Below are 57,671 nucleotides of genomic sequence, written 5' to 3'. Positions count from 1 at the left end.
ATACGGTATTAAAGCAACCGTCGGCGAACAGCAGGTGCTGATCGGGACGAGACGCCTTTTCGAACGGCAGGGGATCGATGTCTCAAGCGTTCTCGGCGAGATGGAGAAGCTCGAAGGACAAGGGAAAACGGCGATGCTTGTGGCCGTCGGCGGCCGGTATGCTGGATTGATTGCTGTGGCGGACACGATCAAGGATACGTCAAAAGAAGCGATCAAAAGGCTCAAAGGTATGGGGCTTACGGTCGTCATGATCACCGGAGACAACCGCCGGACGGCTGAAGCGATTGCCGCCGAAGCGGAAATTGAGCATGTGGTAGCCGAGGTGCTCCCTGAAGGGAAAGCGGAAGAAATCAAAAAGCTTCAAGCACAGGGGAAAAAAGTCGCGATGGTCGGCGACGGCATCAATGATGCACCCGCCTTGGCGGCGGCCGATACTGGAATGGCGATCGGCACAGGGGCAGATGTCGCAATGGAAGCGGCTGACATTACGCTGATCCGCGGCGATTTAAACAGCATCGCCGACGCGATCATGATGAGCAAGCTCACGATCAAAAATATTAAACAAAACCTGTTCTGGGCGTTCGCTTACAACAGCATCGGCATTCCGTTCGCCGCGCTCGGATTTTTGGCCCCGTGGGTTGCCGGCGCTGCTATGGCGTTCAGCTCTGTATCGGTTGTTCTCAATGCCCTCAGACTGCAAAAGGTGAAACTCGATTGGAGGAATCCATCTTGAAAAACAGAAACGTGCTGATCTGGGGCGTTTCGGCGATCGTTTATATCGGGCTTGTGATCGGCGTGTACAGCATGTTTTCAGGCTAAATAGAGAATAAAAGAAAAACAGGCGCGCGAAACAAGCGGGCCTGTTTTTTGTTTGTACCGTTAATATCTTCCGTTGCTCATGCACATATTGATTTTTTCTTCGACGATCTTTTTCATCGCTTCTTTCGCGGGAGCCATATATTTTCTCGGATCGCTCGCATCGGGATGTTCGTTTAGAAAACGGCGCAGCTTATCGGAAAACGGGATTTTTAATTCTGTCGCGATATTTACTTTGGCACACCCCAGTTTGATGCACCTTCGCACGTCTTGTTCAGGAATGCCTGATGCGCCGTGCAGCACGAGCGGGATCGAGACGCGTTTTTGGATGTCGGCCAGCCGGTCAAAATCGATTTTCGGCTCTGACGCATAAAGGCCGTGGGCAGTGCCGATCGCAACGGCCAGCGAGTCGATCCCTGTCCTGTCGACAAATTCCTTCGCCGCATCCGGATCGGTGTAATACGCGTCCGCTTCATCCACGACAAGATCGTCTTCCTGTCCGCCGAGCCGTCCGAGCTCCGCTTCGACGGTGGCGTCTTTTTGCTTTGCATACTGAACGACTTTCTCTACGATTGCGGCATTTTCTTCAAACGGATGATGGGAAGCATCGATCATCACAGACTTCGTTCCCAACCGCAAAGACTCGCGAATATCATCGATTTCTTCGTGGTGGTCAAGATGGAGGGCGACCGGGATCGTGCAGCGCGCTGCTGCGGTCTCTGCAATCGCCTGGATGTAATCGCGGCCGGCATAGCTGAATGTTCCCGGTGTAGCCGCAAGAATCACGGGAGACCTGAGGGCTTCCGCCGTTTCTGTCACAGCCTGCACGGTTTCGAGATTATGAATGTTGAAGGCTGGGACAGCATAGCCGTTTGTCTGTGCGTCCAGCAGCATTTTCTTCGTATTTGTCAGCATTCCGATTCCTTCTTTCTTAAAAGAATTTAAGATAAATAGCTTGCGATGGTGTGCTGGATGTCTTCAGAGCTCTCCGCCTTGAGCAGAAGTTTCCTCACGTCTTCGTGAACGAGCATGCGGGACAGGGATGACAACAGATTCAGATGCGTGCTGTTCGCCTCGGCATCAGGGACGAAAAGCGCAATGATAAACGTGACTGGGCTTCCGTCAAGAGAGTTCCATTCGATCCCTGTTTCATTTTTGATGATCAATACGGCCGGTTCTGTGATATCCTCAAGCTTTGCGTGAGGAATGGCGAATCCGTCGATAAAACCGGTCGTGCTTTCTGATTCCCGTTTCAAAAGTCCGTGAACGACGGCTTGTTTTGTTGCGGCAACCCCTGATTCGAAAGCAATCTGAGCGAGCCGGTCAAAAGCTTCGGCTTGCGTGGACAATGTTTCATGTAGATAGATGTGTTCTTTTTTAAAAAAAACTGCTGTGTTCATGTTCGATCAGCCTTTCTCCGTTTTTTCATATATCCGTTTTTGATAAAAGCCGTACAAGAATGCCCCGATGAGCGATCCGATGATAATCGACAGCACCCATTGAAACGCTCCGTTTACGACGGGAAGGACGAGGAATCCGCCGTGCGGGGCCGGGACTTGAACGGCGAACGAATACGTTAAAATGGCCGATACCGACGAACCGATCATCAAAATCGGGATGACAGGGATCGGTTTTTTTGCGGCGAACGGGATTGCACCTTCGGTAATATGGGTGGCGCCGAGTATAAAATTGACAAGGCCCGCATTCCGGTCCTGCTGGCTGAAATACTTCCGGAAAAACAAAGTCGCAAAAGCAATGACGAGGGGCGGTGTGATGCATGCGGCTGAAACGCCTGCCATAAAATATTGGTTCCCTTCGGCAAGCAGCGCGGTGCCTGTGACGTACGCCGCTTTATTGACCGGTCCCCCCATGTCAAACGCGGACATACAGCCGATGATAAGGCCGAGAATGACGGGGTTCGCTCCTTGAAAATCGGCTAAAAAATCCTTCATGCCTTCATTGATGGCGGTCATCGGCTCCACTAATACGAACATTACGGCTCCGATAAGGAAAATGCCGAGAACGGGATAAAGAAAGATCGCTTTTAATCCTTCAAGAGATTGCGGCATGTTTTTCAATACATAGGATAGGCCGAAGATGATCAGCCCGGCTAAAAACCCGGAGACGATTCCGCCCAAAAAGCCGGCTCCGCCCGTGCTTGCGATCATTCCGCCGATAAAGCCGACGATCAGACCGGGGCGTTTGGCCATCGAATCGGCGATATACGCCGAAAGGATCGGAACCATCAGCTGGAAGCCGAAGGCCCCCGTCTTGTTTAACAGTTCGGCAAACGCATTGTAGCTTGGATGCTTAGGATCGGCAGAATGGATGCCGAAGAGAAACGAAAGCGCGATCAACACCCCGCCGCCGACGACAAACGGGAGCATGTGGGAAACGCCGTTCATCAAATGTTTATATATTTTCCGCCCCGCCGAACCGGACTCGCTGACATTGATGTCAGCTTCCGTTTTTTCGGCTTCTTGCTTGCCGTAGACCGGCGCTTTTCCGTCGATAATCGTCTGAATGAGCGCCTCCGCATCCCGGATTCCGCGGGCGACGGGAACGTCGAGGACGGGCTTGCCTTTAAAACGGTCGGCGCCCACATCCTTGTCCGCGGCAACGATTACACCGTCGGCCTGTTTGATGTCGGCAGCCGTCAGCTCATTTTGGACGCCGACCTGGCCGTGGGTTTCCACTTTGATGTCGACGCAAAGCTTCGCGGCGGCCTGTTTTAAAGCCTCTTCCGCCATAAACGTATGGGCGATACCGGTCGGACAGCCTGTCGCAGCGATGATTTTGATGTTTGCCATGCTGAAAACCTCCTTTATAAATGGGTGATCCTGATTTGTGAAACCGTCTCATCGAGCCTGGATAAATCGCCGAGCCCTTTTGAAAATGCCGTCAGCGCTCCTGCGGCAGACGCCTGTTTTAAAGCGTCTTCAAGAGGCATGCCGAGCTCCTGTTTGCCGATGAACACTGCCAGCATCGCGTCGCCCGCACATGCGGTATTGACGACTTTGCCTTCGGCGGATGTCACCTTTAATGTCTTGCTTCGGTCAAAATATATTGCGCCGTCTTTTCCGCGGGTGACGAGGACCCGCTCGGCTCCCCGGGTGAGAAGCTTGCCTCCGTAACTGATCACTTCTTCTTCTGACAACGCTTTCTTTTGTCCGAAAAAAGCGGCCAGCTCCTGTTCGTTCGGCTTGATCAGGTAAGGGCGGTACGGAAGGCAGTCGAGAAGCGCCGGCGAGCTGATATCCAACACGAGCTTTATCCTCCGCGTTGCGGCAATGTCGGAAAGAACAGGATAAATGCTTTCCCGGATGCCTTTTGGAAGGCTGCCGGAAATGAATAAAAAATGCCCTGAGGGAATCTTCCGTATTTTATCAATCAATTCTTGCGTCTTGGTTTCTGATATGAACGGGCCTTTGTTGACGATTTTGAATTCGCGGTCTGAGTTGATAAAAATATTAATCCGGGAAATGCCGTCAACCTTTACAAAATCGGTCGCGATGTTTTCTCTCTTCAGCTCATCTTCGATAAATCGCCCCGTGAACCCGCCCGTAAAGCCGAGCGCCGTATTGTCGAGGCCGAGGCGCTTGAGCATAAAAGAAATATTGACGCCTTTTCCGTTTGGCTGGTAATCTTCATCTTTCGTGCGGTTGACAATATCGGGAAGCAAATCGTCTGTTTCAACAAACAGATCAACGGCGGTATTCATCGTGCATGTATAGATCATGTTGTTCCCCCCTTTATCTATGACTTCACAGACATTATGTCACAGATAAAAGGGGGAATGTTTACAGGTTGTGTAAAGGTTTTCATCAAGACGTTTCATGCGATGTGCGAATCACGTATGAATCGAGCATAATGCGGGAGAGGACTTGCAGGGGCAGGCGGGAGCGGACTTCATAATCAGGAAAAAACGATTGTTCTCCTTTGAAACCGATGAGTACGATCTCCGACAGTTTGGCGAGCCGCGAGTCGACTCTCGTCGTCAATGTGATAGAAGAGATCGATTGCACTTTGAAATTTGTAGCAGCTTCGACCAGTTCTTCCGTTTCGCCGTTCAATGAGACGAATAAGCCGAGATCCTTTTTGGTGAGCGTTTTCGATTTGCCCCTGATGATGTTCGGATCGCTGTGCATCTCGACGTTTTTTCCGAGCAGCTGAAGCTTGATGGTCATCTCTGTGCCGATCATTTCAGACAAGCCTCTTGCAAAAATATATATTTTGTCGGCATTGCTGATTTTTTGAATGGCATCCTCAATAAGACCGATATCGAGCATTTTGATCGTGTCGAGAACCTCCCGTTCATTTTTGAGCACAGCCTGTTTGATTTGGCTGTCGATGTCATCCATGAGGGGAGTATGTCCGAGCTGATGACTTTCCTTTAATGCATATTTAAAAGAAGTGTATCCGTCATAGCCAAGCTTTTTCATTAACCTGACGATCGTGGCTGTTGAAACATTGGCATTTTCGCTTAATTTGACGATGGACTGGGTTGAGATCAGGTCAAGGTGCTGATAAATATACTCAAGCAGGTGCCGTTCCGAATCGCTGAGCGTATGATATGTGTCAGAAGTCATTTGAAACAAGCCGTCTTTCATGTTCAAAACCCCCTTTTATAGTCATATTGTATCAGTTTGAAAGGGGGAGAAGGCGAAAAAAACAAAATAAAAACCCGGTGCTAGCGGATGTCTTCGGCATACGGGCTGTTTCGCTTTCGCGTCCCCGACAGAACGGCGGATTGCACATGGTTTGCGCACTCCTTGTCCTAGCCGGTGCGTTCGGCCATCATGCCTGCATCTCCTTCTATTACACATTTGTCAAAGATTTGCTGCAGCGCTGAAGGCACTCCAGGCACGCTATGATGCATTCAGCATAGGATTCATTTTCCGTTTCTTGTGCCTGGTACCCTGCAAAAGCGTTTCTGCAAAAGAAAAAACCTGCTGTTAAAGCAGGTTGTCACCCGGCGAGTCCTTTATGGATGCGATCAATGTTTTCTTTCATCATTTTATAATACGAATCTCCCGCCTCACCCGGTTTGCCGATGGAATCGGTAAATACTTTTCCTTTGATCGGCACGCCGGTTTCGGCTGACACGCTTTCCATGCTGCGCGGATCAACGCTTGTCTCTACGAATAAAGCCGGAACCTTCTTTTTCTTCACCGTGTCGACGATTTTTTTCATCTGCCCAGGAGTGCCTTCGTTTTCTGTATTAATTTCCCAAATATACCGGGCGTCCACACCGTATGCCGAAGCAAAATATTTAAAAGCGCCTTCGCTTGTCACGAGGATGCGGCGATCTTCCGGTAGGTCCTTAAAGCGGTCTACCGCTTCGTCGTGGAGCTTTTCGAGCTTTTCGATATATGCCACAGCGTTTTTTTCGTAGTCTTCTTTATGGGCGGGGTCGTTTTTCATCAGCGCATCACGCGCGTTTTTTGCATATTGAATCCCGTTTTGAATGTCGAGCCAGGCGTGCGGATCTTCTTCCGTTTCTTTCCCTTCAGATGTGAGGTGCTTTGCCTGAACGCCTTCGCTCAGCTTGTAGACAGGGGCGTCATCGCCCGCTTTTTCGGCCGTTTCAAGGAGCTTCGTAAACCAGCCGTTTCCTGTTTCGAGATTAAGGCCGTTGTAAAAAACAATATCGGCATCCGCCGTCTTTTGGACGTCTTTTGGCAGCGGGTCGTATTCGTGCGGATCGGTGCCGACAGGGACGATGCTGTGCAAATCGATGTGACCGCCTCCGACGTGTTTGACAATGTCATACAGGATCGAATAGGTGGTCACGACCTTCAGTTTTCCGTTTTCTCCACTGCTGCTTTTTGAGGAGCAACCGGCGGCGAGAAGCAGAATGACGGCTGCCAGAATCGCTAATTTTCGCTTGAACTTCATGTTTGGATTTTCCCCCTTTGTTTTTAGATTAATTTTGGAGCGCCGCTCTTTTTCTTCTTGTTTTCAACGACCTCCACAGGATGCCTTGTGTTGGCGAAAACATAAAGGCGAGGCCGAACAGGATCGTAGCAACCAGCACGATCGCCGCTCCTGATGAAAGGTTGTATGTGTAGCTCAGTCCAAGGCCGATGACCGCTGACAAAGCGCCGAAGAAAGCGGCCAAATAGATCATCACCCACAGCCGGTCGGTCAATAAATAGGCGGTCGCGGCAGGAGTGATCAGCATCGCCACGACGAGAATGATGCCGACGGTCTGGAGCGATGCGACCGTCACCATCGTCAAAAGCGCCATTAAAAAGTAGTGGATCAGACGGTTCGGCAAACCGTAGACGGCGGCCATCGTCGGATCAAACGAGGTGATCAAGAGCTCTTTGTAGAACAGAAAGACGGCTGAAAGGATCACGATCCCGATCGCAAGCGTGACCCACATATCTGATGAACGGACGGCCAGAACGTTGCCGAATAAAATGTGATACAGGTCGCTTGAGCTTTTTACAAGGGTGATCAAGATGATGCCGACCGCGAAAAAGGCCGTAAATACGATGCCGATGGCCGAATCGTTTTTGATCCGGCTGTTTTGGCTGACATAGCCGATCCCGAGTGCGGTCAGGATGCCGGTAAACACGGCTCCGAAGAAAAAATTGACACCGAGCATATAAGAGATCGCGACACCGGGCAGGACCGCGTGCGAAATGGCGTCGCCCATAAGCGCCATTCCGCGCAGGATGATAAAACAGCCGATCACCCCGCATATGACGCCGACCATGATCGACGTGAACAGCGATTTTTGCAAAAAAGAGTATTCCATCAGACCGTTTATGAATTCCATCAGATCGCCCCCCGTTTCGTCTGGAGAAATGGAAGCTGGGCTTCATAGGCTTTCATCATGACTTCAGGATCGAGAATGTCTGAGACAGGGCCTTTTTGAATCAGCTTTTTGTTCAGCAAGATCAGTTCATCGAAGTAGCTGTCCGCTTTCGTCAGATCGTGATGGACGACGAGGACGGTTTTTCCTTGGTCGCGCAGCTCCTTTAAAATCGCGACGATCGTCTCTTCGCTTGTCACGTCAATGCCGACGAACGGTTCATCAAGGCAAAACAGCTCGGCTTCTTGAGCGAGCGCCCGCGCGAGAAACACGCGCTGCTGCTGTCCGCCCGACAGCTCGCCGATCTGGCGCTTTGCGAAAGCCTCCATCCCGACTTTTTCCAAGCAGTGATGCGCCCAATCTTTGTGGCGTTTTTTCGGACGGCGGAGAAGCCCCAGCTCAGGGTATGTGCCGAGTAAGACCGTATCGAGGACATTGATGGGAAATGTCCAATCCATGTCATTTCGCTGGGGAACATAGGAGACGCCCTTGCGAACGTTTTTCAAAGGTCTTTCAAGGAGACGCACTTCGCCTTTATCTCTCGGAATCAAATCGAGTATCGCTTTCAGAAGCGTCGATTTGCCGGCGCCGTTCGGCCCGATGATTCCGGCCATTTTCCCTTGTTCGATCGAGAAATTGATACTTTGAAGCGCCTCAGTGCCGTGGTATGACACGTATAAATCCCTAACGGTGAGAGCGTGTTTCATAGCTTTGTAGGAACTCCTTTCGGTGTGAAATTATCTTTATCCAATAATTTTAGCTTGGCAACTCTTTTGTTACCTTAGGACATTTTTTTTACCTAATGCAACTTTTACTTGAATTTTAATACAGATCCTTCGACTTGTAAAGTTCAAAAATTTCTAAATAAAGGACGAAAGCCATGCAGGAAGCGCTGCATGGCTTTGTAAATTTTTTCTTCACCGGTGAAATTGAAACGTATCAAGCGCCGTTTTTCCTTTAAAAACGAAATAAACGTCGCGGGTGCCTGTCGTTTTGGAGAGCTGGGCTTTGATGGTTTTCCAGTTTTCAAGGCCGGAGGTGTCGGGGACGTTCAGCGAACCGATCTTTTTCCCTTTCACCGGGCGATCCAGATAAATATCGATGTTTCCGCCGCCTTTGCTTGACACAGCAGCTTCAAAGCGCTTTTCTCCTTTCAAGCGTACATGGCGGAAGGCGATCCAGGAATTTTCTGTTTCGCTTCTTCCGTGATCCGAACGCCTTCATAGTCATCGTAATTTTCGGCTTTCGTCTTTTGGCGCAAATGTCGCTTTGGAATGTCTTCGCCGTGAACCGGAATTCGTTTCGTCAGGCGGATATCCTTTGAGGAGCTGCCGATATTGATGCTGTATGGGCCTTTTACGACGGCAAATTTTTCTCTTGTCACGTCCCAAAAAGCGAGATCCGTTTGCTTTAGCTTAAATGTGACCGTTTTCGTTTCGTCAGGCGAAAGGGTGATGCGCTGGAAGCCTTTTAAGTCCTTCCTCGGCTGTTTGACCCTTGTTTTAAAACCGGGCGCGGTATAAAGCTGAACGACTTCATCGCCTGTTCTCTTTCCCGTGTTTGTGACCTTGAAGCGAATCGTGACGGTTCCGCTTTTTTTAAGGCTTTCCGGGGAAACCGTCAAGCCGTGATAGCGAAACGATGTATAGGACAATCCGTGGCCGAACGGATACAGCGGCCGTCCGTCAAAATATTTATATGTCCGCTTCCCTTTCATAATGTCGTAGTCCATCATATCGGGCAGATCCTTGACGGATGCATGCCACGTCTGCGTTAATCGCCCTCCGGGGGCTTCATCGCCGAAGAGGATGCCTGCGAGCGCACTGCCTGCTTCCTGTCCGCCGTGTGCCGTATACAAAATTGCGGGGACGTGTTTATCGGCCCAGTTCAGCGCGAACGGATAGCTGCTTGTCACGACGAGCACGGTGTTCGGATTCGCTTTTGCGACGGCTTTTATGAGCTCTTCCTGGGCGGGAGGGAGTGCGATGTCATTGCGGTCCTGGGTTTCCCTGCCGTTGATATAAGGATTGTTTCCGGCAAACACGACGGTCTTGTCGGCTGCTTTTGCCAATTCCGCGGCTTCCTGGACTGCGGTTTTGACGACGGTTTTTTCGAATTTTTCCGCCGCTGTCAGAGGTGCATCGGCGGAGGCCGTTAGTGTTCCGTCTGTCTCGGCTTTGATGTATTTGCCGTTCGCGGTGTTTTTCATGGCGTACGTCCCGTCAGGCTGTTTTTCAAGCTGAAAGGTTTCTTTGACCGTCCAGCCGTTTGGTTGCTTTTGGTCGGGTATTAAGCGGCCGTCATCCTGAAGCGATACGTAGCGGCCGTTCGCTTGGGCGCGAAACGTGTGTACGCCGTCTCCCCAGTCGGCCAAATCGAATGTTTCGTGTTTTTTCAATTCAGACGCATCTGCTGTGAGCGGCTTTTTTCCGTTTTGATCCGCTGTTACGAATTTTCCCGTCAGCACCGATTTGAATCCGCTCTGTTCGATTCCTTCCGCGAAGGAGACGCGTTTTTCGCCGATTTTGTCTGTTATGCCGTCAAGCGGGGTTACTTGATAAGGCATCGTCCCGCTGTACCAATCCTCATAGAGCACATTCCCGAACGGGCCGATCACCGCGATGTTTTCATCTGCACGAGGGTTGAAAGGGAGCAGTTGTTTGCTGTTTTTGAGCAGCACGATCGATTTTTCCGCGGTTTTTTTCGCAAGCTTTTGGTGCGCCGGGCTGTTGATGACGTCATCTGTCAGGCGGCTGTACGGACTCAGCTCATCGGGATCGAATTCGCCCGTGCGGAAGCGGATGCTGAACGTGTTTTTCAAGGCATGATCCAAATCTTTTTCAGAAATCAGCCCTTTTTGTATGGCACCCGTGAACGCGCCCTTTGTCAGCGCGGGATTTTCTCCCTGGTCTGTGAAGTTGTCGATCCCCGCTTTCAGAGCATGTGCGTGTGCTTCTTCGTGATTGTCGTAATAGCGGTGATCATTGACGATCCCGGACGGGTCAAACGCGTCGCTGACGATAAAGAAGTGCTTTCCCGCCCACTTATTTTTGACGGTGTTTTTTAGAAGCGGACTTAAAATGGCGGGCTTATCATTGACCGAATTGTAAGCGGGCATCAAGCCGTATGCAGCTTTTTCAGAAATCACCGTTTGAAACGGCTTGATGTAATATTCGTGCAAATTCCGAGGATCGATGCTGGAAGAGCTGAAACCCCGGTCTGTTTCATTGTTGTAGCCGAGAAAATGCTTCAATGTTGGAACCGTTTTCAAATAAAAGGGGTGGTCGCCCTTTAAGCCTGACGCATAGGCGGATGCTATTTTTCCGGTTAAAAAAGGGTCCTCTGAATAGCCTTCTTCATTTCTTCCCCATCTCGGATCCCGCAGCAAATCGACGACAGGGGCCCATACATTGACCCCGTTCGCTGCAGGATGAAGATGGTGAAACCCGCGGACTTCATCTCCGACCGCAGAGCCGGCCTGCTTGATCAAAGCCGGATCCCAGGTGTGCGCAAGGCCGACAGCCTGGGGAAAAACGGTCGCTTCTCCGAGCCAGGCGACGCCGTGCAGCGCTTCTGTACCCGTTTTGAAAGCGGGGATTCCGAGGCGGGGAATCGCAGGCTGATACTGGTGCATGAGCGATACTTTTTCATCAGGCGTAAGCCGCGATACGAGGTCTGCAACCCTTTTTTCCACGGAAAGGCCGGGGTTTTGAAACGGGTAGTCGTACGCCGGCTCCGGTTTAGCCGCCGCGGGGTGCGGCAGGCTGAAACCGAGGGCGGAAACGATGATGCATACCGCTGTTATGCGGACTTTTTTCAGCATGGTTTCACTCCTTTGCTAGAAAAAAATGACGACATTGCGATGCTCTTCCTTCGGCTGAATCGCCGTTCCTTCTTGAAGGGCTTCCGAAGCTCCGTTGATGACGGTGCTGACGGCCGGATGATTGCGGAGGATCAAGCGCCATTTCTTTTGCACGCCTGTCGTTTTGACGGTTATCGTGTTTTGCTTTCTGACAGCCTTGATCGTCATCGTTTCTTGTTTTTCATTGTAGATCGTCTGTTCTGCCGAACAGCCGTCTTTTAAATGGTAGAGGCAGAATTCGACACCGTCGAGATAATCGTAGTCCGGCCGGTCAGATACATCTCCGAGCGGGAGCAGGGTGTTTTCCCGGACGAACAGAGGCAGCCCCATATAGCCGTACTGCTCTTGTTTCCACTCTCCGCCTTCCGCCTCTTTCCCTGTTAACAAGTGTGTCCACGTTCCTTTCGGGAGGTAATAGGAGACAGCGCCGTTTTCTTGAAAAACCGGGGAGACGAGCAGGCTTCTGCCGAGCATGTATTGCCTGTCGAGCCAGTCGCACGTCCGGTCTTCAGGAAATTCGAGGAGCATCGCCCGCATGACCGGAACGCCTTCAAGGTGAGCTTCATAAGCGGCGGCATACAAATACGGCATCAGCCTGTGCTTTAATTTGACAAAATACCTCATCACGTCTGACGCTTCTTCGTCAAACAGCCACGGCACCCTGTACGATTCGCTGCCGTGGAGGCGGCTGTGCGTCGACAGCAGTCCGAATGCCGTCCAGCGTTTATACAAATCGGCAGAAGCCGTGCTTTCAAATCCGCCGATATCATGGCTCCAAAATCCGAAGCCGGAAAGGGAGAGGGACAGGCCGCCGCGAAGGCTTTCAGCCATTGAATCATAGCTGGCAAAACAGTCTCCGCCCCAGTGAACGGGGAATTGCTGGGAGCCGGCTGTTGCGGATCTGGCAAACACGACGGCTTTCTGTTCGCCGCGTTTTTCTTTCAGAAGGCCGAACACGGTTTTGTTGTACAAAAATGAGTAATAGTTGTGCATTTTTTCGGGATCTGACCCGTCGAAATAGACGGCGTCCGCGGGAATTCTTTCGCCGAAGTCGGTCTTGAAGCAGTCGACGCCCATCTCCAGCAGATCCTCAAGTTTTGAGCAGTACCAATCGCGCGCTTCCGGGTTTGTAAAGTCAACAATCGCCATTCCGGACTGCCAGCGGTCCCACTGCCACACATCGCCCCGGCCGTTTTTTAGGAAATAGCCGTTTTCTTTGCCTTCGTCAAAAAGCTTTGACTTTTGCGCGATATAAGGGTTGATCCATACACAGATTTTGAGGCCCCTTTCCTTCAGGCGGCTGAGCATCGCTTTCGGATCTGGAAAAAACCGCTCATCCCATTCAAAATTGCACCATTCGAATTCCTTCATCCAAAAGCAGTCAAAATGGAAGACGCTGAGCGGGATATCACGCTCTTTCATTCCGTCGATAAAACCGGTGACCGTCTTTTCCGAATAATCGGTTGTAAAAGATGTCGACAGCCACAGCCCGAAGGACCAGGCGGGCGGAAGAGCCGGCTTGCCCGTCAACATCGCGTACCTCTTTAGCACATCCTTGGGATCATTGCCGCCGATGATAAAATAATCAAGTTCCTCGCCTTCGACGGAAAATTGCGCTTTTGAGACGATTTCTGAACCGATTTCGTAGGAGACGAGTTCAGGGTGGTTGACAAACACTCCATACCCTTTGTTCGACAAATAAAATGGGACATTTTTATACGCCTGTTCGGTGCTCGTTCCGCCGTCTCTGTTCCAGATGTCAACGGATTGGCCGTTTTTCACAAAGGCCGTAAAGCGCTCCCCGAGGCCGTAAATCGTTTCACCGACTGCGATATCAAGCTGCTCCCTCATATAAGTCCGGCCGTCATCCGCCGAAATATAGGCGAGGCTGTTCGGGGCGCTGCCCGTCAGCTTTTCCGCCTCGCGTGAAAATCGATATCCCCAGCTGCTTTTGTCGACTTTTACGGACAGGCTGCCGCTTTGGAGCGTTAATGTGTCGGCATCTTCCGTAATGAGCGGCTTCATGTCTGTCGTGCAAAGTTCAAAATCCGGCTTTTTCCGGGCTCTCCCTTTATAGTGGAAAACCTGGACCCGGATCACGTCTTCAAGAGGGCTTGAAAACTTGACGGTCAGCATCCCGGTATCGAGCGTGTCCCCCCTTTTCCGGATGTTTTTGACAGGTCCGTACACTGTCAGTGACTGTCCGTCAATCCGGTGGTCATAGGCTTCCTTTGGCGCATTGATCATAAAGCCGTCCCGGGTGAGCCAGTAGCCGTCGGAAAACTTCATATCGCAACAACCCTTTCTTTTACTTAATCGAACCGCTGACAAGCCCTTTGACAAGCTGTTTTTGCAGCATGACAAAGATCAAGATGACAGGCAGAACGGAGATGACGGCGAACGCCATCAGATCGTTCCACTCGATTCCGTATTGGCTGATCACATTGTAGACGCCGGCCGTTAATGGCCACAGCTCCTGGTTTCTGTTAAACGTCAGGCTGAAAATCAAATCCCCCCACGCGAAAAAGAAAGAAATCGCGCCGCTCACGGCAACTCCCGGCATCGCAACAGGCTGAATGATGCGGATAAAAGCCGTCAAACGGCTGCATCCGTCAATTTTGGCGGCATCTTCAAGATCCTTCGGAATTCCGAGGAAAAAGGTTCTGAGCATCAAAACTGAAAACGGAATGCCGAGGGTTGCCGCCGACAAGATCGGACCGATGTACGTATTCAAGAGGTTCAGCTTGCTGAACACGATAAACAGAGGCGTCAAAATGACGGTGGCCGGCAGCATTTGCGTGATGAGAAACAGCAGAATCAAAAGCTTACTGCCGCGGATTTGAAAGCGGGCCAAGCCGTAGGCGGCAGGGACTGAAAGAAGCAGGACGATCGCAGCCGCAGCACCGGAAATGAGCAGGCTGTTCATGAAATGTCTGACTGCACCTTCTGCGAACACCGCTTGAAAACCGGCGGTCTGAAATGTCTTCGGCCACAGAGAAGGGGGTGTTTCAAACAATTCGGCCCCTGATTTAAAAGCGGTGGCGATCATCCAGTACACGGGAAACAGGAAAACCGCCGCAATCAAGATCCCGGCACAATTAAGGAACCATTCCTTCCGTTTCGGCATGTTCACATCACCTCATCTTTTTTGATCAGTCTTACATATACGAGGCTGACCAAAAGGAGAATGACAAACAGGACATTGGCGCTGGCCGCTCCCATGCTGAACTGGAATTTGTCAAAGGAATAGCGGTAGCTGACGGTTGAAAGCACTTCTGTCGAATGAACGGGGCCGCCTCCCGTCATGACGAAGACAAGGTCGAATACTTTGAACGTGTAAATAAAGCCGAGCATCATGACGACGGTGATCACCGGGCGCAATAACGGTATAGTAATGTACATCAATTTCTGAAAGCCGCCCGCCCCGTCAAGGCTGGCGCTTTCGTATATGTCCTCCGGCAGGGAGCTGAGCCCCGCGGAAATGAGCAGCATATTGAAAGGAATCCCGACCCATATATTGGCGATGATGACAGACCAAATCGCGATATCGGGGTTTGACAGCCACGGTACCGGGCTGTCGATGATCCCCCATGATAAGAGAAGCTGATTGAAGATTCCTTCGCTTGAAGCCATCATGAATTTAAACAAAAGAGCCGTAACCGTCAGCGGTATCAGCCAGCTCACCATCATCAGGCCCCTCAGAAACGGGGCGAGGCGAAATTTCATGCTGAAAAAGAGCGCCAGCAAAAAGCCGACCGCAAATTGAAATATGACGCTTCCCGCCGTGTATATAAGCGTATTTTTCAAGGAAACCCAAAATACGTTTTCTTGGGCAAGCCGTTTATAATTCTCAAATCCGATGAAGCTCGCATCATGAGAGGCCATATTTGAAAGGGACAGGTTTTGAAAGCTGAGCAGCAGATTGTAGATTAGCGGATAGCCGATAAGAGCGAGCATAAAAAGAACCGCCGGAAACAAAAAGAAATACCCTTCCCATTTTCGGGCGTACGCTTTGATCATGGTCAAAACTCCTTACCTTAACGTAATGCGCTGATTTTTTTTGCGGCATCGCCCAGCGCATCTTCCGGCGTTTTGCTTTCGCTTAATGCTTCCTGAAGAGCCGTTTGCAGCGCTTCGGAAATCTTCGGCCAGTCTTTCGAAGGGCCCCGCGCTGAAGCGATATCCATAATCGGGATGAAGGCCTTTAGATTCTGATCCGTTTTCCAATGATCGGATTGTTCAATAATATCCTTCCGCGGCGGGAAAACGCCGGTTTCTGCAGTCAACGCCTCAAGCCGCTTCGGATCGAGAAGCCAGGTGATGAAATCCCAGGCGCCGTCGGTGTTTTTCCCTTTGACGGCGACAATGTTCTCCCCGCCGAGCGCCGAAGCGTATTCCTTATCTTTTGGGATAAAGGTGATGCCGTAGTCTAATTGTTCCGCTTCTGTTAACCGTTCAATGTTCCAGGAGCCGTTGATCATCATTGCCAGCTGTCCCGCCGCAAACTGTCTGGCCAGGTCATCCTGCGTGGCATTTAAGACGTCTTTGTCCATCAATCCGTCCTTTACTAAATCGGTTAAAAAACGAAGGGAAGAAACCGCTCGCCCTGATTGCAGCCCATCGATGTCAGCGCCCGAAGACAGGAGGAACGGATAAAATTGAAAAGCGCCTTCCTCCGATTTGACGGCGGACATCGCGAAGCCTTTCGTATGCCCCTTGCTCAACTTTTGAGCCGCCTTTCTCAGCTCGGCCCACGTTTTCGGAGGCTCCGCCACTCCGGCATCGCGAAAGAGATTTTTGTTGTAGAACAAGGCGAGCGCATTGCTTGCAAAAGGAATTCCGTAATATTTGTCTTCATAACGGGCGGATGACAGCGGCCCGTCATAAAACTGCCCGGTCTGTCCCCATTTTTCAATTCTGTCCGTCAAGTCTTCCAGAACCCCCATGGCGGCGAATGAAGCATTGTCGACATTGTCGAGAAAAACGGCGTCAGGCAGCGCATTTCCCGCCGCGCCGACGGACAGCTGCTTTTTCACTTCATTGAACGGAATATACTCTGTCACTACTTTATAGCGGTCTTGTGATCGGTTGTACTGGTCGACAAGCTTATGATACAGCTCCTGTTGTTTTCCTGTAAAATAATCCCATACCTTCACCTCTTTAGCCGCCTTTGAATCTTCGCCGTTGCTCTTGCAGCCTGCGGAGAGAAAAGGCAGACAAACGAGGCAGAGCGTCAAAAAGCATTTTTTTCTCAAGAAGATCCACTCCCTTAACTGGACTGATCGTGAAGAAAAAGCTTGTTAGTTTAATAGCTAAACTAAGTATATTTGGGGGATGCTTCCAATATGCTACCCGAGTTTCGGCAGCACGAAATCGGGGTAAACGATGAATCGGCAAATATCAGCGCTTTAGCCGTTTGACACAATTTCGAACAGAAGCATATAATAGGGGATATATAATATATGCGTATATGTTCATATATAAAATAAATCATCCCGGCTTTTGAAAAAGAAAGGTGAGATAGATGGAAAAAGTGAAGCAGGAATATATGTTAAACGGTCTCGACTGCGGAAACTGCGCCCGGAAAATTGAAGATGGAGTCGCCGGCATGAAAGGAATCGAGACATGTTCGGTCAACTTTGCAACAAGCACCCTTACCGTAACGGTCGAAGGGAACAACGGACGCAATATATCCTCTGAAATCACAAAAAAAGTGAATGCCATAGAGCCGCACATCAAAGTTGTGCCGAAAGAAGGGGCGCAGGGGAAAGAGGCGGAAGGCGATAACAGCATGCAAAAAACGATTGCAAGGCTTGCCTTTGGGACGGCCCTCGGTGCGGCCGGGTTTCTTGTTTCCTCAGGCGGGATCGCGGAATGGCTTCTCTTTTTCCTTGCTTATCTGATCATTGGCGGTGATGTTGTTTACAGAGCACTCAAAAACATCCTTCAAGGCCGGGTCTTCGATGAGCACTTTTTGATGACCATTGCCACTGTCGGGGCGTTTATTATCGGGCAGTATCCTGAAGGCGTGGCGGTCATGCTGTTTTATCAAATCGGGGAGCTGTTTCAGGGAGCCGCTGTCAACCGTTCGCGCAAATCGATCAGCGAGCTGATGGATATCCGCCCGGATTACGCCAATTTGAAAACGGCAGACGGAACGGCCAAAGTATCTCCCGAAACGGTCGCTTGCGGCGATGTCATTATCATCAGGCCGGGGGAAAAAATTCCCCTTGACGGCAAGGTTGTAGAGGGAAGATCGATGGTTGACACATCGGCCTTAACGGGAGAATCCGTGCCGAGGGATATCGCGCCCGGCAAGGAAGTACTGAGCGGATTCGTCAATAAAAACGGCGTGTTAGAAGTGGAAGTCGAAAAAGAATATCACGAATCGACCGTTTCGAAAATTCTCGATCTGGTTCAAAACGCCGGCAGCAGAAAGGCGAAAACCGAAAACTTCATCACGAAATTTGCGAAGTACTATACGCCGTTCGTCGTCATCGTTGCTATTCTTTTGGCGTTTGTTCCGCCGCTTATCGTCCCCGGCGCTTCGCTGTCGGACTGGGTGTACCGGGCGCTTGTCTTTCTCGTCATTTCGTGTCCGTGCGCGCTCGTCGTTTCAATCCCGCTCGGCTTTTTCGGCGGCATCGGCGCTGCGTCAAAAGCCGGCATTCTTGTGAAGGGCAGCAATTATTTAGAAGCATTGAACGATGCGAAATATGCGGTGTTTGACAAAACAGGCACACTGACAAAAGGGGAATTTGCCGTCGTCAAATTGTCTCCGGCCGGAAACGGGACGGAAGAAGAGCTGCTCGGATATGCGGCGGCTGTTGAATACCACTCTGGGCATCCGATTGCAGAATCGATCCGCGAAGCATACGGAAAGCCGGTTTCTCCGGAAGACATCAAAGGCTACAGTGAGATGCCGGGCTACGGCGTCATGGCGGTGGTAAACGGAAAAAGCATTTTGGCTGGAAACGCCAAGCTCATGAAGAAGGAAAACATCCGCTATCAGGAAGATGATGGAGTCGGAACCGTGATTTATGTAGCGGCAGACGGCGCGTTTATCGGTTCGATCCTGATTGCGGATGATCTGAAGGAAGATGCCGAACAGGCGATTTCTTCCTTGAAAAAAGCCGGCATTAAAAAAACGGTGATGCTTACGGGAGACGCAAAAGAGGTCGGCGAAGCCGTCGGAAAGGCGCTTGCCATCGATGAAGTGCATGCAGAGCTTCTTCCGCAGCACAAGGTTGACCTGATCGAAGAGCTTGACAAAGTGAAGCTTCCAAAAGAAAAACTGCTTTTCGCCGGGGACGGGATCAACGATACACCCGTATTGGCGAGAGCGGACATCGGAATCGCAATGGGCGGACTCGGCTCGGATGCAGCGGTGGAAGCCGCTGATATCGTCATCATGACCGATCAGCCGTCAAAAATCGCAGAAGCGATTCAAATCGCCAAGCGGACGAGAACGATCGTCTGGCAAAATATTATATTTGCACTGGGCGTAAAAGGCGTTTTCCTCATCCTTGGCGCTTTCGGCATAGCCACGATGTGGGAAGCAGTGTTTTCGGATGTCGGTGTGACGCTTCTCGCCGTGTTAAACGCAATGCGGGTATTAAGTGTCGAAAAAATGTAACATTTTCACCGCCTAAAGAACTGGAAAAACGTTTTTTCGCGTCTTCACGAACACGGCTTGACTTGTTAAAATGAAAGAGATTATGAAACTGATGAAAATGAGGTGTCTAAGTGAAAAAGAATCAGCAGTCACCGATGAAATTTGCCGTCATCATGACAGTCGTCGTCGTTTTTCTGATCGGTGTATTGGTTGTTCTCAACAATCAAACCGAAAACGCTTCGCAAACGTTTGATGACAAGCCTTCGACCGAAGGGCAGCCGATCCTCGGAAATAAAAAAGCGGCGGTTACCATCACAGAATTCGGAGATTACAAGTGTCCGAGCTGCAAACAATGGACCGAAACCGTATTTCCGGATTTGAAAAAAGATTTTATCGATAAAGGAAAAGTTAATTTTTCATATATAAATTTCGTCAATGAACAGCACGGCAGAGGTTCGGAGCTGAGCGCCCTGGCCTCTGAACAGGTTTGGAAAGAAGATCCCGATTCCTTCTGGGCGTTCCATGAAGCGTTATTTAAAGTACAGCCTGACAACGACACGATGGAAACGGAGTGGGCGACTCCCGCGAAGCTTGCTGATATTGCCGAATCACACACAAAAGTCAAACGTGACAAGCTTATCAAAAGCCTGGATGACAAAACCTTCTCAAAAGAACTGCAAACGGACGAATCGCTGATAGACGAATACAAAGTGGATTCCACGCCGACGATTTTCGTCAATGGCGAAAAAATTGCCAAGCCTTTCGATTATGACCAAATCAAAGAAGCGATCGAAAAAGAGCTAAAAGGCAAGTCCGATGAAAAATAAGCCGTTCTTTCTGTACGGGGCCTGGATCGTTTCTTTGACGGCGACGCTCGGCAGCCTGTACTTCAGCGAGATTCGTAAATTCATTCCTTGTGAGCTTTGCTGGTACCAGCGGATCATGATGTATCCGCTCGTGCTCATTCTCGGAATTGCAACATTTCAGGGAGATTTCCGGGTGAAAAAATACGTGCTGCCGATGGCGGTCATCGGGGGATTTATTTCCCTGATGCACTATTTGGAGCAGAAAGTTCCCGGTTTCAACGGCATTAAGCCATGTGTTACGGGGGTGCCATGCTCAGGGCAGTACATCAATTGGCTCGGCTTTATCACGATTCCGTTCCTTGCCCTTATCGCGTTTATTTTGATTATCATTTGCATGTGCATGATAAAAGGTGAAAAAGAGTAGAGCATTTGCCTCAGGCGATGCTCTTTTTTATCCCTATTCGGCTGGTAAAATGTTATAATATTTGAAATATTTAAGAAGGAGGGGGAATATGGAATTTCAAATCCGCCCGATGGAAAAGAAGGACATCCCGCAAGTGCAGCACGTTGCCAAAACGAGCTGGCATCACACATATGAAGGCATCACCCCCGGCGAGATTCAGGAAAAGTTTCTCGCTTCCGCCTACAATGATCACAGGATGGAAGAACGCCTGGAGCGTTCGTTCCTATACGTTTCTGAAGCAGAAGGAAACATTGTCGGTTTTGCTAACTTTTCCGGGGTTAATGAGAAGGGGGAGGCCTATCTTGCCGCCATTTATTTATACCCGGAATACCAGGGAAAAGGGATCGGAACCGCATTGCTTCATGAAGGGATCAAGCGGCTGAAAGACGCCGGAAAGATTTTCGTCGATGTCGAAAAGGACAATCAAATCGGAATAGCCTTTTACAAAGCAAAAGGGTTTGAGGATGTCTCTGAGTATGATGAAGATTTTGAAGGGCACATTCTCAGGAACGTGAGAATGGTTTTGCACGTATAAATCGGTCTTTCCAGACGTTACTTCAAGGATTGAACGTAATAATACAATAAAACAGCGAGAATGAATGCGATCGCGATTGTCATCAATTTATTCTTCGTGTTTTTGAACATGCGCCTGCTCCTTTCGTTTCGCTTTCTCAACAATATGTGTAATAAACGGTGCTTTCCCTTTTGTATAGGAGTTGCGGTCGTGCGGAAAATGCTGAGCCAAATCCCTTTTCAGTGTTTCATAATCTTCCAGAACCTTTGGATGTGCTCTTAAATAGTCACGGAATCTCAGCTGGTTTTTCCACTCCTCGCTTTTATAAACATAGATATGCAGATGATGAGTGCCGGCCCGCCATTTGCCTTTTCTAAAAAAACGCCGCAGAGGAAACGCTTCGTGGAATACATACTCATAGCCCAGATCACTGAGCGGTTCAATCAAGCGTTCTGCTTCACTAAGATGTTTGACGCCAACCATCAGATCAAGCACAGGTTTTGCGGCAAGACCGGGAACCGCGGTGCTGCCAATGTGTTCGATTCCAAGCGCGGTTTTTCCGAAAACCAGCTGCAGGCGCTTTTTTTCAGTTTCATATCGCTCCGGCCATTCTGGTTTGGCATCTTCTATAATGATGGTCGCATCCATCGTTCCCCCTCCTTTTTCGCCGTCCTCTTATTATTATAAGACATTTTATTCTGCAGGGTTGATTTAAACGATGGGGAAGTTATAAAATCAAAAAGATTGAAGATTCGTATGGAGGGCACCTTAGATGGCTTGGGAAGCGTTGAGCATCATCGGAACCATTGCATTTGCGATCAGCGGGGCGATTGTCGCAATGGAAGAAGAGTATGATATTTTAGGAGTTTATATATTGGGAATCGTCACAGCTTTTGGCGGAGGGGCGGTCAGAAATCTGTTGATCGGCGTTCCGGTATCTGCTTTGTGGGAGCAGGGGGCGCTGTTTCAAATCGCGTTAGTGTCGATCACGATCGTCTTTTTGTTTCCGGGTCTGCTTCTGAAGCATTGGAAGGTGTGGGGGAACTTTTCGGATGCGATCGGCTTGGCCGCATTCGCAATCCAGGGAGCCCTGTACGCCGTGCACATGAACCATCCGCTCAGTGCGGTCATCGTAGCGGCGGTATTAACCGGAAGCGGCGGGGGGATCATCAGGGATTTGTTGGCAGGGCGCAAGCCGCTCGTCCTGAAAACCGAGATTTACGCTGTTTGGGCTGCTTTGGGCGGCTTGATCATCGGGCTCGGCTGGGCGGAAAATTCTATCGCTCTGTATCTGCTTTTTGCCATTCTTGTCGCATGCAGGGTCTGCTCGTATATGTTCAATTGGAAATTGCCGAACCGCTCGCTCCGTTCAAATGTGGCTGAATAGAGAAAAGCCGATTTTTCATAATCGAAAAATCGGCTTTTTTATTTTGGGCATGTTGATATAGACGGGCCGTATATGATAAGATGAAGTGTAATTTAACATAAAATTTCATTTTTTATAATTATATCCATATTTATTTTATCACGATTTTTTTTTTGTGTCAAATCTTTTTAGGGAGTGATCTGCATGACAGATATCAACAAAGAATGGCTTGAAGAAGAGAAGCGGATCGAACGCGTATTAAACGAATTGGATCAAAAGCTTCATTCTCTAAAGAGTAAGACAGGCGGACTGAAAGAGGATATCGTCGATTTGAGAAAGCATTTTTGGGATGATGTCACCGTGAACTTGGCCGATGACAAAGAAGCGATCGAGACGTTTGCGAGCATTAAACAGCAGGCGGAGATGTTGGCAGAGCGGGAAAGAAGCCACAAGCAGTTTTACAGCCAGGTGAAAAAGCTGTTAAAAGTGAAGGAGTCTCCTTACTTTGGACGCGTCGATTTTTTGGAGGACGGCGATCAAGAAGCCGAAGCCATTTACATCGGCCTCAGTTCATTGATGGACGAAAAGGAAGAGCGCTTTTTGATTTACGATTGGAGGGCGCCGATATCCAGTTTGTTTTACAACTATGGGCCGGGGCCGGCGCGGTATGAAGTTCCCGGTGAAACGATCAGCGGCACGATTGAGCTGAAGCGGCAGTTTCTCATCAGAAACGGCAGGCTGAAGGCGATGTTTAATACCGATATGACGATCGGGGACGAGCTGCTGCAGGAAGTGCTCGGACAGCAGGCGAATGTCCGGATGAAAAGCATCGTTGCAACGATACAGAAGGAGCAAAACCGGATCATCCGCAATGAAACGAGCCGCATTTTAATCGTCCAGGGGTCGGCGGGAAGCGGAAAAACGTCGGCTGCGCTCCAGCGGGCCGCTTATTTGCTTTATCGCGGGCGCGGGCGGATCGAATCCAATCAAATGCTGCTTTTTTCTCCCAACCTTCTTTTTAACAGCTATGTCGCCGATGTTCTCCCTGAGCTCGGCGAAGAAAACATTCAGCAGACGACGTTTCAGGAATATTTGGAGAGCAATCTCAAAGAGGCGGAGTGTGAAACCCCGTTTGATCAACTGGAATATTGTTTGACGGCATCGGAAAGCGAAGATGACAAAAACCGGATGCAGGCCATTGAATATAAGGCCGGACTGGCGTTCAAAAGCTTGATTGACGAGTATGTAGGGTTTCTTTCGAAAGGCGGTTTGCTGTTCAAAAACGTGTCGTTCCGCGGAAAGAAGATTGTAACAAGCGCCCAAATCCACGATTATTTTTGCTCGCTCGGCGCTTCCGGATCGCTGTTGCACCGGATTGAAACGACGGCAAAATGGCTGCTCGGCATATTGAACAAACAAGAAAAAAGTGAAAGGAAAAAAGAGTGGGCCCTCGAAAAAAGCGAGCTTCTCGATCAGGAGGAATACGCGAATGCCTACAAACAACTGCAGGAAGAACGGCAATTTTCCGAGAACACGTTCGACGATTATGAAAGGGAGCAAAGGCTTCTCATCAACATCATTGTCGAAAGGGAATTCAAGCCGCTGAGACAGGCGGTGAAAGCATTGGGTTTTATCGATTTTAAAGGGACGTATTTACAGCTGTTTTCGGATTGGGGTGCTGCTGCGCTTCCAGACCATTGGGAACGCATTTGCGCCCATACGAGAAAAAGCTTTCGCCTTGAGCAGATTCCGTATGAGGATGCCGCACCTTATCTTTATTTGAAAAATCAAATCAAAGGCGGAGCGAAAAACACGGCGATTCGCCACGTATTTATTGATGAAGCGCAAGATTACTCGCCTTTTCAGCTTGCTTTTCTCAAAGGCCTTTTTCCTTCAAGCAGAATGACGATTTTAGGGGATTTGAACCAGGCGATACTCGCCCACAGCGTTCAGGGGCAGGAGCTTCTTAGCGAAAACGCGTTTGAAGGGGAAAAAACGGAGACGATCAGGCTTGTCCGAAGCTACAGATCCACAAGGGACATCGTCGAGTTTACAAAACCCTTGATCAAAGGAGGCGAAGATATCGAGCCCTTTAACCGGAGAGGGGTGAAACCGACGCTGACGATTTCGGACGATCCCGCTCTGCATCATAAAAAGATAGCGTCCTGCATAACTGCTTTACAAGGTGAGGGGCATAAGACGATTGCAGTCATCTGCAAAACGGTCCAGGAGTGCAAAGAAGCCTTCATGCAACTGGAAAAACATACGGCGCTCAAGCTGATTGACAAAGAAACCCGCGTCTTTCAAAAAGAAGTCGTCATCATACCCGTATATTTGGCAAAAGGCATCGAATTTGACGCGGTCATCGTCTATGACGGATCAAAAAATCGGTATGCGCGCGAACGCGAGCGGACGCTTTTTTATACGGCCTGTACGCGGGCGATGCACGAACTTCATCTGTTTTCGCTCGGAGAGGAAAGCCCGTTTTTAGACGGCGTTCCAAACGCGCTGTACATAAAGAAAAGGGAGTGAATTCACTCCCTTCTCCAATCATATGTATCGCTGCGGATGTCGAGCACCTTGTCATTGATGGATACGTGATTGCTGTCTTTCCATTCGACGTCAGCGTTAACTTCCCTGGAACCCCAATAAATATTTTTTCGGTCGCCGGTTGAGACCTTTGTCAATTCCCCTCTGATGGAAACATCGGGTACCGCCCCGTTTTTCTCGACTCTATAGATGCTGATCGAGTATTTTTTGTTCGGCGAAGCCAGCGATGTAATCTGTACACCCTCAGGCAAGTGTTTCATGGAGTAAAACTGCGTATATACAACATAAGCGGTTGGTATGCCGAGGGCGAGGATAAATGTAATAAGCGTAAACAGCATGTTTCGGAGGGGCTTTTTCTTCAACTCTTCAGATGCTTCATTGACAAAACGCTGCAAATGTATCATCATCCCCTGATCGAAATGTTTTTATATAGTGTAATGAAAAAACGCTGATCTGTCTATTGAAAAGCCTAATGGAGCAGCACCGAGATTTCGTCGATCGCCTGTTTAATATCTTCCTCTGTATTGTAAAAATGCGGAGCGATCCTGATCACGTCTTTTCTCGCTGCTGTAATGACGTTTCTTTCCCGCAATACAGCCCCGATGCCTGCTGCGTCCCCGGCATAAATCGAAATCAGGCTTGATCTATTGCGGACGGTTTGCGGCCCGGCGATCCGCAAGCCTTTTTCCGCCCCGTATTCAAGAGCGAAGCCGGCAAGCTTCCGCAAATACGCGTCGATTCGGTCAGTCCCGGCTTCAAGCAATATCTTTAGGGCGGCGTCCGCTGCATAAAGCCCGGCAAATGACGGGGTCCCCGTTTCAAAACGTTTTGCTCCTTCTGCAAATCGGGAATTGAATAAATCAAAGGCGGATTTTCCGTCTCTTCCGAACCACCCGGTCACCTGCGGCTTGAATTGTCCGGCGAGTCCGCGTCTAACATAAAGAAACGCCGTACCCGGAATGCCGAGCATGTATTTCCTTGTTCCTGCCGCAAGAATATCGACATCCATATCTTTCACGCTGATCGGAACGTGTCCGGCGGATTGGTAAGCGTCAACGAAGAGAAGCGAGCCTTTTTGATGGACGATGTCTGCGATCTGCTTCAAATTTTGTTTATATCCGTTGTAATAGCTGACGTGCGGCACGCATGTCAGAAGCGTGCGCTCACATATGTCTTTTTGTATCTGCTCCAGGTCGATCATTCCGTTATGGCTTTGAATGATTGTGATCTTGTTTTTGAATGCCTGTTGAGAAAGCCAAATCTGTCCGATTGCGGGAAAATCGATATCTGTAAAGGCAACTTTATTTTTTTGCCGATGATGTGGCAGTGAAAGCGCAATGGCCGAAACGGCGTCTGAAACCGAGGCCATGACGGCGATTTCATCTGTCTCGGCGCCGATCAGCCGTGCGAATTTTTCCTTTGCCGATGCCATCTTTTCCATCGCTGCCTGCCAATCGGCACCTGATTCAAGGAGCTGTCTGCGGTATTCGTCAACCGCATCTGAGACAGGCAGCGCCAAAGCGCCTGCAGAACAGGCAGCCAGATAAACGCGGTTTGATAAGACTGGGAATAAAGAACGGAATGAATGAAATGGATGGTTCATGATCGATCTCCCTTTCTCAATGTATCTCAGCCTGACATGTATAGGTTCCCGGCTGTCAAAGAATACTGAACAAAGAAGGCATAAGCTAAACAGCCGGCAGAGTCGTTTGAAGGCCTGCTTTTACGGCGGTAAGGAGTATTCTTAGTGGCCGTTTTCCTGGCCGTTTTGGTTTTTTTAACAATTATCGCGATCTCAAATATCGTTCACCGGTTTATTCCATTTGTTCCGGTTCCGTTGATTCAGGTCGGATTGGGCATCATCGCGGCGGTTTTTCCGGGCGGGCTTCATATCACGTTCAATCCGGAGCTTTTTTTTGTTTTATTTATCGCTCCCCTGGTATTTAATGACGGAAGACGGATCCCGAGGGATGAGCTGTGGAAACTGCGGACCCCGATTCTGCTTTTGGCGCTCGGTCTCGTCTTTGTGACCGTGCTGTTTGGCGGCTATGCCATCCATTGGATGATTCCGCAGATTCCGCTGCCGGCCGCTTTTGCCCTTGCCGCCATTTTATCGCCTACAGATGTCGTTGCTGTCGGCGCGCTCTCGAAAAGAATCGATATGCCGAAGGATATGCTGCGCCTTCTTGAAGGAGAAGGCTTAATGAACGATGCCTCAGGCCTCGTCGCTTTTAAATTCGCACTTGCTGCGGCGATAACGGGCACTTTTTCGTGGTCTGAGGCCGCGGTCAGTTTTTTGCTGATCGCAATTGGAGGCCTCGTTACCGGAACGGTTCTTTCTTTTTTGATCCTCCGGTTTCGCTATTTGCTCCGCCGCTTAGGAATGCAGGACGTCACAATGCACATGCTGATCCAAATCTTGACCCCTTTTGTGATTTATTTGGCCGCAGAGGAGATCGGCGTATCGGGAATCCTTGCCGTCGTCGCCGGAGGTATCACGCATGCGGCGGAGCAGGACAGAGCCGAATCGGCAATGGTCAAGCTGAAGATCGTTTCGGCCAGCACATGGGGCATCATCCTTTTTATTTTAAACGGTCTCGTGTTCGTTTTGCTAGGCTTGCAAATGCCGGGTGCGCTGTCTGTCATATTTGGGAATGCGGCATTCAACAATGTGAGAGTCATCAGCTACATCATTCTGATTACGCTGATGCTCATGCTGCTCCGCTTCATATGGGTATTTTTGTTTTGGCAGGGCAATTGGGGGCTTCAAATGAAACAAGTTTCAGGCGGAGAAAAACTGCGCTCCCTGCTCCAGATATCGATATCGGGCGTCCGCGGAGCCGTGACCCTTGCCGGAGCATTTTCGATCCCCTTTTGTGCTGGAGAACGGCCGCCCGTTTCCGGAGCGGGATTTGATCGTCTTTTTGGCAGCCGGTGTAATTCTGTGCACCCTGCTGATGGCGAGCGCCTTTTTGCCGCTCCTGTCAGAAAGGAAGGAGCTCCCGGCAGGCGGAAGCCAGTTTCAAAGCGTCAGAAGAAAAGTGATGAAGACAACGGTCAAAGCTTTAAAAGAGGAAATGAACGACAAAAACAGAGCCGCGGCTCTCGCCGTCATATCGGAGTACAACGAAAAAATGAAGCAGCTCAAGTTTGAGCAATATTCTTTGAAAGAGCATCTGCGCCATAAAAAACTCGAAAACAAAATCCGGGTCCATGCCTTGAAAGCGGAACAGGCGGAATTGGAAAACATGCAAGAAAACGGACAAATCACAGAAGATATCGCGAATCGGCTGAAAGAAAGGCTGCGGGAGAAAGAAATGCTTTTTTCCAATCCCTTTAAAGCAGGCGTTTCACTTATGAAATGGAAGCGCCTGATCAACAGGCGACAAAAAGAAGGAACACACAAACCGCATGACCAAAGCGGCGACATGCTGAAAAAGGCCCGGATTCAAACGGCAAAAGCGGCTATCGAAGCGGTAAAACAGCATATGAGCGACGAAAATAAAGAGGCGTCCCGGTCGGTCATTTCTTTTTATCAGCGCTTGATCCTCAGGCTTCAGCACGGCGCCGGAGGACTCCGGGAAAATAACCGCTATGAAAGGCAAAAGAAAGAGATTCGCTTAAAATCGGTGCAAATCATCCGCAATGAAATTCAGGAGCTGTTTGAAAACCGGGAAATTACGAGGGAAACGGCCCATCAGCTGCGCCAGTACATCAATCATTTGGAAGCGTCGCTCCTTGATGAGTAACATTTTATTCAATTGCTTTCCTCACTTTTCTGCTTTATGATTCAATTAAAAACAGAAAAAAGGGGAAAAGAGATGACACATTACGGTGCAATTGAAGCAGGAGGAACAAAATTTGTATGCGCTGTCGGAACGGAGACAGGGGAAATCGCAGGCAGGCTGACGATTCCGACGGAAACGCCCGAAGAGACGATCGAAAAAGTAACCGCTTTCTTTGATGCATATCAGCCTGAAGCACTGGGAGTCGGATCGTTCGGCCCGATTTCGCTGGCAAAGGAGAGACCCGATTTCGGCTTTATTACGAATACGCCGAAACTCGCGTGGCAGAACTATCCGTTCATTCCCGAACTGGAAAAAAGGCTCCGGATCCCGGTTTCGTTTACCACGGACGTCAATGCGGCTGCGCTCGGGGAAATAACGGAAGGAGCCGCACAAGGGCTGAACAGCTGTTTATACATCACGGTCGGCACGGGAATCGGCGCCGGGGCTGTCATCGGCGGCAAGGTCGTACAAAGCTTCTGCCATCCTGAAATGGGGCATATCCTGATCAGACGCCATGAAAAGGATGCATTTGAAGGAAGCTGTCCGTACCACAAAGACTGCCTTGAGGGAATGGCATCAGGGCCTGCGCTCGAAAAGCGCTGGGGAAAACAAGGAAAAGACCTTTCTGCGCGCGAAGAGGTTTGGGAGCTTGAAGCCGATTATTTGGCGCAGGCGCTCATGCAATATATTCTGATCTTATGCCCGGAAAAAATCGTAATGGGCGGCGGGGTCATGAAGCAGCGGCAGCTGTTTCCGCTCATCCGCAGAAAACTGCGTGAATATGTAAACGGATACATCGAACTTCCAGACCTTGACGGTTATGTCGTGCCGCCGGGGCTCGGCGACGATGCCGGGATTACAGGAGCGCTCGCATTGGCTGCACGCGGGCTGGTTAAAGAAGAAAAGTGAGCAATTTATTATGTCAAATCTCTCCAATATGAGATAATAGACGTGATGCTTGAAATAGTATCTGAATAAAAAAGAAAGGCGGTCGTTTAAATGGTAAGCAGTTTAAAGGACACTGTGACGTTACATAACGGAGTTAAAATGCCGTGGTTTGGCCTGGGAGTCTTTAAAGTGGAAGAGGGCAGCCAAGTCGTCGAATCTGTGAAAGCAGCGATTAAAAACGGATACCGGAGCATTGATACGGCTGCGATCTATCAAAATGAAGAAGGCGTCGGCAAAGGAATTAAAGAATCAGGCGTTCCCCGTGAGGAGCTTTTCATCACATCTAAGGTGTGGAACAGTGACCAGGGCTACGAAAAAACGCTGGCGGCTTTTGATGAAAGCCTGAGAAAACTTGGCCTTGACTACCTTGATTTATATTTAATTCATTGGCCCGGAAAAGATAAAAGCAAATATAAAGAGACATGGCGCGCCTTGGAGAAGCTGTACAAAGACGGCAAAATCAGAGCGATCGGCGTCAGCAACTTCAACGTGCATCATTTGGAAAGCCTGCTGGAGGATGCGGAAATCAAACCGATGGTCAATCAGGTTGAATTCCACCCGCGTTTGACGCAGCTCGAATTAAGAGATTACTGCAAAAAACAAGGCATTCAGCTTGAAGCATGGTCTCCGCTGATGCAAGGGAAGCTGCTTGACAATGAAGTGCTTGCCGAAATTGCCGGCAAATACAACAAATCGGTCGCGCAAATCATTTTGCGCTGGGATCTGCAAAGCGAAGTCGTAACCATCCCGAAATCGATTAAAGAACACCGAATCATTGAAAACGCCGATATTTTCGACTTCGAACTTTCAAAAGAAGATATGGAAAAAATCAACGCCCTCAACAAAGATGAGCGTGTAGGTCCGGATCCTGAAACGATGACAAACGGTTTCGAATAAAATAAATCCCGGGTTCTCAGCGAACCCGGGATTTGTTTATTTTTCGTGAAGCGCAAAGCCGCTTTTCGCAGCCTTTCTTTTATGGTGGTTCAGCCTGCCGCGGTGATTGTGTTTAATGAAAAAGGCAAGGATCAGCCCGATTCCCGACAAACCGGCAGCCGTCATAAAGGCCAGGTTTACGCCGTGAATCATCGCCGTTTCCGTGCCGGGGCCCGCCGGATCAGACAGCGCCCGCTGCGTCATGATCGTAATCAAAATCGCCGTTCCGATTGAGCCTGACATTTGCCTCAACGTGTTGTTCATGGCCGTGCCGTGCGGAATCAAATGGCGCGGCAGCTGATTCAGCCCTGCAGTCGTCACGGGCATTAGCACCATCCCCATCCCGACCATCCGAAACGCATAGACGATGGACAGGTAGGCGAAAGGCGTTTTTTCGGACAGATGCGATAGCAGCAGCGTCGTGATAAAAATGGCCGTCAACCCGGTAATGCTTAAAATCCGCGCTCCGATTTTATCGAAAATCCTTCCCGTAATCGGGGACATCAAGCCCATGACAACCGCTCCCGGAAAGAGCATCATTCCTGACTCCATCGCGGTGAAATGGCGCATATCCTGCATGTAGATCGGAACGATCGTCGCCGCTCCGATCATCGCCATAAACACAACCATGCCGATGACTGTAGCGAGCGTAAACATCGGATATTTAAATACCCTGAATTCCAAAATCGGTTCCTTCAGATGGAGCTGTCTCCAAATGAACCAAAACAGTGTGACGGCCCCGACTGCGAAGCCTGTCAGCACGTCCGGACTGGTCCAGCCGTCGACGCCCGCGCTGCTGAAGCCGTAAAGGATACCGCCGAATCCTAAAGAAGACAAAATGATGGAGGCGGCATCCATCTTAGGCGATGTTTGTTCTGTTACATTTTTTAAAATAAAGAAAGCGACAACCATGTCAATGACCGCGAACGGCAGCAGAAGATAAAACAAGATTTCCCACGGATAACGGTCGACAATCCATCCCGACAAAGTCGGTCCAAGAGCCGGGGCGAAGGCGATGACAAGTCCGACCATCCCCATCGCTGAGCCGCGTTTTTCCTTCGGGAAAATCAAAAGAAGCACGGTCTGCATTAAAGGCATCATGATCCCTGCACCGGCCGCCTGCACGATTCGTCCGGCAATTAAAACGGGAAAGCTGAACGATAAAGCACAGATCAGCGTTCCGGCGGTGAATAAAGACATCGCGGCCATAAACAGCTTTCTCGTCGTGAATTTTTCGATTAAAAATGCCGTAAACGGAATCATAATTCCGTTTACAAGCATAAAAACGGTCGTCAGCCACTGGGCAAGCCCCGGGGTAATGTTCAAATCCCTCATGATCGGGGGAAGGGCCGTCGTCAGCAGCGTCTGGTTTAAAATGGCGATAAAGGTCCCGGTAATCAGTACGGCAACAATCGGCAGTTTATTTATGGTTTGTTTAGTTTCACTCATTTGAAAACCTTCTTATTTTGAGATTTTATAACACTTCATGAAATAATCGGCACCCGAAACAAAACTGTCTATTCATTAGGGTAACGAAGGATGTGCAAATCTGCAAGGGCATTTTAAACATTCGGTATATAATACCCAGCCCGAGCCCCAATGTAAACAGCCCCTCCCAGCCAGCTCTGAATGCTTGTGGAAGGGGAGGCGTTATTGTTTATAAAACCTCAGCAAGTCTCCGTTGATAATTTTGTCGGAAAGGGAAAGCTCTTCAGCCGCTTTCTCAATTAGGGGAGCGCATTTGTCCTCTGGATCCTCTAAAAGCTCTCCGGTTTTTTGATCGTAGCATGCATTTTTCGTATAGAGATAATCATCCGTGATGAAGCTTCCGTTTCGCAGCACGGCAAAAGGCATTCTTTCCTTAGAAAAAAGGTCGTTTCCGAACTGAATCATGCCTTTTGTGTCAATTCCCAATAAATGAAGCAATGTCGGTTTGACATCGATCTGTCCCCCCGTTTCTGACACGGTTCGCGGATTTTTGTCCGTAATTCCGGGGATGTGGATGATCAGCGGAACCCGCTGAAGCTGAACGGTATCGTACGGCGTGATCTCCTTTTTCCCTAAAAATTGAGCGAGCGCTTCATTGTGTGCTTCCGAAATACCGTAATGATCCCCCATCAAGACGATCACTGAATGTTCATACAGGCCGTTTTTTTTCAGCTTCGCGATAAAAGCTTTCAGCGCCTCGTCCTGATAGCGCACCGTCGTCACATAGCGGTTCAAAATCTCACTGTTAGAATCATATTCATCAATCAGCTTATCCTTGTCATCAATCTGAAACGGAAAGTGATTGGTCAAGGTCAGCAGGCTGCTGTAAAACGGCTCCGGCAACTCTTTCATCATGTCGGCGGACTGTGCTAAGAACTCTTTGTCCTTCAGCCCCCAGCCTGTTGAATTATCAGCGGTTACGCTGAAGTGGTCCACATCATAAAAGCGGTCAATACCGAGCGCTTCGTACATGACGTCCCTGTTCCAGAACCTTTTGTTATTGGCGTGAAAGACGGATGATATGTAACCGTGCTGCGCCAGCGTTTTATACATTGAATTGTATTGATTTTCGCTTTTCGTAAAGAAGACAGATCCGCTCAGCGACGGATACAGCGAATTGGCGACGAGGAACTCGGAATCCGATGTTTTCCCCTGTTCGGTCTGCTGATAAAAATGGTCGAAATAATAGCTTTTATGGATGAACTGATTCAAAAACGGGGTGATCTCTTTTCCGTTTACTTTTTCATTGATGACGAAGCTTTGAGTAGATTCGAGCGTCACGAAGATGACGTTTCGTCCTTTTGCGATGCCGAACATGTCTTTGTTCGGTTTGCTGTAGTCGGCTTTTGTATAGTTTTCGATCGTTGCCAGGCTGTTTTCGTCGGCTACCGCTTTTTGCGTCAAATTAAACGTCTGCGTAATTCCGTCGAACAGATGAAATTGAAACAGCCCGATGTTTTTGACGAGCACTTCCCTGTCAAACGAATGGGACAAAAACTTCGGCTGCTCGACCTCTGATAAGGTGAGATTCAGCAGCACGATCCCCGAGGCCGCGCCGTAGTAAATTTTGATCGCTTTTCGCGATGCTTTTGCTTCCGTTTTCCGGCGGGTTTTCGAAAGCCATGCGAGCAGTGCCAGATCAAGGAAAAGAACGATGAAAAGGGGATTGAACAGCTCTTGAAAACTGCTGCCGAGCCCTCTGAGGTTTTTGGCCTGAAACAAAACGGGGATTGTAATGAAATCGATATAGAAACCGTAAAAAATGCAGTTTGCGATCAGAATGCCCGTAAGGATGACATTTGCTGAGAGTAAAAACAGCCGCTTTGTCTTTTCGCGGCAAAAAAGGCTGATGCCGAATACGGGGATGAGAAAGCTAAGCGGGTTTATTAACAGGATCAGCTCCTGAAACGGATTATCAATCCGCAAGTGAAACCCCAGTTTATAGATGAAATACGTCTTCATCCACATGAAAAAAATCGATAAGCATAAAAACCATTGCTTTTTGAAAAAATGTTCTTTCATTTATCAATAGCTCCTCACAAGTTCTTAGCCCCGCATATGTTTAAATTACTAAAAAAACTTTCGGTGGCAAATAAACCAATTTGCGCCACATGTCAAGCCGTCAAGACGGCGATAAAATAGCATGAAAGAACGGTGAGGGCGGCCATCACGCCCTGTTCGGCTTTGCCGCCCGTTTTGATGTAAAGCGGCAGGCGGATTCTAATTGATGAAGGAAAGAAAAGCTTGATGCCGTTTGTCGTCCCCGCGTCAAGCAGCAGGTGGCTGGCCATTCCCGCCATCAGTCCGGCAAAAATGCTCTGGTTTGTAACATATAAATGTGCCAAAAATCCCGTCACGAACAGAAAGAGCAGGCTGTGCGTGGACGTTCTGTGGCCGAATACAGAGCTGATCAGCGTTGATAAAATTGGAAGCTTCCGCCCTATTTTGCTTTTTGTGTGGCAAATATCGGGTATCAATGCTCCAAAAATGCCTGAAGCGGTTATCAATACGGGATCATACCCATAAAAATAAGCGACAGCCGTACAAGAAGCGACTCCCCCCATGATGTGTGTTTTTCCTGTCATATTCGCTTCTCCTTAAGACCTGATTCCTAATGAAAACTATATCAGGAGATCTGAAGACCATCAAGACTGATTCTGGAAGGTTTTGGCCGCGATTTTTTCATTTTTGCGGGAAGAAAGAGGCCAAAACGGGAAATTCATGCAGGCCGGACAGCCAAGCTTCCTGCATATTTTTTTAATGAAAAGCCAAATTAGTATTGTACCAAATTTTAAAGAGGTGATTCATGTGGGCTTTTTCTTTAATAAAGATCAGGGAAAAAATAAAGCCAAAGACCATAACGCCGTTCAGGGGGCGCTTGAAGATGCCGGTCAAGCATTAAAAGGAGATCCTCTGCAAGAAGCGGTCAGAAAAAAGAAAAACAACCGATAAACCTCTATAGATGAAGGCCGCCGAAAAATGGGCGGTCTTCCTGCCGTTTTTTCCATCAGTTCCCTTTGACAGAATAACATTTCTCTGGTAACCTTCGGTTGAGAATATGTGATAAATCCTCACTCTTAACTCTTAGTGAGGTAGAGGTTGCGCGGATGATGAGTAGCGCATGTGAGGCCGGAGGGGCCCGTGATCATGCGTAAAAGGCATCAGCGCCGAAGCATAAAGAAGCCGTCCATCCTTTATGCTGGGTCTGCATTGAATAAGTGCAGGACTGCCGCGGGACTTCCCGCGGAGGGCTATCCGGGGATCAAGAGTGTATGTTATTTTGGCATGGACTTTTGTTCATGCTTTTTTTATTTTTATGATCTCACGGTCTGGTCCGGCATATTTTGATAAAATGCTCGGAGGTATTAGTTGTATGGAACAGACAAAAAAATGGGGTTTCTGGCTTTTAACGGCTTTTGTCGTTGGAAATATGGTCGGCTCCGGGATCTTCATGCTCCCAAGCACGCTCGCTCAGACGGCCAGCCCGCTCGGCGTAACGGCGGCATGGCTAGTGACGGGTGCGGGCGTATTGATGATCGCGCTCGTATTCGGCCATTTATCGATTCGCCGTCCTGATCTGAAAGCGGGGCCGCAAAGCTATGCAAGGGCGCTGTTTTCAGACCCGAAAAAGGGAAACGCCGCAGGCTTTACGATGGTGTGGGGTTACTGGGTTGCGAGCTGGATCAGCAACGTGGCCATCATCACGAGCCTTGCCGGTTATTTGACGACATTCCTGCCGATTTTGACTGATAAGCGCGAGATGTTTGAGCTTGGCGGACATCCCGTAACACTTGGGCAGCTGTTCACATTCATCGCATGCACGATTCTTTTGTGGGGCACTCATTTCATTCTCGTCTCCAGTATAAACGGAGCCGGAAAGCTCAACTTTTTGACGACGTTTTCCAAGGTGCTCGGGTTTGTCCTGTTTATTGTGGCTGGATTATTCGTATTTCAAGTGTCTTTATTTCATTCATTTTATTTTCCGGTTGAGGCGGACGGAAAAAGCATCGGGTTCGGCGGCCAGGTCCATAATGCGGCGATTTCTACGCTTTGGGCGTTTGTCGGCATCGAGTCGGCCGTTATCTTGTCGGGGCGCGCATCTTCGCAGCGCGATGTGAAACGCGCCACGATTACCGGGCTGTTGATCGCACTCGGCATTTATATGATCATTACGATAATTACAATGGGCATTATTCCGCACGATCAGCTCCAGGCTTCGAATAAGCCGTTTGTTGATGTACTGCATGCAATTATCGGCGGCTTCGGCAGCGTGGTCATGGCCGTTTTGGCGATTATTTCCTTGTTCGGATCAATGCTCGGCTGGATTTTGATCGGATCTGAGGTTCCGTATCAAGCGGCAAAAGCAGGCGATTTTCCCGCTTTCTTTGCAAAGACGAACAAAAAAGGAAGTCCCGTCAATTCGCTGATCATCACGAACTTGATGTCGCAGATCTTTATTTTCTCGACGATTTCGGGGACGATCAGCCAGGCCTTTACGTTTTTGACGACGTCTGCGACGCTGGCTTATCTCGTACCGTATCTCATTGCTGCTTTGTTCAGCCTGAAGCTTATCATTAAAGGAGATACGTATGATGAATTGAAAGGATCGAGAACAGGCGACGGCATCATCGCCCTGTGCGCTCTCGGATATTCTTTGTGGGTCATCATTTCGGGAACTGCTGATTGGCTGACCTTTATATTGGGAATCGGCTTGTTCTTTGTCGGCCTCATCATCTACCCGTTTGCGGCCAAAAAGTTCGGCCAAAATCAACAATCTTAAAGCCTGGGGCCCGCAGTCTTCATCTGAAGATATGCGGGCTTTTTTTCATTCTGAAAAAATTTTTATTAAACATTTGGCCTGAGCCTGATATACTATAAGATGAAAATGATAATCGTTATCGGTTGTATACATAAAGAAAGGAATGGCATCGATTGGGGTCATACAGGAATATTCATCATACCAACGGCAGGGACGAGCCGGAAAACGAACAGCTTCCGGTCAGCCGTCCCCTTGGCGCCGTTTTTATTCTTCTCGGCGGAACGTTGATTTTGCTGTTCGGCGCGGCTTTGTCGATTGCGCTCGGTGCGGCTGATATCAAGCTCAGCACGGTGTGGGACGCGCTTTTTCACTTCGATTCAAAAAATACGGCTCATCAGATTATTTTGGAGCTCAGGCTTCCGAGGACGATCAGCGCCATGCTTGTCGGCGCTTGCCTGGCCGTTTCCGGGGCGATCATGCAGGGCATGACGAGAAATCCGCTCGCATCGCCCGAAATTATGAGCGTGACGGACGGCTCTGCTTTTGCGATTGCCGTCGCTTTTGCCTTTTTTCCCGGAATTTCATCGCTCGGGCTATTGGGTTGGTCATTTGCCGGAGCGGGTTTGGGAGCTGTGATCGTTTTTGCGGTCGGAATGCTCTCAAAAGGCGGCCTTACTCCAGTAAAGCTCGCTTTGGCGGGAACTGCAGTCGGCACGCTGCTCAGAGCGCTGTCGTCGGCAATAGCGATTCATTTCGATGTGGCCCTCGATGTGAGCTTTTGGTATGCGGGCGGCATCGCAGGCATGAAATGGTCGAGCGTTGAGCTGCTGGCTCCCGCGGCCGCCTTGGGGCTCGTGCTTGTCTTTTTCATCGCCCGTTCGGTTACCATCTTAAGCTTGGGAGAAGAAGTGGCAAAAGGGCTCGGCCAATCGACAAAAACGGTCAAAGTGATCGGGATCGCCTCCGTTGTTTTGCTGACGGGCGCCGCGGTATCAGTAGCCGGAACAATCGGCTTCATCGGCTTGATCATCCCGCATATTGCCCGCTTTTTGGCAGGCGTGGATTACCGCTGGATCATCCCGTGCTCGGCAGTGCTTGGAGCCGTGCTTCTTCTGTATGCCGACATCTGCGCAAGGATGATCAATCCTCCTTTTGAAACGCCGGTCGGAGCGGTGACTGCGCTTGTCGGCGTACCGTTCTTTCTCTATTTGGCCCGGCGCGAAGGGAGGGGACTGTAAATGGAGACGATCAAGAACAAAAGCGGCCGCCCTGTCTTCATCATGATTGTCATGGCCGCGCTGATTCTCGGTGTATTTTTATTAAGCCTGAACATGGGAGAGATTCGGATTGCTCCGCTTGACGCGCTGAAAACGTTATTTGGAGGCGGAACGTCCCAGGATGAGCTTGTCTTGTTTGAATTCCGCCTGCCGCGGATGATTCTGGCCGCACTTATCGGCGCCGGGATTGCCGCAGCAGGAGCTGTCTGGCAGGGAGTATCCCAAAACGACCTGGCTGATCCGGGGATTTTGGGAATCAATGCCGGAGCGGGTTTTGCCGTTGTCGTATTTATTTTCTTTTTCCAAGGGGCTGGAGGAAGCCTCGAAGCAAATTCCGCGTTTTTCTTGCCGATTTTTGCCTTTGCAGGAGCCTGCATCGCGGTCGTCCTTATTTATGTGCTCGCATGGAAAAAGGGGCTTAACCCGGTTCGCCTCGTCTTGGTCGGAATCGGGATCAATACGGCGTTCGCCGCGGCTATTTTAATGCTGCAGCTGAAAATGAATCCAAACGATTTTATGCAGGCGACCGTATGGCTGTCGGGAAACATTTGGAGCGCAAACTGGAGCTTCGTTTCGGCAACCCTTCCGTGGATTGTCGTGCTGATACCTTTTATCTTTTATAAGGCGCGCTATTTAAATGTACTCAATCTCGGCGATCAGATCGCAGCCGGCCTCGGAACGGCTGTTGAAAAAGAACGGGTCACACTGCTGCTGGCCGCAGCCGCCCTCAGCGGCGCCTGCGTGGCGGCGGGGGGCAACATCACGTTTCTCGGTCTTGTTGCGCCTCATATCGCAAGAAGGCTCGTCGGGCCGAAGCATCAGCTGTTGATTCCGGCGTCTGCGCTGACCGGGGCCTTGCTCCTGTTGCTGGCCGATTTGATCGGAAGGACGCTCCTTGCGCCTTCGGAGATTCCGGTAGGGCTCGTCATTTCCGTTTTGGGCGCGCCGTATTTTATCTATTTGCTGATGAAAACAAACTAAAGAAGGGAAGATTGCAAGGTGTCTCTTTCTACAAACGATCTGGGGATTGGCTACGGCGAGCAGATGATCGTCGAAAACCTGAACCTTACGATACCAAAGGGGAAAATCACGACCATGATCGGGCCGAACGGGTGCGGGAAATCAACGATTTTAAAAACGATGGCCCGAATCCACCGTTCGAAAACGGGCGCCGTCTATTTGAACGGAAAAGCGATCCATCAAATGCCGACGAAGGAGATCGCCAAGCAAATGGCGATCCTTCCGCAAACGCCTGAAGCCCCGGGCGGACTGACCGTGTATGAGCTTGTCGCATACGGCCGCTTCCCGCATCAAAAAGGGATGGGCAGACTGACAAAAGACGACCGCCGCATCATCGAATGGTCGCTTGATGTGACGGGGATGCTGGCGTTTCATGACCGGCCGATCGAAGCCCTTTCCGGCGGCCAGCGCCAGCGCGTCTGGATCGCGATGTCCCTTGCCCAGGAGACGGAGCTGCTTCTGCTTGACGAACCGACGACCTATTTGGATTTGGCACACCAGCTCGAAATCCTGAAGCTTTTGGAAAAGCTCAATAAAGAAGAGGGACGGACGATCCTGATGGTCATCCATGATCTGAATCATGCGGCCCGCTTCGCCCATCACATGGTTGCATTAAACAGCGGCAAGATCATAAAAGAAGGGGCGCCTGTGGACGTCATGACGCCGGAAGTCCTGCAGAAGGTGTTTCAAATCGATGCGGAGATCGCTTTGGACCCGCGCACCGGAAAACCGATATGTCTAACCTATGACCTTCTCGAGAATGAAGAGGCCAAAAGGCTGGCAACCGGATAAACAGACACGAAAACAGTGTCTGTTTTTTCTTTTGTAAAAAGAAAAATTTCTAAATTTTACTTTAAAATCCGAAAACGGCAGCCGATACACCTAAAATAGATGTTAAGATGAGGATATAAAACATGATGCTGACAGAAAGGAAAGAAGAAAGTGGAGAATGCAACGATTTTGATTGTGGATGATGAGGACGCCATTGTCCAAATGGTAAAGCGCGTCCTTACGAAAGAAGGCTTTACAGAAGTCCTGACTGCAAACAGCGCCGAAGAGGCTCTAGATCTCGTCAAAAAAGAGACCGTACATTTGATTCTTCTCGATGTCATGATGCCGGGGCAGACCGGATTTGATGTATCACCTGAGCTCCGGCGGCATACAAACGCCCCGATCTTTTTTCTGACGGCAAAAACGTCGGACCTTGATAAGCTGTCGGGCTTTGCGTACGGGGCGGATGACTACATAACGAAACCGTTTAATCCGCTCGAATTAATCGCGAGAATCAAAGCTCATTTAAAGCGGACATACATACAGAAGGAAGTCGCGGCCGCGGCGGCAACGACTTCATACGAATATGAACGCTTCACGTTTCATCCGGATTTCGCGGAGCTGATTGTCGACGGCGAGGCTGTCAGCTGTTCGGCGCAGCTGCTTCAGCTCCTTCAATACTTTTGCGACCATCCGAACAGGGTGCTTTCAAAGGATCAGATCTACGAAAAAGTATGGGGAGTTCCGTCTTACGGCGACAGCAACACCGTCATGGTCCATATCCGAAAGCTGAGGGAAAAAATCGAAAGAGACCCGAGCAATCCCGAATACATCGTAACGATTCGCGGCTTGGGGTACAAGTTCATTCCGAACCAGTCAAGAAAAGAGAGTGAAGGATGAGGCTCAGGGGAAAATTAGTTCTGCATTTTACCAGCCAGATTTTTCTGATTTTAATGCTTGTCATCGCCGTCCTGTCCCTGTCCTTTATTTTTTTCGCGCTGCGCCTGAGCGAAAGCGAAGCTGATGCAGGTTTGGCGAAAGCCACTTCAGACACGTTTGAAACCTGGGTCACGATTGATTACGATAACAAATGGCACATTGATGACACCTTAAAAGCGGCTGTCGATAAGCAGCAGGGCTGGCTGCAAATATTAAACGAGAAAGAAAAGACGGTGTATTCCTACCATCTTCCGCGGGAGATCCAAAGGGAGTACCATAAAGAAGACCTCGTAACGGCTTTTTCACGAAAAAAGATCAACAAGTATCAAGTCAATTTTTGGTCTGCCAATTTAAATGATAAGGATTATGTCATTCTCTTCGGCTGGGAGTCGAAAAGCGACACGATTCTGAGCTATTTGGAGAAGGAGGAAAAGAAACCGTCATCCCTTTCCTCCTATAAAAAAAGCACGCTCGATTTCATTAAGAAAAACAAAGGGTCCGTTTATTTGTTTAACGAAAAAGGGAAGCTTTTACAATCGATTTTCTCAGATATCGACTACAGCAAAGGCATCACTGAATTAGAGCTTTTGAAGTATCAATCAAAGCCGTGGAACTTCGAACATGAATTTTCATACAGGCGCCTGAGCGCTACGGAGTGGCTGATCGCGGCCACTCCGAATCCGATTTATAATCCGGACCATGAGTTTAACCGGTCGATGATCGGCCTTGCGTTAAAAGTCATCGTCCTGATGATCGGCATCCTGCTCTTTTTAATTACGATCATGACCCTGTGGTACTCTTTCCGATTCGGCATGCCGCTCATCCATTCAATTAAATGGGTCGTCAACCTCTCGAAAGGGCTCTTTGAGGAGCCGAAAAACCGCAAAGGCCTGCCGAGGAGCCGCAATAAAAAAGGGAAAAGGAAGCAGCCGTACCTCTTGTTTAACGAAGTGTTCGAATCGATGGAGCAGCTGACGGAAACGTTGAAGAAAGATGAGCAGAACCGGAAAAAAATCCAGGCGACGAGAGAGGAATGGATTGCCGGGCTCTCCCATGATTTAAAAACGCCGCTCAGCACGATCTATGGGTACAGCATGATGCTCGAATCCCCAAATTATGAATGGTCAAAGGAAGAAATTTGCGAAATCGGCCAGGTCATGAAAGAAAAGTCGGATTACATGTCGCAGCTCATTGAAGATTTGAATTTAACATACAGGCTCAAAAACGGCGCTCTCCCGATCAAACGGGAAACGGTCAGGCTTGTGCCGTTTTTAAGAAAGGTTGTTGAAGAATTTAAACGCTACCCGTTTTCAGAGGGGTATCAGGTGTCCTTTGAATCTCAATCAGAAGAAACCGAGTTTTCGATTGACAGAGGCTGGTTCAGAAGGATTTTGGAAAATCTGCTGGCCAATGCGGTCAAACACAATGAAAAAGGCACCGAGATCAAAGTGATTCTTGAAGAAACAAAACAGCACATCGTTCTTGCAATTGCCGACAATGGCAGGGGGATGGACTCTGAAACCGTCTCTAAATTATTCAACCGCTATTACAGGGGAACGCATACGAAAGATTCGACAGAAGGAAGCGGACTCGGCCTCGCGATTTCGCTCGAGCTCGTCCATCTTCATGACGGATGCATCGAAGTCGACAGCCGGACGGGACACGGGACGGAGATTACGATGGAATTTAAGAAAAAGCAATAAAAGAAAGGAGCTGCCGGCTTTAACCGTGCGGCTTCTTTATTATACCCTGAGAAAATTATGGAAAAATAGAAGCGGCTGGTATAAAATAAGATTGAATGTTAACGTTCACATTTTTTGTCGCATCATTTTGTTAACGTTAACAAAAATGATCAAAGGAAGGTGAAGAACAGTGAAAGCGTTTCTGGCCGACGATTTTCTTTTAACAAACGATACGGCGGCAAAGCTGTATCACGAGTATGCCAAAGGCATGCCGATCATCGATTACCACTGTCACTTAAGTCCGAAAGAGATCTATGAAAACAAAACCTTCAAAAATATCACCGAGGTGTGGCTGTACGGCGACCATTACAAATGGAGGGCGATGCGGGCGAACGGCATAGCCGAGGAGTACATTACAGGGAACGCGTCTGATGAAGAAAAGTTCAATGCCTGGGCCAAGACCGTGCCGATGACGATCGGCAATCCGCTTTATCATTGGACCCATTTGGAGCTGCGGAGGTTTTTCGGCGTGTATGAGCTGCTTGACGAAAAGAGCGCACCCGCGATTTGGAGCAATGTGAACGAGCAACTAAACGGAGAAGGCTTCGGTGCAAGAGAATTGATCGAAAAATCCAACGTTGAAACCGTCGTGACAACAGATGATCCGACAGACACTCTGGAATACCATTTGAAGCTGAAAGACGCCGATTTTCGTGTAAGCGTTTTACCTGGATTCAGGCCCGATAAAGCGCTGGAGATCAATCAGGAAGGCTTTGCAGGATGGGTGAAAAAGCTCGAAGACGCAAGCGGCATTGCGATCACCGGATACGCCGATTTTTTGGAAGCGCTTAAAAATCGAATCGAGTTTTTCCACGAAGCTGGAGGCCGGATTTCAGACCATGCCATCAACGAAATGACCTACACGGATACAGACGAAAAAGAAGTGCGGCCGATTTTTGCAAAAGCGATGAACGGCGAAAAGGTCACGCCTGAAGAGGAAACGGCATTCAAGTCGTTCACCCTCCATGTACTCGGGGCTTGTTACGCGGAAAAAGGCTGGGCGATGCAGCTGCATATTAACGCTTTGCGAAACAACAGCAGCAAAATGTACGCGCGGCTCGGGCCTGATACGGGGTATGACGCCATCAACGATCAGGATATCGCAAAGCCTTTGTGCCGGTTTCTCGATTCTCTCGACAGAATAGATGCGCTCCCGAAAACGATTCTTTATTCGTTAAATCCGCGCGACAATGTCGTGATTTCAAGCCTCGCAGGAAGCTTTCAGGACGGAGGGGTGCCGGGGAAAATCCAGCACGGGACGGCATGGTGGTTCAACGATACGAAAGACGGCATGCATGAACAAATGAAATCGCTTGCAAACATAGGGCTGTTAAGCCGTTTTATCGGTATGCTGACGGATTCGCGAAGTTTTCTTTCCTACACGAGGCACGAATATTTCAGGCGTCTGCTCTGCGATGTGATCGGCGGATGGGCGGAAAACGGCGAAGCGCCGGATGACATCGAACTGCTCGGGCGAATCGTGAAAGGAATCAGCTATGAAAATGCAAAGCAATATTTTCAGTTTGAGGTGAAAGACCGCTTGAAAGCTTAAAAAATGATTGCAGAGGAGCTGCTTTCCCTTGGAAATATCGACGGACAGACAGACTGAAACGGTCGTCGCAACTGACGAGAAATTGAGTTTAAAAGAAAAGATTTCTTATGGTTTTGGAGATTTTGGGAATGGGTTCATGTTTGACCTCGGACAGCTTTATCTATTGAAATTTTTTACCGATGTTGCCGGGATTCCGGCGGCCGCGGCCGGAGGAATCTTTCTTGTGAGCAAGCTTTTTGCCGCCGTTGTCGATCCGATCGTGGGGACATCCATCGATTACCGGAAGCGCATCGGGCCGAAAGGCAAATTCAGGCCTTATTTATTATACGGAAGCATCGTGCTCGCGATTTTGACCGTCCTGACGTTCATCTCTCCGAACCTTTCGCCGACGGGCAAATTAATCTATGCGTATGCCTCATATATGATCTGGGGAATCGGCTATTCATTCGTCAACATTCCGTACGGCTCGCTCGGCGCTGCCATGACGCAAAATGCGGTTGACCGGACATCGCTTGCATCCTTCCGGCAGGCCGGTTCGCTCGGCGCGCTATTCGTAACAAGCATTGTCGTCATTCCGATGATCGTCAGATTTGACAATCCGGTGGTCGCGTACCCGGTCGTCATGGGGCTGATGTCAATGCTCGGCGTGCTGTTTTTCTACATCTGCTACCGGAACTGCCAGGAACGGATCATCGTCAAGGACCAAAAGTATAAAGAGGAGAAAGTGACGCTCAAGGCCATTTCAAAAACGTTTTTTACAAACAAACCGCTGCTGACGCTGATTCTTATGACGGTTTTCACGATTTCCGCGTACAATCTCAAATCGGCGATGCTCGTCTATTTCGCCGAATACAATCTCGGAAATGCCGAGCTGATGGCATCGATGAACTTCATCATCATCGGTTCATCCTTTATCGGCGTCATCATGCTGCCGAAGCTTGTCAAAATGTTCGGCAAAAAGAAAACCGCGATTCTCGGCCTTGCGCTTTCCGTCGTAGCCGACGTCATCAACTTCGCCATGCCGAGCAACGTCTTTTTATTTACGATTCTCGCAAGCATCGCATTTATCGGCATCAGCATTCCGAACGGGATCACTTGGGCTTTTGTATCAGATGCGATCGATTACGGCGAATGGAGAACAGGGGAGCGTAAGGAAGGGACCGTCTACTCGTTATTCAATTTCTCAAGAAAGCTGGCCCAGTCGCTTTCAGGCTTCTTATCAGGAATCGGGCTCAGCATCGTCGGCTACGTTCCGAACGTTGCACAAAAAGCGGGGACCCTTCTCGGCATCAAAGCGATTCTGCTTTTATATCCGGCAGTAGCCCTGTCGATTGCGATGCTTGTGATCGGCTATTTATACCGGCTGACGGATGAAAAGCATGCCGAAATGGTTGCCGGCCTGAAATCGAGAACATAGCGGAAATCCTCTGACAAGCGCTCATCTTATGATAAACTGATGGTATGAAACAGCACGTAAAAGGCAGGTTAAAATGAATGTCAGTAACGATTAAAGATATTGCCAGGCTGGCGAATGTATCGCACACCACAGTATCCAGAGCGCTGAACGGCAGTCCGCTGATCAAAGAAAAAACGAAAAAGAAAATACTCGATATCGCAGCCGAAATGAATTATAAACCGAATTTCAACGCGAAAAGCCTTGTGACGCAAAAATCGTTTACGGTCGGCCTGTTTTTGACAAGCCTGACGGACGGTACATCGTCGAGCTTTTTTGCCGACGTTTTGCGCGGCGTCAACAATGTGATTGACGAAAGCTATAACATGTTCGTCAGGGGGATCGACGATTACCATGACTTGTCATTCGTCCACCGCAACCGCTATGACGGCATCATCCTGATCAGCCAAAGCGAGCGCGACCAGGCGTTTATCGATCATGTGACAGGGCAGAATATCCCGATTGTCGTGTTGAACAGAAAGATTGAAAGGCCGTCTGTCATCAATATTTTGGCCAATGAGAAAGAGGGGGCATATTTGGCGGCTTCTCATTTTATCGAAAACGGCCATAAGCGGATCGCGATGGTGCAGGGAAAACAGGGGTTCAAATCGTCCAAGGAAAGGCTTGACGGCTTCCTGGACGCGCTTCGTGCGCACGGCGTCCCGGTTCAAAGCGAATACCTTGCAAGCGGAGATTATACGATGAAAAGCGGCTACAGTGCGGTGGAAAAGCTGCTGAAATTGAAGAATCCGCCGACTGCCCTGTTTTGTGCGAATGACGATATGGCGATCGGAGCGATGAATGCGCTTTATGCAAACGGAAAACGCTGTCCTGACGACATATCGATCATCGGATTTGATGATATCGGCTTTTCCGCATATACGACGCCGTCTTTAACAACTGTTAAAAAACCGACTGAAAAAATCAGTGTGCTTGGGGCGGAAAGTTTGCTGTCCGTCATCGAAAATCCGGAGACAAAAGGCGGCCAGACGCTGATCAGCACCGAACTGGTCATCCGGAATTCCGTCAGGAGATTGTAGCATCATTCCTGATGCACGGACAAAATGTGAACGTGTGCAAATAGAAGAGGAGGGGATGAAAGTGGAGCGGCTGTCCAAATACATAAGGTCAAAGCCGGCATACCCCGAACGGATTTTACAGATCGGGGAAGGAAATTTTATGAGAGGGTTCATCGACTGGCAGATTCATAAATTAAATGAAGAGACTGATTTTAAAGGCAGTGCTGTCGTCGTTCCTCCGCGGCGAGGCTCGATTGAGACCCTGAATGAACAGGATGGGCTTTATACGCTTTATCTTGAAGGCTTCCAAGAGGGGCGGGAAATCCGTGAATCGACTGTCATTACTGCGCTCAGCAGGGGCATCAGCAGCTATGAGCATTACGATGAATTTATGGCGGTCGCCGATCAGCCGGATTTGCGGTTCGTCTTTTCCAATACGACCGAAGCAGGCATCTCATTTATGGAGGAAGACCGGCTGTCAGACCGTCCGCAGAAAAGTTTCCCCGGAAAGCTGACTGCCTTTTTATACAGACGATATCTCACCTTCAACGGAAGCGAACAGAAGGGCCTTGTGATGATTCCGTGTGAACTTCTTGACGACAACGGCGACGAGCTGAAGGAGATCGTGCTGCGGTATGCTGATTTGTGGGGGCTTGAAAAAGGATTCAGCGAGTGGATTGAACGCGCGAATGCATTTTGCAATACGCTTGTAGACAGGATTGTTCCGGGTTTTCCGAAAGACAAAGTCGCTGAGCTTGAGGAAGCCGCCGGCTACCGCGATTCCCTGATTGTCACCGCAGAGCCGTATCACTTGTTTGTCATCGACGGCCCCGATTGGCTAAAAAAAGAGCTTCCGCTCCATGAGGCCGGGCTGAACGCGGTGTTTGTCGATGATGTGGCGCCTTACAGGGTGAGAAAAGTGAGAATTTTAAACGGCGCACATACCGCGATGACGCCGGTCGCTTATTTGGCCGGGCTTGATACGGTTCGCGAAGCGGCCGAGGATGATCTTGTCGGTTCATTTGTCAAAGATCTGCTCACATATGAGGTTATCCCGACGATTGATCTGCCGGAGCAGCAATTAACGGCCTATGCGGATGAGATTCTTGACAGGTTCAGAAATCCGTTTATCCGCCATCAATTGCTCGATATTTCCTTGAATTCGTTCGCCAAATTCAAAGTCAGAAACTTGCCGGTCATCATGGAACATCTCAATAAAAACGGCAAGCTTCCCCAAAGAACCGTCTTTGCTTTAGGCGCGCTGATTTGCTTTTACAAAGGCAAACGAGGTCATTCGGATATCCCATTGGCAGATGATCCGGAGACGCTGTCTTTTCTGAAGATGATCTGGACGGATGAAACAGACGCCGCAGAAATCGCGCGCCGCGTCCTTGGATCTGAAAAGCTGTGGGGGCAAAACTTGAACGAATGGCCGGACTTAGCTGCAATGGTGGCGCAGCATATAGAAGACATCGAGCAGACCGGCATGACCGAATCGCTCAAAAAACTGATGAACAGCCAAAGGCTGAAACTGGGGGATCTATCATGAAAGACTTCCTGATCATCAATCCGTCAGATAACGTCGGAATCGCATTAAGGGATTTACAGGCAGGTGAAACGATCACTGCGGGCGATCAGACGATCCAAATTAAAAGCCCGATTATGAAAGGGCACAAATTTGCTTTGACAGACATTGCCGAAAATGAAAACGTCATCAAATACGGTTTTCCGATCGGACACGCCGCAGAACCGATCGAAAAAGGCGAATGGGTGCATACAAACAATACGAAAACAAATCTGGGCGGTGTCGAAGAGTACAGCTATCAGCCGAGGTTTACGGAAAATCCGTACAGAAAAGAGCCGCTCACCTTTAAAGGCTTTAAACGAAAAGACGGCAGCACGGGCATCAGAAACGAGCTTTGGATCGTGCCGACGGTCGGCTGCGTAAACGGAGTCGCTGAGCTGATCATCAAAGAGTTTACGGCTGATATCGGGGATATGGCGCCATTTGAAAGCGTGCACGTGCTGAAGCATCAATACGGCTGTTCACAGCTCGGCGATGACCATATCAATACGAGGACGATCCTCTCCAATGCCGTGAAGCATCCGAATGCGGGCGGTGTGCTTGTGCTCGGCCTCGGCTGTGAAAACAACGGCATTCACGAATTTCGCGAAGCGCTCGGGGACTATGATGAAGGCCGCGTAAAATTTCTTCTTTCCCAGGAGGTTGCAGACGAAGTCGCTGAAGGTGTGAAGCTTTTGAAAGACATATATGAACATGCTAAATCCGACCGCCGCGAGGATGTTCCGCTTTCAGAACTAAAAATCGGGCTGAAATGCGGCGGTTCTGATGGTTTTTCGGGCATTACCGCGAATCCGCTGCTCGGGCGTCTGTCCGATTTTCTGATCGCCCAAGGCGGGACGGCGGTCTTGACCGAGGTTCCGGAAATGTTCGGGGCGGAAACGCTTTTGATGGAACGGGCCGAAAACGAAGAGGTCTTTCATAAGATCGTCCGCTTGATCAACGACTTCAAGCAATATTTCATTGATCACCGGCAGCCGGTGTATGAAAACCCGTCTCCCGGAAATAAAGCGGGCGGCATTACCACATTGGAGGATAAATCGCTCGGCTGTACGCAAAAAGCCGGAACATCAAAGGTAACAGATGTGCTTGAATATGGGGAAATCTTGAGGAAAAAAGGGCTGAATTTGCTGAGCGCGCCAGGCAACGACCTTGTCGCTTCATCGGCGCTTGCCGCTTCAGGATGCCAAATCGTCCTGTTTACGACAGGCCGGGGCACGCCTTTTGGCACCTTCGTACCGACGATGAAAATCTCGACGAACACGAATATATATGAAACAAAGCCTCACTGGATCGATTTTAATGCGGGCCGGGTGCTCGAAGACCTTTCTGAAGAAGAGATGCTGAGGGAGCTGATCGCTTATTTGCTCGAAGCGGCAAGCGGAAAACAGCTCAACAATGAAAAGAACGGTTTCAGAGAACTTGCGATCTTTAAAACAGGCGTCACGCTGTAAGGGGGATATTCATGTTGACTCTGAAGGAAAAGAAAAAGGACATTGTAAATCGTATTACACTTCCCGTTTTCCCGGAACGCTCGTTTGACGTCACAGCATTCGGGGCCGACGGAAACGGAGAGGCGGATTCAACGTCCGCTTTTCAGCGGGCGATTGATGAAGCGCACCGAAGCGGAGGCGGAAGGGTGACGGTTCCGAAAGGCGTCTTTCTGACCGGAGCTCTTAAGCTCAAAAGCAATGTGGAATTGCATCTAAAAAAGGGTGCGGTCATCGCATTCAGCAGGAATCCCGACGATTATCTGCCGGCTGTCTTGACGAGATTTGAAGGTGTTGAGCTCTACAATTATTCACCGCTGATCTATGCTTACGAAGCCGAGAATATTGCGATCACCGGAGACGGGACGCTGGACGGCCGGGCTGATGATGCGCACTGGTGGCCGTGGAAGCGGGGGACAAACGGCCAGCCGTCACAGGAAAACGACCGTGACGCGCTCTTTGAGATGGCGGAGCGAAATGTCCCGGTTGAAGAGCGACGCTTCGGAAAAGGCCATTATTTGCGCCCGAATTTCATCCAGCCGTACCGCTGCAAAAACGTCCTGATTCAAGGCGTAACCGTGCTCAATTCGCCGATGTGGCAAATTCATCCCGTGCTGTGCGAATCCGTGACGATAGACGGAGTCAAGGTGATCGGACACGGCCCGAATACGGACGGAGTCGATCCCGAATCGTGCAAAAACGTGATCATTAAAAATTGTCAGTTTGACAATGGCGATGACTGCATTGCCGTCAAATCGGGAAGAAACGCCGACGGACGGAGGATCAACGTACCTTCAGAAAACATCGTCATCGAAAACAATGACATGAAAGACGGGCACGGCGGCGTCACGATCGGCAGCGAAATTTCCGGAGGCGTAAACAACGTATTTGCAGAAGGCAACCGGATGGACAGCCCGAACCTCGATAGAGCCCTCCGCATTAAAACCAATTCCGTCCGGGGCGGTGTGCTGGAGAATATTTATTTTTACGACAATGTCGTAAAAAGCCTGAAACGGGAAGTCATCGCCATTGATATGGAATACGAAGAAGGGGGTGCGGGAGAATTCAAACCCGTCGTCCGCAACATTGAAGTCGATCGTCTGAAAAGCACGGGCGGGCAATACGGGATCAGGGTGTTGGCATATGATCACTCGCCTGTAACGGGACTGAAGGTAACCGATTCGGAGATTAATGGCGTTTCCGTGCCGATGGAGCTCAAAAATGTGAAGGATCCTGTTTTTTCTAATCTGTATATTAACGGCAAGCGCTATGATTCACCTGAAAAATAAACTAAATCCTCTGCCGCCGGCAGAGGATTTTAGTTTTCGCTTTTTACCGAGGAGATTAACCGTTTCATAAACACCCGGCTTGCGGCGCACAAATGCTTGTTTTTACGGTAAACGACGGCAATCTCTGTCGTCAGATCAGGCCTTTGAATCGGGATCGTCTGAATGGACTGATCGCCGATGCAATCAAGGTAGCCCTTTGGCAGAATGGTGGCGCCGATCCCTTTAGCGACCATGTTTGTGATCGATTCCATCGTCGTCATTTCCATGACCGGCCGCGGCTCAAATCCCAGAGTGCGGCACTTGTCGTTGATCAGCTGCCGCAAAACATACGTGTCAGGCAATAAAATGGACGGGACTTCTTTTAAAACGTCAAGTGTCACAAATGGCTGTTCTGCAATGGGATGATCAATCGGCGCTGCGAGGGCGAGATGCTGCGTTAAGAAAGGAACCGTTTCCAGATCATCGTGTTCCAGCGGCTGGGCGACAATGCCCAAATCGAGCTTATTTTCCAGCAGCCGGTCGTAAATGTCTCCGGTTCTGAGGCCCAATACCGATAGTTCGATATTGGGATAGCTGCGGTGAAATTCGATGACAGTGTCAGGAAGCAAGTAATTTACAACTGTCAAAAGCGCACCGATCTTTAACGACCCCCTTTTTAAACCTTGCAGCTCGCTGATAGCTGCGCGCGCCTGTGACAGCTCATGAAAGATATGATAGCAATGCTCCAGCAGTATGTTTCCCGCTTCTGTCATGGCGGTCCGTTTGCCGACGCGGTCAAACAAAGGCGTTCCGATTTCGTGCTCAAGCAAACGGATTTGCTGGCTCAGCGAGGGCTGGGCGATGCCCAGCTTTTCGGCCGCGCGGGTAAAATGAAGCTCCTGACATAAGGTCATGAAATATTCCAGTTGTTTTAGCTCCAATCATCTTTCCTCCCTAAAAAAATCGTCTTTTCGGTATTGATCATAGGATAATCCTATCATTTTTATAATAATGATTGAATTGTTTAATGAGAAGGCTGCGATTATACTTACATATCAAGAGGAAAACGTTGAATACAAGAGGTGATTTCTAATGGAACGTGCCGACATCCTTTCGATCAATGTTGGGAAGCCAAAGCAGGTTCGGTTTAAACACAGGGAGGTATCTACCGGAATATTTAAGACCCCTGTAGAAGAATCTGTCTTTCTGTCATGGACGAATTTCGACGGAGACGGGCAGGCCGACCTTGTTCATCATGGAGGCAGGGAAAAAGCGGTATGCGTCTATCCGTATGAACATTATCCGTTTTGGGAAAACGAACTGCAAAGAAAATTGGAATTTGGTGCGCTTGGAGAAAATATAACAATCAGGGGGCTGGTGGAGACCGATGTTCATATCGGCGATGTTTTTCAGCTCGGCGAAGCGATCGTCCAGGTCAGCCAGCCGCGGCAGCCCTGCTATAAATTAACCGTAAGGTACGGCGTGCCCGACATGTTGCTGAAGGTTCAAGATACAGGCTTTACGGGCTTTTATTTTCGCGTACTGAAAGAAGGGCATGTATGCAAGACGGACGGTTTGAAACGAATATCGCGCCACCCGAAAGCCGTGACGATTTCTTACGCAAATCGCATGAAGCATCATGAGAAGGATAATATCGACGGCATCAAAAAGCTTCTTGAGGTCGAAGAGCTGTCGGAAAATTGGCGCGCATCATTTCTGAAACGCCTTGACGGCATTGAGCCGGATCATCAGGAAAGGCTGACAGGCAACCTGTGAGCAAACCGCTCCGGCGTTGGCAATTCAGCAAAAAATCCTCTGCTTATCGGCAGAGGATTTCTGTTAAATGGAGCGGATAATGCCGCCTTCCACCCGTTGTGCCGAGCCGTTGATCGCCGCCGCTTTTTCTGAAGCGAGATAAACGATCGTGCTGGCGACTTCCTCCGGCTTTGCGTAACGCTGAATTAAAGAAGTCGGCTCATTCACTTTAAAGTAGTCTTTGACAAATGTGTCTAAATCGGTATTTTCCGCTGCGGCAGCCCCCTTCATATAATTGGCGACGCCTTCGGTCCATGTTGGTCCCGGAAGAACCGAATTTACGGTTACATTCGTTCCTTTCGTCATTTCCGCCAGTCCTCTTGATAAACTGATCAACGACGTTTTTGTCATGGAATAAGGAATCATTTGCGGAAGAGGTTTGATGCCGGCTTCGCTCGCCAGATTCAAAATCCTTCCGGCGTTTTTCTTCAGCATTTTCGGCAGGAAGGCGCGGCAGAGGCGGATGGCGCTTAACACGTTCACCTCAAAGTACTCGAGCCATTCCTCATCCGTGACGTCCGCAAAATCTTTCACTTCAAAGAATCCCATATTGTTGACGAGGATATCAAGCTCACCGATCTGCTCTGTTTTTTCAATCAGTGCCCTGCTTTGTTCAGGATTTGACAAATCCGCGGCGATTCCGTAGACCGTTCCTCGTTTGGACAGCTCGTCAGCGACTGCCTGAACCTTTTCCTCCGTGCGTCCGTTTACGATCACCCGGGCGCCCTCCGCCAAAAAGGCTTCAGCTGCAGCTTTTCCGATGCCTGCAGTGGATCCTGTTACGAGAACGAGTTTGTTTTGCAGCTTTAAATCCATATAAAATCAATCCTTGTTTTAAAAATCTAAGATGAAAAAACATCCATGTTCAAGTATAGCGCAGTCATGCGTGATCGGTCGAAAACCCTGCTTGACATGCCTATTTTTCTCTTTCTTTCAGCCATTTATGAATGTCGGTTGAGAAACACGTATTTCTTGCTGCTGTAACGCGTCTGCAATCAGGCTGTGAAATGGTCGTCAAGCTCAGCTGTTTCATGATTTTTCCCATGTTTGCCTGCATAAATAAGTCTATAATTTTCCATATCAGCGATCAAAAGCGGAGCGGACATTTCAGGCCTGGGGGTGGACGAGCGGGGGATAAACGGCAGAGCATCATCAGGTTCCCGGCTTCATTTCCACAAAGCCCCGGACCTGCGGAAGATGGAGAAGCTCACTGACAGGGGCGGAGCAACCCTTAACGCTTAGGCCGGGTCGGGGTCCGTCATGCCCAAGCGTCCCAGCGACGGTCCAGGCTGCGCCTGCAATATTGTTTTTAATGCTTTGATGAAAACAGCGTTTTTCCCTTGAAAATCCCGTTTCTGAGAATCTCATATACAAGCCTGAACCGACTATAGTATAATAATTCCGAAAATAGGATACGAATGAGTCAGAAAGGTGACGGCCCAGGCTCAGCCGCTGATTTTGCGGGAATTGCGGGGGCGCCGGCCCTGACGACGACACGCGTATTTTGTGGGGCACACTTTATACGAGCAGAGGTATTTTTATTTTATCCCGAGGAGGAAACAGCATGAAGAAACTAGCGGGTTTGCTGCTTTCGCTGCTTTTGGCCGTCGGCGTCCTCGCCGGCTGCGGATCAGCGAAAGCCCCGGAAGAATCGCAGAATAAACAGGAAAAAACGGCTGAAGCATTTCCGGTCACAATGAAGGATGCTTCAGGACAGGAAATCAAAATCGAAAAGGAGCCGAAGAGGATCGTCTCCCTGATGCCGAGCAATACTGAAATTACATACGCTCTCGGCCAGGGCAAAAAAGTGGTCGGCGTGACGAAAAATGATACATATCCGGAAGAAGTAAAAAAGGTTAAGCAAGTCGGAGATATGAATTTTAGTGTTGAAAAAGTCATCGCTTTAAAACCTGATTTGGTGCTGGCCCACGCTTCAGCCATGCAGAGCGCTGAGGAAGGATTAAAGCAGCTGCGGGATGCCGGGATTACGGTCGTTACGGTCAATGATGCGGCATCTTTTAAAGAAACTTATCAATCGATCGAAATGATCGGAAAGGCAACGGGTGCGAACCGGAAGGCTGAAGAGCTTGTGAAGAGCATGAAATCTGATCTTGCGGCAATAAAAGAAAAAGCTGAAAGCATACCTGAAAAAGAAGAGAAAACGGTGTTTGTTGAGGTGTCTCCCGCTCCCGACCTCTATACGGCCGGAAAGGGCACCTTCATGAATGAAATGCTTGAAGCCATCCGTGCGAAAAACGCTGCTTCCGCGCAGGAAGGATGGATCAAGATGACAGAGGAGTCGGTCATCAAGCTGAATCCCGATGCGATCGTGACGACAAACGGCGCATCGTCTGTCAAAGATATCAAAAAACGGAGCGGCTGGAGCGGCATAAAAGCCGTCAAAAATCATAAAGTATACGACGTGGACCCCGATCTTGTGACCCGTCCGGGGCCTCGGTTGATCAAAGGGGTCGAGGAGCTTGCGGAAAAGATTTACCCTGACGTATTTAAGAAATAGCCGTCCGGCTGCATATATCATAAGCCTGGCATTTTTAACGGTCTCTATTCTTATGGGAATCTCTGTCGGATCTTTGGAGATTCCCATTCCTTCTATTATCAAGGTTTTTTTGCAATTCGGCTTTCCCGGAATCAAGACCGACCCGATGCAGGCGAACATTATCATGAATATCAGGCTGCCGAGAGTGATTTTGGCCGCGCTCGTCGGCGCGGCGCTGGCTGCGGCTGGAGCGGCGTTTCAGGGGCTGTTGAAAAATCCGCTTGCCGATCCTTACACGCTCGGCGTCTCTTCAGGAGCGGCGGTCGGAGCCGTTGTCACCCTGTTTTTCGGCATCCAGCTCCCCGCAATCGGCGGCTTTACGCTGCCGCTCCTCAGCATAGCGGCAGCCGTCGCCGTGATGTTTATGGTCCTGTTTTTTGCCAGGCTTGTCCATCCCTCACTGCCGCTGTCTGCGCTCATTTTGACGGGGGTTATTTTCAGCTCGTTTTTGGGTGCGCTTATTTCTTTAATGATCGCGCTGACGGGGGATGATCTAAAGCCGATTGTTGGGTGGCTGCTCGGGAGCGTGTCGATGAGGGGCTGGAGCTATATTGGGCTGTTTCTTCCCTTTATGATATGCGGAACAGCAGGGCTGTTGCTGAATGCAAGGGAATTAAACGTGATGACATACGGGGAGGAAAAAGCAAGGCTGCTCGGCGTCAATGTTGAGAAACGAAAAATCGCGGTCCTCGTGTCAGGTTCAATTTTGACGGGAGCGGCTGTTGCCGTCTCAGGCACGATCGGTTTTGTCGGACTCGTTGTCCCGCACATGATCCGGCAGCTGTGGGGAACTGATCACAGGCATTTGCTGCCGCTCTCCATTTTAAACGGCGCCGGCTTTCTGGTGCTTGCCGATTTGACCGCGCGCACGATTATCGAGCCGTCTGAACTGCCGATCGGAATTATCACAGCCTTAATAGGAGCGCCGGTGTTCGGAGTCATTTTGATTCGCCGGCAGCGCGGAGGTATGTAACATGCTGGATGTTCGTAATCTTTCAGGAGGATACGGCCGCAAAGCCGTCGTAAAACGTGTCGATTTCACGGTAGCGAAAGGAGAATTTTTCGGGATACTCGGCCCGAACGGCAGCGGAAAAACGACGCTTTTGCATTTGATCAACGGAACGCTGAAGCCGTCGGCGGGTTCTGTCCATTTGGCTGGGAAACCGGTCGAGTCTTACCCGCCGAAGGCGCTGGCAAGGATGATGGCTTCGCTCCCTCAAAAAACGGATCAGGCTTTTTCTTTCACAGTCAAAGAAACCGTTTTATTCGGACGATATCCTTATCAAAAAGGCTTATTCAGGCAATCTGACGAACGCGATGAACAGATCGCGGACCAAATGATGAAGGAGACCGGCGTGCTTCGCTTTGCCGGCCAATCGATTCATGAACTGAGCGGGGGGGAGCAGCAGCGCGTCTACCTGGCCCAGGCTTTAGCCCAGGAGCCTGATCTTCTTCTGCTTGATGAACCGACTAATTTTCTTGATCTTTCCTATCAAAAACAGCTTCTCGATCTGATCAAGTCCCTGACTGTTGAGAAGGGGCTTACAGTCATCGGCATATTTCACGATTTGAATTTGGCCGGCCTTTACTGTGATCGGCTGCTGATGATGAAAAACGGTGAAATAAAAGCGTTGGATGTTCCGGGACGGGTGATTCGGGAACAAACGGTCAATGATGTATATGAAACAGCCGTCAGCCATTTGGTTCACCCGCACAGGCCGAATCCGCAAATTACAATTGAGCCGGAGCGAGCCGGAAAAACGAAGCGGGCGGTTCCGTTTGCCGAGCTTTTTGAACTAAGTTCTGACGGCTTTTTTATGGAGACGGATCAGCCGCTTCGCACCGTGTCATCATCGCTTGTCGGAGCCGGCATCGGCTGGAAACGGACGTTTATCAGCCGCCATGTGCCGAAAGAGGAGCAGCATGATCAATCGCATGCTGAATTGGAGCGGCTTCTCGCGGGAAAAGGGATCAGCCTTCATGCCTGCTGTGCCGCAGTGACTTCGGCAAAGCCCGAAAACACGGTATTCCGGACGTTTTCGGAAGGAGGCGTCTCTCTTTTTGCGATTGTTCAAGCGTCTTCGAACCGGCCGGAAGACGTCAGCGTATGGGTGATGGTCAATGGCAGGCTGACGGAGAAAGCCTTCATCCAGGCCTTGTTGACAGCGTCTGAAGCAAAGGCTGAGGCGTGTTCGGCTGAACGGGCAGACGGCGCTGAAACATTCGGAAACGATTTGCAGGAAGAGGCTGTCCTGATTGCGGCAGACGGGAGCGGGCTTGAGTTTGACAGCGCATTAAAAGCGTCTCCGCTCGGCGCTTTGATCAGCCGGAGCGTCTATGAGTGCACGGGGGAAGCGATCAGAAAGGGGAATGAACGATGAAGCTGTACACGAAAACGGGCGATAAAGGGAAAACACATGTGATCGGCGGGCGCGTTGATAAAGACGATGTC

50 protein-coding genes, 1 pseudogene and 1 riboswitch (2 of these 52 only partly in view) are annotated in these 57,671 nt (G+C 49.6%); of the genes and pseudogenes, 28 read left to right on the top strand and 23 right to left on the bottom strand.

Annotated elements, in window-relative coordinates:
* A protein-coding gene (locus tag NSQ39_RS16655; protein WP_175075488.1) for a heavy metal translocating P-type ATPase crosses the window boundary here: on the top strand, window positions 1–733 show its 3' end. Its footprint begins 1,703 nt before the window's first position; the window shows 733 of its 2,436 coding nt (coding positions 1,704–2,436); its start codon lies beyond the left edge, outside the window; its stop codon occupies window positions 731–733.
* A 146-nt stretch (window positions 734–879) separates the two neighbouring features.
* Here the strand turns inward: NSQ39_RS16655 and NSQ39_RS16650 are convergent, their stop codons facing one another.
* The 14 genes from NSQ39_RS16650 to NSQ39_RS16585 form a co-directional block, all read right to left on the bottom strand.
* On the bottom strand, window positions 880–1,731 hold the full coding sequence (locus tag NSQ39_RS16650) for a tagatose bisphosphate family class II aldolase (protein WP_175075487.1): 852 nt from the start codon (window positions 1,729–1,731) through the stop codon (window positions 880–882).
* A gap of 26 nt (window positions 1,732–1,757) precedes the next feature.
* Window positions 1,758–2,216, bottom strand: coding sequence for a PTS sugar transporter subunit IIA (locus NSQ39_RS16645; protein WP_046129203.1), 459 nt, complete (start codon window positions 2,214–2,216; stop codon window positions 1,758–1,760).
* Window positions 2,217–2,222: 6 nt separating this feature from the next.
* Window positions 2,223–3,626 (bottom strand): PTS fructose transporter subunit IIC, encoded by a 1,404-nt coding sequence (locus tag NSQ39_RS16640; RefSeq protein ID WP_175075486.1) that lies wholly within the window; start codon window positions 3,624–3,626, stop codon window positions 2,223–2,225.
* A 14-nt stretch (window positions 3,627–3,640) separates the two neighbouring features.
* On the bottom strand, window positions 3,641–4,555 hold the full coding sequence (gene pfkB / locus NSQ39_RS16635; RefSeq protein ID WP_175075485.1) for a 1-phosphofructokinase: 915 nt from the start codon (window positions 4,553–4,555) through the stop codon (window positions 3,641–3,643).
* An 85-nt stretch (window positions 4,556–4,640) separates the two neighbouring features.
* Window positions 4,641–5,426: a MurR/RpiR family transcriptional regulator gene (locus NSQ39_RS16630; RefSeq protein ID WP_046129206.1), complete on the bottom strand. Its 786-nt coding sequence runs from the start codon at window positions 5,424–5,426 to the stop codon at window positions 4,641–4,643.
* 358 nt (window positions 5,427–5,784) lie between these two features.
* A complete protein-coding gene (locus tag NSQ39_RS16625) occupies window positions 5,785–6,714 on the bottom strand; it encodes a metal ABC transporter substrate-binding protein (RefSeq protein WP_175075484.1) in 930 nt (309 codons plus the stop codon).
* A gap of 28 nt (window positions 6,715–6,742) precedes the next feature.
* A complete protein-coding gene (locus NSQ39_RS16620) occupies window positions 6,743–7,603 on the bottom strand; it encodes a metal ABC transporter permease (protein WP_175075483.1) in 861 nt (286 codons plus the stop codon).
* Window positions 7,603–8,346 carry a metal ABC transporter ATP-binding protein gene (locus tag NSQ39_RS16615; RefSeq protein ID WP_046129209.1) on the bottom strand — a complete coding sequence of 248 codons (744 nt, stop codon included), beginning with the start codon at window positions 8,344–8,346 and terminating at the stop codon, window positions 7,603–7,605. Before NSQ39_RS16615 ends, NSQ39_RS16620 begins: the two co-directional genes overlap by 1 nt.
* Before the next feature lie 210 nt (window positions 8,347–8,556).
* A complete protein-coding gene (locus NSQ39_RS16610; protein WP_236809545.1) occupies window positions 8,557–8,796 on the bottom strand; it encodes a carbohydrate-binding protein in 240 nt (79 codons plus the stop codon).
* Window positions 8,793–11,462: a glycoside hydrolase family 3 C-terminal domain-containing protein gene (locus NSQ39_RS16605; protein WP_236809544.1), complete on the bottom strand. Its 2,670-nt coding sequence runs from the start codon at window positions 11,460–11,462 to the stop codon at window positions 8,793–8,795. Before NSQ39_RS16605 ends, NSQ39_RS16610 begins: the two co-directional genes overlap by 4 nt.
* A 15-nt stretch (window positions 11,463–11,477) precedes the next feature.
* Window positions 11,478–13,790, bottom strand: a complete 2,313-nt coding sequence (gene yicI, locus NSQ39_RS16600; protein WP_175075482.1) for an alpha-xylosidase — start codon at window positions 13,788–13,790, stop codon at window positions 11,478–11,480.
* A 19-nt stretch (window positions 13,791–13,809) separates the two neighbouring features.
* Window positions 13,810–14,628 (bottom strand): carbohydrate ABC transporter permease, encoded by an 819-nt coding sequence (locus tag NSQ39_RS16595; protein WP_175075481.1) that lies wholly within the window; start codon window positions 14,626–14,628, stop codon window positions 13,810–13,812.
* Window positions 14,629–14,630: 2 nt separating this feature from the next.
* On the bottom strand, window positions 14,631–15,521 hold the full coding sequence (locus tag NSQ39_RS16590; RefSeq protein ID WP_175075480.1) for a carbohydrate ABC transporter permease: 891 nt from the start codon (window positions 15,519–15,521) through the stop codon (window positions 14,631–14,633).
* Between the two features lie 17 nt (window positions 15,522–15,538).
* Window positions 15,539–16,756: an ABC transporter substrate-binding protein gene (locus NSQ39_RS16585; RefSeq protein WP_216898718.1), complete on the bottom strand. Its 1,218-nt coding sequence runs from the start codon at window positions 16,754–16,756 to the stop codon at window positions 15,539–15,541.
* A gap of 269 nt (window positions 16,757–17,025) precedes the next feature.
* Between NSQ39_RS16585 and NSQ39_RS16580 the strand changes: the two genes are divergently transcribed.
* From NSQ39_RS16580 to NSQ39_RS16565, 4 genes are all read left to right on the top strand, one after another.
* Complete coding sequence (locus tag NSQ39_RS16580) at window positions 17,026–19,137, top strand: heavy metal translocating P-type ATPase (protein WP_175075478.1); 2,112 nt, start codon at window positions 17,026–17,028, stop codon at window positions 19,135–19,137.
* Between the two features lie 110 nt (window positions 19,138–19,247).
* Entirely contained in the window at window positions 19,248–19,943 is a 696-nt protein-coding gene (locus tag NSQ39_RS16575) for a thioredoxin domain-containing protein (protein WP_175075477.1), read from the top strand.
* On the top strand, window positions 19,933–20,346 hold the full coding sequence (locus NSQ39_RS16570) for a disulfide oxidoreductase (RefSeq protein WP_046129217.1): 414 nt from the start codon (window positions 19,933–19,935) through the stop codon (window positions 20,344–20,346). The genes NSQ39_RS16575 and NSQ39_RS16570 overlap by 11 nt, the downstream gene beginning before the upstream one ends.
* A gap of 88 nt (window positions 20,347–20,434) precedes the next feature.
* Window positions 20,435–20,920 (top strand): GNAT family N-acetyltransferase, encoded by a 486-nt coding sequence (locus tag NSQ39_RS16565; RefSeq protein ID WP_341016032.1) that lies wholly within the window; start codon window positions 20,435–20,437, stop codon window positions 20,918–20,920.
* 87 nt (window positions 20,921–21,007) lie between these two features.
* On the opposite strand, the gene NSQ39_RS16560 is transcribed toward NSQ39_RS16565, so the two are convergent.
* Window positions 21,008–21,547, bottom strand: coding sequence for a GrpB family protein (locus tag NSQ39_RS16560; protein WP_046129219.1), 540 nt, complete (start codon window positions 21,545–21,547; stop codon window positions 21,008–21,010).
* 124 nt (window positions 21,548–21,671) lie between these two features.
* On the opposite strand from NSQ39_RS16560, the gene NSQ39_RS16555 reads away from it, so the two are divergent.
* A complete protein-coding gene (locus NSQ39_RS16555) occupies window positions 21,672–22,286 on the top strand; it encodes a trimeric intracellular cation channel family protein (protein WP_046129220.1) in 615 nt (204 codons plus the stop codon).
* Between the two features lie 183 nt (window positions 22,287–22,469).
* On the top strand, window positions 22,470–24,797 hold the full coding sequence (gene helD, locus NSQ39_RS16550; protein WP_335497675.1) for an RNA polymerase recycling motor HelD: 2,328 nt from the start codon (window positions 22,470–22,472) through the stop codon (window positions 24,795–24,797).
* Between the two features lie 2 nt (window positions 24,798–24,799).
* On the opposite strand, the gene NSQ39_RS16545 is transcribed toward helD, so the two are convergent.
* Both NSQ39_RS16545 and NSQ39_RS16540 read right to left on the bottom strand, forming a co-directional pair.
* A complete protein-coding gene (locus NSQ39_RS16545; protein ID WP_341016028.1) occupies window positions 24,800–25,219 on the bottom strand; it encodes a DUF5412 family protein in 420 nt (139 codons plus the stop codon).
* Window positions 25,220–25,284: 65 nt separating this feature from the next.
* Entirely contained in the window at window positions 25,285–26,418 is a 1,134-nt protein-coding gene (locus NSQ39_RS16540) for an aminotransferase class V-fold PLP-dependent enzyme (RefSeq protein ID WP_335497677.1), read from the bottom strand.
* A gap of 144 nt (window positions 26,419–26,562) precedes the next feature.
* Here NSQ39_RS16540 and NSQ39_RS16535 point away from each other — a divergent pair.
* The 3 genes and pseudogenes from NSQ39_RS16535 (at window position 26,563) to NSQ39_RS16525 (ending at window position 30,448) form a co-directional block, all read left to right on the top strand.
* Window positions 26,563–28,564 (top strand): annotated as a pseudogene (locus NSQ39_RS16535) (Na+/H+ antiporter).
* A 72-nt stretch (window positions 28,565–28,636) separates the two neighbouring features.
* Entirely contained in the window at window positions 28,637–29,512 is an 876-nt protein-coding gene (locus NSQ39_RS16530) for an ROK family protein (protein ID WP_335497678.1), read from the top strand.
* 90 nt (window positions 29,513–29,602) lie between these two features.
* Complete coding sequence (locus tag NSQ39_RS16525; protein WP_335497679.1) at window positions 29,603–30,448, top strand: aldo/keto reductase; 846 nt, start codon at window positions 29,603–29,605, stop codon at window positions 30,446–30,448.
* A gap of 36 nt (window positions 30,449–30,484) precedes the next feature.
* Here NSQ39_RS16525 and NSQ39_RS16520 read toward each other — a convergent pair whose 3' ends face one another.
* The 3 genes from NSQ39_RS16520 to NSQ39_RS16510 form a co-directional block, all read right to left on the bottom strand.
* Window positions 30,485–31,936, bottom strand: a complete 1,452-nt coding sequence (locus NSQ39_RS16520) for an MDR family MFS transporter (protein ID WP_335497680.1) — start codon at window positions 31,934–31,936, stop codon at window positions 30,485–30,487.
* 201 nt (window positions 31,937–32,137) lie between these two features.
* Window positions 32,138–33,997 (bottom strand): LTA synthase family protein, encoded by a 1,860-nt coding sequence (locus NSQ39_RS16515; RefSeq protein ID WP_341016018.1) that lies wholly within the window; start codon window positions 33,995–33,997, stop codon window positions 32,138–32,140.
* 92 nt (window positions 33,998–34,089) lie between these two features.
* Window positions 34,090–34,560, bottom strand: a complete 471-nt coding sequence (locus tag NSQ39_RS16510) for a metal-dependent hydrolase (RefSeq protein ID WP_341016014.1) — start codon at window positions 34,558–34,560, stop codon at window positions 34,090–34,092.
* A gap of 223 nt (window positions 34,561–34,783) precedes the next feature.
* Here NSQ39_RS16510 and sspJ point away from each other — a divergent pair, with 223 nt between their 5' ends.
* The 13 genes from sspJ (at window position 34,784) to NSQ39_RS16445 (ending at window position 50,868) form a co-directional block, all read left to right on the top strand.
* Window positions 34,784–34,927 carry a small acid-soluble spore protein SspJ gene (gene sspJ / locus NSQ39_RS16505; RefSeq protein ID WP_046129267.1) on the top strand — a complete coding sequence of 48 codons (144 nt, stop codon included), beginning with the start codon at window positions 34,784–34,786 and terminating at the stop codon, window positions 34,925–34,927.
* A gap of 133 nt (window positions 34,928–35,060) precedes the next feature.
* Window positions 35,061–35,237: riboswitch (Lysine riboswitch) on the top strand.
* A 111-nt stretch (window positions 35,238–35,348) separates the two neighbouring features.
* Complete coding sequence (locus tag NSQ39_RS16500) at window positions 35,349–36,755, top strand: amino acid permease (protein WP_341016010.1); 1,407 nt, start codon at window positions 35,349–35,351, stop codon at window positions 36,753–36,755.
* 152 nt (window positions 36,756–36,907) lie between these two features.
* Complete coding sequence (locus tag NSQ39_RS16495) at window positions 36,908–37,972, top strand: FecCD family ABC transporter permease (protein ID WP_445662408.1); 1,065 nt, start codon at window positions 36,908–36,910, stop codon at window positions 37,970–37,972.
* The gene (locus tag NSQ39_RS16490) at window positions 37,973–38,992 is read left to right on the top strand and encodes a FecCD family ABC transporter permease (protein ID WP_341016008.1); all 1,020 of its coding nucleotides are present in this window, start codon (window positions 37,973–37,975) and stop codon (window positions 38,990–38,992) included.
* 63 nt (window positions 38,993–39,055) lie between these two features.
* A complete protein-coding gene (locus NSQ39_RS16485; protein ID WP_341016963.1) occupies window positions 39,056–39,823 on the top strand; it encodes an ABC transporter ATP-binding protein in 768 nt (255 codons plus the stop codon).
* 150 nt (window positions 39,824–39,973) lie between these two features.
* Window positions 39,974–40,702: a response regulator transcription factor gene (locus NSQ39_RS16480; protein ID WP_341016004.1), complete on the top strand. Its 729-nt coding sequence runs from the start codon at window positions 39,974–39,976 to the stop codon at window positions 40,700–40,702.
* Window positions 40,699–42,444: a sensor histidine kinase gene (locus tag NSQ39_RS16475; protein WP_341016002.1), complete on the top strand. Its 1,746-nt coding sequence runs from the start codon at window positions 40,699–40,701 to the stop codon at window positions 42,442–42,444. Before NSQ39_RS16480 ends, NSQ39_RS16475 begins: the two co-directional genes overlap by 4 nt.
* A gap of 169 nt (window positions 42,445–42,613) precedes the next feature.
* A complete protein-coding gene (gene uxaC, locus NSQ39_RS16470; protein ID WP_341016000.1) occupies window positions 42,614–44,035 on the top strand; it encodes a glucuronate isomerase in 1,422 nt (473 codons plus the stop codon).
* A gap of 34 nt (window positions 44,036–44,069) precedes the next feature.
* On the top strand, window positions 44,070–45,452 hold the full coding sequence (locus NSQ39_RS16465; protein ID WP_175075597.1) for a glycoside-pentoside-hexuronide (GPH):cation symporter: 1,383 nt from the start codon (window positions 44,070–44,072) through the stop codon (window positions 45,450–45,452).
* A gap of 77 nt (window positions 45,453–45,529) precedes the next feature.
* Complete coding sequence (locus NSQ39_RS16460; protein WP_175075466.1) at window positions 45,530–46,528, top strand: LacI family DNA-binding transcriptional regulator; 999 nt, start codon at window positions 45,530–45,532, stop codon at window positions 46,526–46,528.
* Between the two features lie 61 nt (window positions 46,529–46,589).
* Window positions 46,590–48,056: a tagaturonate reductase gene (locus tag NSQ39_RS16455; protein ID WP_175075465.1), complete on the top strand. Its 1,467-nt coding sequence runs from the start codon at window positions 46,590–46,592 to the stop codon at window positions 48,054–48,056.
* On the top strand, window positions 48,053–49,543 hold the full coding sequence (locus NSQ39_RS16450) for a UxaA family hydrolase (RefSeq protein WP_046129238.1): 1,491 nt from the start codon (window positions 48,053–48,055) through the stop codon (window positions 49,541–49,543). The genes NSQ39_RS16455 and NSQ39_RS16450 overlap by 4 nt, the downstream gene beginning before the upstream one ends.
* A gap of 11 nt (window positions 49,544–49,554) precedes the next feature.
* On the top strand, window positions 49,555–50,868 hold the full coding sequence (locus tag NSQ39_RS16445; protein WP_373687988.1) for a glycoside hydrolase family 28 protein: 1,314 nt from the start codon (window positions 49,555–49,557) through the stop codon (window positions 50,866–50,868).
* Between the two features lie 29 nt (window positions 50,869–50,897).
* Here the strand turns inward: NSQ39_RS16445 and NSQ39_RS16440 are convergent, their stop codons facing one another.
* A complete protein-coding gene (locus NSQ39_RS16440) occupies window positions 50,898–51,788 on the bottom strand; it encodes a LysR family transcriptional regulator (RefSeq protein ID WP_175075464.1) in 891 nt (296 codons plus the stop codon).
* Window positions 51,789–51,939: 151 nt separating this feature from the next.
* Between NSQ39_RS16440 and NSQ39_RS16435 the strand changes: the two genes are divergently transcribed.
* Window positions 51,940–52,623 (top strand): MOSC domain-containing protein, encoded by a 684-nt coding sequence (locus NSQ39_RS16435; protein WP_046129240.1) that lies wholly within the window; start codon window positions 51,940–51,942, stop codon window positions 52,621–52,623.
* A 63-nt stretch (window positions 52,624–52,686) separates the two neighbouring features.
* On the opposite strand, the gene NSQ39_RS16430 is transcribed toward NSQ39_RS16435, so the two are convergent.
* Window positions 52,687–53,478: an SDR family NAD(P)-dependent oxidoreductase gene (locus NSQ39_RS16430; protein ID WP_046129241.1), complete on the bottom strand. Its 792-nt coding sequence runs from the start codon at window positions 53,476–53,478 to the stop codon at window positions 52,687–52,689.
* A gap of 100 nt (window positions 53,479–53,578) precedes the next feature.
* A complete protein-coding gene (locus tag NSQ39_RS16425) occupies window positions 53,579–53,707 on the bottom strand; it encodes a hypothetical protein (RefSeq protein WP_269081995.1) in 129 nt (42 codons plus the stop codon).
* A gap of 519 nt (window positions 53,708–54,226) precedes the next feature.
* On the opposite strand from NSQ39_RS16425, the gene NSQ39_RS16420 reads away from it, so the two are divergent.
* The 4 genes in view from NSQ39_RS16420 to NSQ39_RS16405 are tightly spaced (at most 1 nt apart) and all read left to right on the top strand, a layout consistent with a single transcriptional unit that may run on beyond the window.
* A complete protein-coding gene (locus NSQ39_RS16420) occupies window positions 54,227–55,180 on the top strand; it encodes an ABC transporter substrate-binding protein (protein WP_046129243.1) in 954 nt (317 codons plus the stop codon).
* Complete coding sequence (locus NSQ39_RS16415) at window positions 55,143–56,192, top strand: FecCD family ABC transporter permease (RefSeq protein ID WP_046129244.1); 1,050 nt, start codon at window positions 55,143–55,145, stop codon at window positions 56,190–56,192. Before NSQ39_RS16420 ends, NSQ39_RS16415 begins: the two co-directional genes overlap by 38 nt.
* A gap of 1 nt (window position 56,193) precedes the next feature.
* Window positions 56,194–57,600: an ABC transporter ATP-binding protein gene (locus NSQ39_RS16410; RefSeq protein WP_046129245.1), complete on the top strand. Its 1,407-nt coding sequence runs from the start codon at window positions 56,194–56,196 to the stop codon at window positions 57,598–57,600.
* On the top strand, window positions 57,597–57,671 hold the 5' end (the start) of the coding sequence (locus tag NSQ39_RS16405) for a cob(I)yrinic acid a,c-diamide adenosyltransferase (RefSeq protein ID WP_046129246.1). Its footprint extends 504 nt past the window's final position; only the first 75 of its 579 coding nucleotides appear in the window; the start codon lies at window positions 57,597–57,599; the stop codon falls past the right edge of the window. Before NSQ39_RS16410 ends, NSQ39_RS16405 begins: the two co-directional genes overlap by 4 nt.

The sequence above is a fragment of the Bacillus sp. FSL W8-0848 genome, from assembly GCF_038007805.1.
GTDB lineage: Bacteria > Bacillota > Bacilli > Bacillales > Bacillaceae > Bacillus > Bacillus glycinifermentans.
Note: the sequence above shows the minus strand (reverse complement) of the source record. Positions and strands in the feature narration are given on the sequence as shown.

What these genes read in the sequence shown, in the direction of transcription:
- NSQ39_RS16640 (WP_175075486.1), bottom strand. Translation starts at nt 3,626, where the DNA reads ATGGCAAACATCAAAATCATCGCTGCGACAGGCTGTCCGACCGGTATC.
- NSQ39_RS16605 (WP_236809544.1), bottom strand. Translation starts at nt 11,462, where the DNA reads ATGCTGAAAAAAGTCCGCATAACAGCGGTATGCATCATCGTTTCCGCC.
- NSQ39_RS16515 (WP_341016018.1), bottom strand. Translation starts at nt 33,997, where the DNA reads ATGAAAGAACATTTTTTCAAAAAGCAATGGTTTTTATGCTTATCGATT.
- NSQ39_RS16570 (WP_046129217.1), top strand. Translation starts at nt 19,933, where the DNA reads ATGAAAAATAAGCCGTTCTTTCTGTACGGGGCCTGGATCGTTTCTTTG.
- NSQ39_RS16420 (WP_046129243.1), top strand. Translation starts at nt 54,227, where the DNA reads ATGAAGAAACTAGCGGGTTTGCTGCTTTCGCTGCTTTTGGCCGTCGGC.
- NSQ39_RS16525 (WP_335497679.1), top strand. Translation starts at nt 29,603, where the DNA reads ATGGTAAGCAGTTTAAAGGACACTGTGACGTTACATAACGGAGTTAAA.
- NSQ39_RS16510 (WP_341016014.1), bottom strand. Translation starts at nt 34,560, where the DNA reads ATGACAGGAAAAACACACATCATGGGGGGAGTCGCTTCTTGTACGGCT.
- NSQ39_RS16545 (WP_341016028.1), bottom strand. Translation starts at nt 25,219, where the DNA reads ATGATACATTTGCAGCGTTTTGTCAATGAAGCATCTGAAGAGTTGAAG.
- NSQ39_RS16460 (WP_175075466.1), top strand. Translation starts at nt 45,530, where the DNA reads ATGTCAGTAACGATTAAAGATATTGCCAGGCTGGCGAATGTATCGCAC.
- NSQ39_RS16595 (WP_175075481.1), bottom strand. Translation starts at nt 14,628, where the DNA reads ATGCCGAAACGGAAGGAATGGTTCCTTAATTGTGCCGGGATCTTGATT.
- NSQ39_RS16485 (WP_341016963.1), top strand. Translation starts at nt 39,056, where the DNA reads ATGATCGTCGAAAACCTGAACCTTACGATACCAAAGGGGAAAATCACG.
- NSQ39_RS16615 (WP_046129209.1), bottom strand. Translation starts at nt 8,346, where the DNA reads ATGAAACACGCTCTCACCGTTAGGGATTTATACGTGTCATACCACGGC.
- NSQ39_RS16540 (WP_335497677.1), bottom strand. Translation starts at nt 26,418, where the DNA reads ATGAACCATCCATTTCATTCATTCCGTTCTTTATTCCCAGTCTTATCA.
- NSQ39_RS16620 (WP_175075483.1), bottom strand. Translation starts at nt 7,603, where the DNA reads ATGGAATTCATAAACGGTCTGATGGAATACTCTTTTTTGCAAAAATCG.
- NSQ39_RS16410 (WP_046129245.1), top strand. Translation starts at nt 56,194, where the DNA reads ATGCTGGATGTTCGTAATCTTTCAGGAGGATACGGCCGCAAAGCCGTC.
- NSQ39_RS16650 (WP_175075487.1), bottom strand. Translation starts at nt 1,731, where the DNA reads ATGCTGACAAATACGAAGAAAATGCTGCTGGACGCACAGACAAACGGC.
- NSQ39_RS16555 (WP_046129220.1), top strand. Translation starts at nt 21,672, where the DNA reads ATGGCTTGGGAAGCGTTGAGCATCATCGGAACCATTGCATTTGCGATC.
- NSQ39_RS16625 (WP_175075484.1), bottom strand. Translation starts at nt 6,714, where the DNA reads ATGAAGTTCAAGCGAAAATTAGCGATTCTGGCAGCCGTCATTCTGCTT.
- helD (WP_335497675.1), top strand. Translation starts at nt 22,470, where the DNA reads ATGACAGATATCAACAAAGAATGGCTTGAAGAAGAGAAGCGGATCGAA.
- NSQ39_RS16590 (WP_175075480.1), bottom strand. Translation starts at nt 15,521, where the DNA reads ATGATCAAAGCGTACGCCCGAAAATGGGAAGGGTATTTCTTTTTGTTT.
- NSQ39_RS16580 (WP_175075478.1), top strand. Translation starts at nt 17,026, where the DNA reads ATGGAAAAAGTGAAGCAGGAATATATGTTAAACGGTCTCGACTGCGGA.
- NSQ39_RS16425 (WP_269081995.1), bottom strand. Translation starts at nt 53,707, where the DNA reads ATGGGAAAAATCATGAAACAGCTGAGCTTGACGACCATTTCACAGCCT.
- NSQ39_RS16520 (WP_335497680.1), bottom strand. Translation starts at nt 31,936, where the DNA reads ATGAGTGAAACTAAACAAACCATAAATAAACTGCCGATTGTTGCCGTA.
- pfkB (WP_175075485.1), bottom strand. Translation starts at nt 4,555, where the DNA reads ATGATCTATACATGCACGATGAATACCGCCGTTGATCTGTTTGTTGAA.
- NSQ39_RS16430 (WP_046129241.1), bottom strand. Translation starts at nt 53,478, where the DNA reads ATGGATTTAAAGCTGCAAAACAAACTCGTTCTCGTAACAGGATCCACT.
- yicI (WP_175075482.1), bottom strand. Translation starts at nt 13,790, where the DNA reads ATGAAGTTTTCCGACGGCTACTGGCTCACCCGGGACGGCTTTATGATC.
- NSQ39_RS16530 (WP_335497678.1), top strand. Translation starts at nt 28,637, where the DNA reads ATGACACATTACGGTGCAATTGAAGCAGGAGGAACAAAATTTGTATGC.
- NSQ39_RS16560 (WP_046129219.1), bottom strand. Translation starts at nt 21,547, where the DNA reads ATGGATGCGACCATCATTATAGAAGATGCCAAACCAGAATGGCCGGAG.
- NSQ39_RS16630 (WP_046129206.1), bottom strand. Translation starts at nt 5,426, where the DNA reads ATGAAAGACGGCTTGTTTCAAATGACTTCTGACACATATCATACGCTC.
- NSQ39_RS16435 (WP_046129240.1), top strand. Translation starts at nt 51,940, where the DNA reads ATGGAACGTGCCGACATCCTTTCGATCAATGTTGGGAAGCCAAAGCAG.
- NSQ39_RS16450 (WP_046129238.1), top strand. Translation starts at nt 48,053, where the DNA reads ATGAAAGACTTCCTGATCATCAATCCGTCAGATAACGTCGGAATCGCA.
- NSQ39_RS16500 (WP_341016010.1), top strand. Translation starts at nt 35,349, where the DNA reads ATGGAACAGACAAAAAAATGGGGTTTCTGGCTTTTAACGGCTTTTGTC.
- NSQ39_RS16490 (WP_341016008.1), top strand. Translation starts at nt 37,973, where the DNA reads ATGGAGACGATCAAGAACAAAAGCGGCCGCCCTGTCTTCATCATGATT.
- NSQ39_RS16445 (WP_373687988.1), top strand. Translation starts at nt 49,555, where the DNA reads ATGTTGACTCTGAAGGAAAAGAAAAAGGACATTGTAAATCGTATTACA.
- NSQ39_RS16475 (WP_341016002.1), top strand. Translation starts at nt 40,699, where the DNA reads ATGAGGCTCAGGGGAAAATTAGTTCTGCATTTTACCAGCCAGATTTTT.
- NSQ39_RS16645 (WP_046129203.1), bottom strand. Translation starts at nt 2,216, where the DNA reads ATGAACACAGCAGTTTTTTTTAAAAAAGAACACATCTATCTACATGAA.
- NSQ39_RS16565 (WP_341016032.1), top strand. Translation starts at nt 20,435, where the DNA reads ATGGAATTTCAAATCCGCCCGATGGAAAAGAAGGACATCCCGCAAGTG.